Below are 57671 nucleotides of genomic sequence, written 5' to 3'. Positions count from 1 at the left end.
CTATTTAAACAAATCATTTTAGTATTTGGTTGGATCACATCAACTAATTTCACACTATCAAAACGCCATTCCTCTTCTTCTGTGAGTGGTACGAAATCAACAGTTGCACCTAAAGATTTGGGTAAGTCATACAATTGCTGATAGGTTGGCAACATGGAGACCACATGATCTCCTGGTTCAATCAATCCATACAGCGCCAAAAGGTTCGCCCCAGTCGCCCCATTGGTTTGAATAATGTTTTCTGAAGAAAGCGATTGATACAAAGAAGCGACTTCTTTTTTGAAAGTTGCCGTCCCCTCGCTCCACCCATAATCCAACGACGTTTTACTCAAAGATTGAAAAAAATCAGTAACTGTCGTTCCGTCTAACCCAATCAGTTCTTCTAACGTCAGTGCTTCGATGGAACTTTGTGCAAGGTCATATACTGCTTCTTTTTCCCACTTATTCAACCATTCTTCCAGTCCAAAATGTGTGATTTCCATCTTTTTCGCTCCTTTTGCTTTCTTCAATATTTTTGATTCACTACTTTCTATTCATCGATACTCAAACAAACCAAGAAACACTCGTCGCTCCTAGATGCCATGTAAATGAGATAAACGATCGGTTTCCGATTTTATTATACTCTCTTTTTAAAAATAACGCTTTCAAATAGATAGAACCGCCTGTTGAAAAAGTCGCCTGACACTGTTTTCTTCAGAAAAAATTATTAGACAAAAATCTGAAAACTCTTTGCTTCAAAAACCCCTTACTGATATTTCAGAAGACACTCTAGCAAAAAAAACCGAGGAATACCAAAAATAGGCGAAACTATTTTCGGATTCTTCGGCTTATTTCTCAGAACTAAACTTGTCTTAACTCTTTTCTTGTTCTTCTAACAAAAGAAAGTTGTTCAAAGAGCTGTTCGCAAGCAAGATTTACACATATTGCAAGACTTTTTCTTTATTGTAGGCATGATCAATCAAGCCACCACCAAGACACTCCATTCCATCATAAAAGACGACAGCTTGACCTGGTGTGATCGCCCGTACAGGTTCATCAAAAATCACTTCGGCACGATCGCCTTCTAATAACCGAACCGTTACCGGCACATCTTGTTGGCGGTAGCGGAATTTAGCTGTACATTTAAATTCCTTTGGCATTGGTTCATTCGTTGTAAAATGGATTTCGCTCGCATCAAGGCTTGTTGCATATAAGGCAGGATGATGAAATCCTTGTCCTACATATAACGTATTCGTTGCAAGATCTTTTCCGACTACAAACCAAGGTTCTTGTGATGCACCGCCACCACCAATCCCTAGGCCTTGTCTTTGACCGATCGTGTAATACATCAATCCAGCATGTTGACCTTTGACTTCACCATCAAGTGTCACCATATTTCCTTTTTTAGCTGGTAAATAATTACTTAAAAATTGTTTAAAATTCTTTTCGCCTATAAAACAAATCCCAGTGGAATCTTTCTTTTTAGCAGTTGCTAAACCTGCACGTTCCGCAATTTCACGTACTTGTGTTTTTTCCATACCACCTAGTGGGAACATTGTTTTCGCTAATTGTTCTTGTGACAATTGGCTTAAGAAATAAGTTTGATCTTTGTTGTTATCTACACCACGAAGCATATGTGCTACGCCATTTTCGTCACGCACTACTTGCGCATAATGCCCAGTCGCTACGTATTCAGCACCTAGATCCATCGCATAATCTAAAAATGCTTTAAATTTGATTTCTTTATTACACATCACATCTGGATTAGGTGTCCGTCCTGCTCGGTATTCAGCTAAGAAATATTCAAATACACGATCCCAATATTCTTTTTCAAAATTGACAGAATAATAAGGAATCCCGATTTGTGAAGCAACTTTCGCTACATCCTTATAATCTTCCGTAGCTGTACATACACCATTTTCATCCGTGTCATCCCAGTTTTTCATAAAGATCCCAATGACGTCGTAGCCTTGTTCCTTTAGTAAAAGTGCTGTTACAGATGAGTCGACACCGCCACTCATCCCAACGACAACACGTGTCTTGCTGTTGTCTTTCATGGTATCACCATCATTTCAATTAGATTTTCTGAAATCATCTACGAGTTGAAGGTCGCAACTTTTCAGTGCTTTACATTATACGATATATTCTTGAAAATTTCATCCCTTATTTATCAAAGTATCAGTATAGCCTTTTAATCACTTTTAAAAAAAGAAAATTGGAATCGTCTTTCTATCATTTGCTTTTGTTCAGTCGATTGCTCATAGTTAAAGACTATCCACATGAAGAAAATAAGCGTAAGGAAATAAAAACAAGTGACAAAGAAATAATTAACACTAAAATTTTTGCTATGACACCCCACTCTTAACTTATTCTTTATAGCCAAGAAATTTCGTTAATCAAAAGAACCACGTGAAAATAAGTAGCAAAGAAGTAATTGATCCCTAGTAATACCCACTTAATTTTTCCATCCTCGAGTTGTGCGGAAAGAATAAGTCCAATCAAGCCAAAGTAAGTCAGTAAAATCAACGCCCCAATTATCTCCCAAGAAAAATGTCCAGCTAATAAGTAATTCCCCCAAATAAAACAGGCAAGTGAAAATAGCAATGGTAAACTAACTATAACCATTTTTCCCCATTTTTTTTGTGAACTAAAAAATAGCATCGTTGATACAAATAAATAGCACAATCCTACCATAATTATTAACCAACCAGAGGGTTCAAAAATAAAAAGTCCTAAAACGATAAAAATGGCAAGTCCATGGACACAAAGAAAATGGACAATCACGACGAATCCTCTTAAGAACTTAGACCGGCTACCTCTCGAAAAAATCAAGCTGACTCCACTCAACACGCAACAAGAATAATAGGATAAGAGCAACCACGCTGCTTGTTCCTTTATAACGAATGGCACAACACCTAAAGCGATACAACTACCTAACAACCCCAACGAAACAATCGTACAGGTTTTACTATTTTTTGAAATCATCCACACAGCTCCTTTTTTATAGACTGGATCTAATTTCAATAGAAACATTTCTCTCACCGTTCATTGCTTGGTTCTTACTCATTTAAGTTCGTTTGCTCTTATTTTTACGCTCATTGCCAAAAAAATTTCACAAAGGTATTGAAAACGACAAGTATTTGCAAATGGGTAGCAAAAAAAATAATTGATCCCTAATAAGAACCATCGCCAACGTGTCTGTCGGATCTTCATTGATAAGTAAATTCCTGTAATACCAAGAATAATCATCAATAATTCTAAAAATAACCCTTCGATATCTAAGTAAAAATCATAAATATAGTACAGCGTTAGGAAACAACTAATCGATAGAATCATAGCAAGACATAGCCCTTTATGGTCAACTATTTTTTTCATCTTTTCTCCTTCAATAATTTTTAAAAATGCCAAACCGATTCAATTAAATCTTCGCCAAATATCAAACCAGTTATCAAGCCAGCTATACAGCCAATTATAGAGACTGATAAAATTTAGAAGGATCACTACTATTTTTAGATAATTAGATTTGATCTTGGTAGCAAAGAAAAGGCTAGCGCCACCTAATAACCAACACGTAATCCTCACTAACAATAGAAAATTAAGCTCATCTGTTTGGATATAGCCAACATAAGCAACACTAAAAGATAACGCTAACAAAACAAATGAAATGATGGTACAGGTTTTACTTTTTAATGGGATCATTTTCTTCTCTCCTTTTCATTCTTCAAACACATTTTTTAGTATTTTTAATAAGAATACTCATCTCTCCTAAACACTTGCCTTTGTCAAATACCTGATAGTTATAGACCAAAAATCCAAACGACGATATGGAAATAGGTTGCAAAAAAATAATTGATCCCTAAGAGAACCCACTTGACTTTTCTATTCTCGTTCTTGAGGTTCGCCGCAAGAATAAGACCAACCACCCCAGACAAACTTAGTAAAATCAAAAATCCAAGCGTACGCAAATAATCCCCAGAGGTAAGGTAACTGTAGTGGACCCTGATAAAAAAGCCAGCTGACAAGATCATTGGTAATCCTAAACAAATGATCGCTACTCGTTTCTGATCTTTTGTTTTCAGTAACCAGATAGATAGTAGCAAATAAACAATTAGCGCAATAAGCCAATCAAATCTTGCAATACTAACAAAGCCGATAAAAATAAATACGACTCCAAAAATACAAGCAAAATGAATGAAAGCTGCCCATCTTTTTAAAAGTTTTGAATGTACACCAGTAGAAAAAAGCAAACTGAGTCCACTGAGTAAACAACAAAGATAATAGATGAACACAAGACTGATCTCTATAAAAAGTCCGACTGACAAAGCCATTGGCAATCCCAAACAAATGATCGCCTCGCGTTTCTGATCCTTTTTTTTCAGTAGCCAAATTGTTAGTAGCAAATAGGCAATTAAATCATATCTTTGAATGCCAATAAAACCGATAAAAATATATAAAACCCAATAAAGACAGCCAAAATGAACGATAGCTGTCCATTTTTTTAAAGGGGTGGCATACACTCCGGTAGAAAACAACAAACTAAGTCCACTGAGTAAAAAGCAAAGACAATAGATTAACACTAAATTTACTTCTGAAAGATTGTGAAAAGATTTCACAATTATCCCAACAGAGCCCCTCATTACTAATAATGTACCTAGAAAAATGCTACAGACGAAGAAAATCATGGAATACTTCGTACAGGTCTTACTTGTTAGCGACAACATCCACACTACTCCTTTCTAACAAAAAACCTTTTTATATTCTAGCAAGCCACTTCCCTTTCCAGTACTCGATATGTATGTAAGACGTCTCACTGAAGAAAGATGTAGATATGGAAATACATTGCAAAAATATAATTCAACCCTAAGAGTATCCATTTGACTTTTCTGTTCTCGTTATTGATGTTTACTGAGAGAATGAGTCCAATTAATCCAGACAAACTCAGTAGAATCACATAACCAGTCCATTCCCAGCTAGCTCCAGAAGTTAGTAGCTCGTAATTGATTTTGAGAAAGAGCCCTATTGAAAACAACATCGGTATCCCCAAGCAAACGATTGCTACTCGTTTCTGACTTTTTGTTTTCAATAACCGGATGGACACGAATAAATAGGCCATTATCGCAAGGATAAAAATGAAACCTTGAATGATCATTAAACCAATCCAAAATAGACCAATGAAATAAACACAACTAAAATGACTAATTCTAATCAACCATTTTAACTCTTTTGAACGTACACCGGTCGAAAAAATCAAACTGATGCCACTAAATAAACAGCAAAGATAATAGAAAAAAAAGCCACTTACTTCTTGATAATGACTAAATGGAGCAAATCCATGCTCCCCTGCCATCCTACTCACTACTAGTAAAAAAATGGAGGAAATACTACAGGTTAAGAAAATCACTGTAAACTTGGTACATACCTTACTTGATAATGGCAACATTTACACTACTCCTTTCTAACAAAAAACCTTTTTATATTCTAGCAAGCCACTTCCCTTTCCAGTACTCGATATGTATGTAAGACGTCTCACTGAAGAAAGATGTAGATATGGTAATAAGTTGCAAATAAATAATTAATACCCAAAAGTATCCACTTGGCTTTTCCCTTATCGAGTTGCGTTGAAAGAATCAGACCACTTAAACCTGATAAATGAAGAATGACTATGTATCCAATGGTGTCCCATGACCATTCCCCCCCATAAAGGATTAGTTCGTAATTGAGCTTGATAAAAAAGCCAATTGAAATAATCATCGGTATCCCGAAGAAAGTGATCGCTAGCCATTTCTGCTTGCTTGCTGTCAGTAAAACGATAGCTAGGAACAAATAAAGAACGATTAAAAAAAGTACATGGAAAAGAAAAGCAAAAATAAAGAGAGAAAAACAATAAACACTACTAAAATGAATAATCGCCGCTGTCCGTTTTAAAATTTTTGAATGCGTACCTGTAGAAAAAATCAAACTGAGACCACTGAGCAAACAGCTAAGATAATAGAAAATCATCAGACTTCCTTCTGGAAGATCACTTAACGGAATAAATCCATTAACTTTACCAAGCAAACCAACAATCATCAACATCATTAAGAAAAAACTACCGATTAAGAAATTTCTTGAAACCTTTATACACGTTTTACTGTCTAGCGATAGCATTTGTACCACTCCTTTTTTATTTTCCTAACTAATTTTTTAAAAATGTAGCAAAAAATAGACCGATCAATCCTGACACCATGATAAGAAAGAACGGAACCAAAGTTTTAAGAACAAGATAATACATGTAAAACGCTATCACACACCCAAGAGACACTGACATGGATAGCACCAAACCAACTAGATAAGCCTTCATTCTCATCTTCTCCTTTTATATTAATGAACAAAGTAAAATAGAATTATCATAATCTGTGAAAAAAACATTTATTAAAAAAACTACCCTTTTACCATTTTTTCTAGAAATAATCGATTACAAAATCTAGATTCAGCAAAAAGGTTAAACTTATTTGTTTAAAAAATGTTATCTTAAATTAAATAAAACCTAAAATTTAATAACAAATAATCATTATACACATTAACTAGGTTACACTTTTTTATTACCCCCTTCTATAAAACCCTAAATAAAAGCTAAAAAAACAACAAAAATACTCTGTATTTATCATAAAAACAAAATAACAACGCTTACAATCTTATTTTAATTTATTCCATTCTAGCTGTTATGTCTTCGTATTTCACGTCAATAAAAAACAAAAATAACAAGTGTTTATAGATGCTAGATTATTTTTCATATGTTATTATTTTATCATAAAAATTAGGAGGAATACCCGTGAAATTTAAATTATTTTTTATTGTCACCTTTTTATGGACACTTTTGTTTGCTGTTCCTGTCACCGACGCCCATGGCGATACCACAACTGATGAACAACTGACTGAATACTATGATTTTTTCAAAAATGAATACGCTTCCTTTGATCAAACCTTTGAAGAATTCACCGCTAATTATTATCAGCAAACCACCTTGAAAGATACCTTGTCAGACGAAGACCAATTAAAAGAGTATCTGCAATCCGTCAACGACCAATATTTACCAGCAGAAGCAGAACGTTTAGCGAAAATTGCTCCGTTGTGGTCCTTTAATATCGGCAATTCATTAGACAATATTACTTTTGAAGAAAAGCCAACTTACGGAACCTATGATTTATTGAATACCGTGCAACCAGGGGACATTATTTTTGAGAAAAATCGGGCTGAAGTCCCAGCAACTCCCTACTTTCTTCATCATGTGATGATTGTCGAAGGAATTTATGAAGAAACCCATATGATTAATGGGAAAGCAGAAACTTTCCGATATATTCGGACTATCGAAGCGACTAGTAAAAGTGATGATCTTCCAGATAAGGCAGGTGGAGTGGTCTATGGAGTATTAGATGATCAACGATTTGATTATACTGAAGCAACAATTTTACGAGTCCCGGAAGCTACTGCTTTGCAAAAAAATGCAGCCATTCAATTTATGCGCAGTCAATTAGGCAAGCCTTATCATATATCAATAGATTTTCTTCAACATAAGAATCGTTTATCTTCCAGAGAAAATTGGTATTGTTCCACACTTGTTTGGGCTGCTTACATGAATGCGATCCCAGATGGTAGAATTGATGATAGAACCCCAGAATATTATCCTAATTTTCAAGGGATTGATTTAGAAACTGATGATTTACTTAATGAACCTGGTGTAACACCAAATGATATCTTACGTTCGGATAAAGTTGAAAAAACCAGCCCTTCCTTTGTAGATTATCAATATTACTTGCAAAATGTTATTAGCTCACCAATCGGAGGACCCGATGAAAAAGTAGCCGACTTTACTTTCAGATCCAATTCAAATATATACAACCTAAGAAATGACTATTACTTCATCGCCATCGACCAAAACACCCAGAAACCTTACCGAAGCACGGAATTAACTTTAGGTCGTAATGTTTTTGGGAAAGTGGTGGCGCAATTAAATGCTTTTGCCAACTTCCAGTTAACTAAAGAAGCCGAACAAAAATATGCAGATCCCAAAATCCCGGTGATTCCAAAAATGATTGCGACCGAAGACATCCCAAACTATGTGATGAACTGGATCAATACCTACACACACTGTTCCTTCGAGATCGTCTATTCTTCAGATATCACGACTGATTTCAATCACTTAAGTTACAATCCGAGTTAAACGAAGATCGATAAAAAAGCCCACCCAATCAAAGGGTATCAAGTCAATCAAATCATTCATACGCCACCGGCTTTTACTCAACAACGATTTGATTATACGGAGAACTTGTCGATCTATGAACTATATAACTTGAGCAACCCCAATCCTTTAAATGCCGATGTTGCTCATAATAAAATGGCGGGTGGCTGGTATTATTTCTACAATCATTTTTACGCCTTAGTTAAACTAGAAAATGGCACCTATCGTTATGCGACGTATTTGCGATTCCATGGTTCTTTTTCAACCGCCGTCGCTTACCGAAATGGCTACGGTCTGAATTATGATTACCATATGACCGCAGAAGCTAAAGAAAAATATGGCAAATATTACAACAATATCATCAAGAACCAAACTGTTGATTACGGGATCGATTGGTTGAATCAACATACGACAGAAAAAACTTTGATCGTTTATTCAAAAGATATCGCGCAAGACGTGAGCAAACTAAATCAAGGTACCGCAACAGTCGCTAAAGGGTATAATGACAATGGTCAATATGTCTATTGCATTTTATAAGGACTAGACTGAACAAAAAAATCACTATCCATCATATGATTAATAATCCTCTTAAGTTCGCTTTAACAGCGAACTTAAGAGGATTATTTTTTCTAGACTAGCAGAAATGTTTTACGTCCTTATTTTTATTGAAGACGTGCTAATTCTTGTTGTTTGGCTTCGTAAATTTCTTCAATGTCATCTTCTGATAACGGTGTGCCAAAGGGTTGTTGCACTTTCAACAGTTCTCTTTCTGGCGCATCTACACCGACATTCACATCATTACCGATCGGTACACTATAATGATGGATATGTCCATGAAGATTACGGATACTATCGTTTGATCCCAGCAACATTGGATAATGAGTCAAATAGTATTGCTGATGATTGAATTTGATGATAGTTCCGACATCATAAAAATAAAACTTTTTTGAACCAACCTTGTTTCCTGGATCATGTTTTTCTAAATACCTGAAAAAAGCACGGCTGTCATGGTTCCCCTTGATCAAATGGATTGTCCCATTGAGTTGTTGCACCAACTCCAGTATGTCTTGGCTACCTTTTTCATATTGTGGGTGCATCGCCAGATCGCCTAAGTGATACACATGATCGGTTTCTTTGACAACTTTATTCCAGCTATTGGTTAGTTGCTGATTCATTTCTTCCACACTAGCAAATAAACGAGGGGCAAAATCATTTTTGCCTAATAAGTTTTTATGAAAAAAGTGCATATCACTAATAAAAAAATTCATATTGACCCCTTCTTACGTCTTTTTCTTTTAGAATAAACAACAACAAAGAATTAAACAAATATTAGCTCTTTTTCTATCAAAAGTGATTGTCTGTTTAACTAAAAAGCGGTTGTTCATTGTTCTCATTGCCTATTGTGTACAATGCTAGAAAAAAGTAATCACAAGTAAATCATGGTAAACTTAAGGAAAAACAGGAGGTATTGATTATGCCTATCAGCTTTCATACTACTCTGACTCCTTCAGCAATCGAGATTACGTTACCAAATGAACATGGGAAGATGACTATCACAAAAGAAAAACCAGCTCTACCTGATCATTCACTTTATCTATTTTTCAAAAACAAACAATGTATCGCAATCGGTCAAAACGTGGTACCTAAAAGTTGGGATCACATCGTATTGGTTCAACTTCCTTGGGATCTTGAAGCCAGTCATCTAAGCTACCTACTTCAAGAACAGGCAGAATCAACGGGATTGACAGTAGAAATCGATGATTCCGCAAAAGAAACGATCCCTCAAGTACAAGTCAAAAAGTTAGCGGAACCAGTCGAAGAAATCACAAAAATCTTGGCAGTATTTGGTTACTCTTTAGAAAAAAGCAGTCCTCAAAAGAAAAAGCCGGCAAAAGCAAGACATCGTTGGACGAAAGAAGTTAGTGAGATCCCTTTTACTGTCAATTTTAGAAACAGCCAGGCAACGCTTTATTGGATCAGTCGAAATGAACTGTTGATCAAAAAGGGGGCTATACTATTAGCTGAAGCTCCTTTAAATAAAGACGGTTCCGTCAGTTATGCGGCAAAATATGGGGATAAATTACGTGATGATTATAAAGATAGCATTGTAGGAAATAAAACGAGCAAAGATATTATCGTCAAAAGCGTCAATGAAGCAAGTCTGTTACTCTACTTCGGTGGAACAAACAGCTGGTTAGAAATCATTGATGAAAATGGTAAATCCTTAGATGAGTGGACAAAAGTAGAATAGAGGAATGGTTATTCTCTAGCGATTGTCCCGTTTCAATAGATAGTAAAAAAGCAAAGAAATCAGCTTTACTAGCTGTTCTCTTTGCTTTTTTTACTGGCAACAATGATAGATACGTTCGACTTCCTTAGACTTTTTCAAATAATCCTCGGCTGATCATACCATCCATCAAAAAATAAAATTTATCTTGACTCATTTTTTGTCGGTCGTCTTTAAAAATATTGACTGCTTTCAATCCGTTAGCTGTCGTAATAGACATTTTTAGTGTTTGGATATCCTTTGAAACAGTGATTTTTAGTTTAAACCCTTCTTTGCTTTGTGGGGTTGCATCTAGCGGACGGATCAACTGATAATTGCCGCCATTTGTTTCGGTAAATCCATTGTCTCTCAAAGTGTAACGTTTTGCATCTGGATGTAAACGATAACTTGTTTTTGCTCCTAAAACTGTGGCTGTTTTTTCAAATGCCATGATTTTCACCTCGGTAAATTGATTTCTACTTTTATTATAAAAGTTTCTTGCATCATTTACTAGGTTTTTTCCAACTTAGATTGATTGGATCAATACATCAAGAAAACGTTGGACTTCTTCTTTGGTATTGCCGTAACCAAAACTGATTCGTATGGATTCTTTAAGGATTGGTGTATCTTTCCCATACATTGCCTCCAGCACATGCGAAGGTTCGATATTACCAGCTGTACATGCTGACCCAGTAGATATCGCAATCCCATTAAGATCCAACTTCATCAAAAGTAAGTCATTCGCAACACCAGGTAATCGAAGGTTTAACACATGTGGTAATTTGTTGTTTAAATCACCATTAACTTGATAAGAAATTCCTTCTTTTTCCAAGGTATTCAAAATCAATTCTTGGAATCCAGCATATTTTTCACTTCGAGCTTCACGTTCTTCGGCAGTTAAAAGTTTGACCGCTTGCGCCATTCCCCAAATACCTGCGAGATTTTCAGTACCTGCTCGCCGCTTCTCTTCCTGTTCTCCACCTAAAAGTAGTGAAGGAATATTTATGCCATCTTTTTTATATAAAAATCCTACGCCTTTTGGTCCATTGATTTTATGGGCAGAGATGCTAAGTAAATCAACACCTAACTCCCTTGGATGAATCGTCTGATTCCCATAAGCTTGAACCGCATCGGTATGAAAATAAGCAGGGTGTTCCCGCAATCGTTCGCCGATTTCTTTGATTGGCATCAAATTCCCGATTTCATTATTCCCAAACATGATCGAGACTAAAATCGTTTCATCACTTAATGCTTCATCAAAGTCAGTTAGTGAAATATTGCCTTTTTCATCTACTGGTAAATACGTGACTTCAAAGCCTTGTGTTTCCAGATATTTCATTGTATTCAAGACAGCAGGATGTTCGATAGCGGTAGTGATCAAATGATTCCCGTCTTTTTTTCGTGAAAAAGCCGTTTCAAGGATCGCTGTATTATCGCCTTCTGTCCCTCCACTATTAAAAATGATTTCATGATCATTGACTTGTAAACTATCAGCAATAAGTTGTCTTGCTGTTTCTAACTTTTCATGGGCAATTCGGCCGAAGCCATGGATACTCGAAGGATTCCCAAAGGTTTCTTGCATCATTGTGGTCATTTCTTGAATGACGTAGGGATGCATGGGCGTCGTCGCTGCATGATCCAAATAGATTTTTTCCAACTTCTTTCATCCCTTCCAAATAGAACTAGGCACATTCTAGCATAAAATAAGCAAGTTACCAAAGAAACAATCACTAAACCAGGATAGTTTCCCAACTTTTAGAAAAAAATTCGTTCCACAATTCGTGCTACCACGATTGTCGAACGAATTTTATTTCATCACTTAACAAAAAATGATTAATCAAATACTTTTTCTTCTAGACGGAACAATGGACTCATTGGTGTATTTTCATGAATTCGTTTAACCGCTTCTCCCATCAGCTCTGAACAAGTAACAATCGTTAAATTGTTAGGATGACGTTCTTCTTGAGTAAATACAGAATCAGTGATGCAGATATCTTTAATCGGTGCATCATCTAAAATTTGTTTTGCAGGAATAGACAACAAGCCGTGTGAAGCACAAGCATAAACCTCTTTTGCTCCGTTTTCTTTCAAAACATTAGCAGCTCGAGCAAGCGTTGCACCAGTATTCAAGATGTCATCGACCATGATACATGTTTTTCCTTGGACATCGCCAATCACATATCCACTATTTTCATCTGCATCATCGGCGTGATCTACGATCGCCAATGTACTATTCAAATATTCAGAAAGACTTCTTGCACGTTGGACACCACTATTTTTTGGTGAAACGACAACAATATCGTCACCTGTTAAACCAAGTTCTCGGTAATAGTGAGCAAACAATGGCATTGTGAATAAGTTATCTACAGGGATATCAAAGAATCCTTGGACTTGAACTGTATGCAAATCCAATGTCAGCACACGAGTTGCGCCAGCTTCTTGGATCAAATTAGCAATCAATTTAGCTGTGATCGGTTCATGTGGTTTTGCTGTACGGTCTTGTCTGGCATAACCGTAATAAGGTAACACAACATTGATTGTTTTTGCACTGGCACGTTTCATCGCATCGATCATGATCAATAATTCCATATAATAATCATTAACTGGCTGATTGGTTGATTGCACGATATAAACATGATCCCCACGAATACTTTCTTCGATATTGATCGAGATCTCTCCATCACTAAATTGTTTTACGACACTTTTTCCTAGCTCCGTTCCAAACACCTTGGCAATTTTTTCTGCCAGTGGTCGATTTCCATTCAAGCTAAAGATTTTCAATGTGTCATCCTGATACTTTTTACTCATGTTGTCCTCCCTATTGTTCTCTCTTCTTCGATAGTTTAACATATTTTTTCCAGTTTTTCTGGTAATTTCTGTAAATAATTTTTAAGGCAGCGAAACAGTTCCATTACACCAACTAGCAGGAATCAATTGATCCGTGTTGCCCCAGTTGTCATGAACTTTGTAAAAGCGTTCTCCAGAAGAGGATTGATAATATGCATATGCAGTGACCCAATGATTGCCATAGGTGCTCCCTAATACTTTCAACACCCCTAAGATCACAGGTTTTCCTTGGCGAATCCGTTTAGTCGCTCGCTGCCAAGAACCAAGCATCGTACTTCTAGCAGACACTCGATTTCCTGTATGTTTTAAAAACTTCGTGATACCATGACTGACTTGACCGGGAACCGTCGGAAGTCCTAGCGGCTGGATCGCTTGGCGTAATGCTTCACTTAGTTGCGCATGGTCTTTCGTTCCTTTTTCACGTAACGTTGGAGAGAAAAACAATTCGTTTTGAAAATCTTGGTAATAAGCAATAAGGACAGTTGCAGCATAGGTCCCACAAAGATAGCCATACGGTGTCCGCCAATTTTTATAGTTTAAAAACCGTTGTTCAGGCAATCCCACCCAACAATCCAAAAGTTCTTGTCCGTTTTCCTTTGGCGCAATCAAAGCTTTTTCACGATTATCTGCAAGCCAACGAGAAATATTGGTGACTTCTGCTTCAGTCATCGGTACGAGTTGATAAGCTTTTCTTGCATCTGGGTAGGAGTGGCTCGCAGGACCGTATTCTATTGGTTGTTTGTTTTGATCTAGGATGACATAACTACCATCTTCAAAAATTAAAGCGTAACCCTTTTCTTCATCCTTCATCGCCAACTGTTCCACAGCGCTTAACCGTTTCTTGATACCATCTAGATTCCATTCGATTGATTGTTCAAATACAGTTTTCAAGAACGAATCACCTCCGTCTTTTTTATTATAAGTGAAATAAGGAGAAAAACAAATCAGATAGACTAGTTCTGCTGTGCCTACGGCAAGACCCCAACAAGTGCTTCTTTCCTCTTTCTATTTGTTTATTCGCTGTTTTTATATGATAATAGGAACATTAGATAAAAAGGAGCGATAACCGAATGAACAAAGAACTTATAAAGCAAGACTTTTTTGAAGCTGTGAATGAAGAATGGCTAAAAACAGCCAAGATCCCCGCTGATAAACCAGCCACTGGCGGTTTCCAGGACTTAGTTGACGGTATCGATGATCTTTTGATGACAGATATTGATCATATGATGGCTGAACCTGATAAAGTCCAATCAGATATGATGCGTCACTTTCTTCATTTTTATCAATTAGCTAATGATTATGATCGAAGAAACCAGTTAGCTGCTAAACCGTTGCTTCCTTTAATTGAACGAATTGAAAAAATCGAATCTTTTGAAGACTTGAACCAACAATTTCCTACTTGGACATTGGATAGTTTACCTTTACCATTTAGCTTAGATGTCGATGCGGATATGAAAAATGCACAAACAAACGCATTATTTGCTTATCCCCCTTCATTATTTTTACCTGACAAAACTTACTATACTGCAGAACATCCAAATGGTGCGCAACTATTAGGCGTTTTCTTTGATATGATGGTCCAACTCGTTGAATTAACCGGAAAAGAAAAAAGCCAAGCAGAGGCAATCGTTGAACAAGCTATCCAATTTGATCGATTGGTTGCGCCTCATGTTAAAAGTGCGGAAGAAAAAGCGGATTACAGCAAAATGTACAATCCCCGGTCATTTGACACCTTCATCCACTATACCGATAAACTGGATCTGGAAAAGTTGACAGTGGGATTGATTGGTACCACACCGGATAAAGTAATCGTGACGGATCCTGTTTATTTTGAACAGTTAGGCGAACTACTAACCACAGAACATTTTCAATTGATCAAAAGCTGGATGATCGTCCGAACGATTCGTTCGTTGAGTAGTTATCTATCAGAAGACTTTAGACAAATCAGCGGAATCTTCTCACGGACACTCTCAGGCACAGATGAAGCCATGCCGCAGAAAAAAGCTGCCTATTACTTAGCTTCAGGTCAATTTGACCAAGTCGTTGGCGATTATTATGGCAAAAAATACTTTGGTGAAGCGGCCAAAAAAGATGTTGAGCATATGATCGAAAAAATGATCTCTGTCTATAAAGATCGTTTAGAAAAAAACAACTGGTTAAGCGATACTACTCGAAAAAAAGCGATCATCAAATTAGATAAACTAGGAGTTCAGGTCGGCTATCCAGACCAAATCCCTTCGTTATATACGAAGTACCAAACAGTGACACAAGAAGAAGGCGGAACCTTGCTTTCCAACGCTTTAGCCTTCAGCAAAATCGAATTGAAAGAACGTTTTGGTCGCTGGAATCAACCTGTTGATCGGACGGAATGGGAAATGAGTGCTGATACAGTCAACGCCTATTACCACCCTTTCAGAAATGTCATTGTTTTTCCAGCTGCTATTTTACAAGCACCATTTTATAGTTTAGAACAATCAAGTTCAGCAAACTACGGTGGGATCGGCGCTGTCATCGCCCATGAAATCTCTCATGCCTTCGATAATAATGGTGCCTTATTCGATGAATATGGTAATTTAAATAACTGGTGGACGGAAGAAGATCTAGCGCACTTCCAAGAAAAAGCCCAAGCAATGATCGAAGAATTTGATGGCTTATCATTTGCTGATGGTACTGTTAATGGTAAGCTTACTGTTTCAGAAAATATCGCAGATGCGGGCGGTCTAAGTTGTGCTTTAGAAGCAGCAAAAACCGAAGCAGATCACTCACTAGCAGACTTTTTCGTCAGCTGGGCGACGATTTGGCGGACAAAAGCAAAAAAAGAATACCAACAATTGTTGTTACAAATCGACGTTCACGCCCCTGCTAAATTACGTGCCAATATCCAACCCCAAAACTTGATGGAATTTTATGAAACATTTGCGATCACTGAAAAAGACGCGATGTATCTTCCACCTGAAAAACGAGTGCATATCTGGTAATACAGTTAAAAAACGCTCCAATGGCAATAAGAAAATTTTTTGAAACAACCTCTCATATAAAAAAATTGACTTATTTCAAGGAGCGGTTGTTTGAACACTATTTTTCTCTTTACGAGGGACTGAGACAAAAGTTGTCTCAGTCTTTTCTAGTATCTCTAAAAACGGATAAACGGCGTTCAAGAAGCAACTCCTCAACAATAAGCGATGATTTTCTAAAATATGAGGAGCTATTTTAAAAAATCCTCTCTTATTCGCTCGGAGCTAAACGCTTCTTTCACAGCCTCTTGCTAAACGGTGTTCAAACATCAGCTCCTTGAAATAAGCCTGAATTTTTCAAAACATGAGGAGCTGTTTCAAAAAATTCTTTCTTATTGTCATCAGAGCTACCCGATGTTTTCACGACCTCTGATTCACGGTGTTCAAAGAGCTGATCTTCGGCGATAAGTCAAAAAATCTCAAAACATGGGAAGCTGTTTCGAGATTTCCATCCTTAATGCTCCTGCGATTACTCGTCGCAGTTTTTACTTGGTGAGCGCTCAGGTCAAAACACTCTTTTCACGACCTCTTGTTCACGGTGAGACAAAAGTAGCATCTTCGGAAAATTTGTCGAAATTTACCAAAAATTTGAGAAGCACCAAGTAGGTAACAATCAACATCAAAAACGAGTTTTTTTGTTTCTTGTCAATTTTCGGAAATTCCTTCTTATTTCTTGATGCTGAACACTTTTGTCTCAACCTATCTTAATATTATCATTTACTTTTCTACCAAGCTCATTTTGACTACCCACAAACCAACTCCACTTAATAAAGAAAAATAAATCCTTCCATCTTCCTTCACTGTTCTCTACTGTTATCTACCCTTTCCGACCATAAATAGTCATAAAACTGCATCATTTCATTTACCTCTTTATTTTCGTTAACCTTTGTAATAAAATTAGTTAACGAAAGTAAAGAGGTGTTTTTATGGAAAATCTATTCGAACCTTGTGTTCCGCTAACAAAAACAACATGTCTGGAGATACTAAAAGACAAAACTAATTTATGGGGGTATTATGCACAAGCCCTTCAGCTCAAAACAAACAAGTCACAAAATATCATCCGTCTGAATACATTGCTGAATGCTAAGAGCGGCTTGTGTAGAGAAGATTGTGGTTATTGTGCGCAATCAAAAAAAAGTTCTGCAACGATTGAAACATATGGATTATTACCCAAAAAAGAAATCATTCGTAAAGCGTTGATTGCTAAAAAGAATCATTCCTGTGTGTTTTGTATTGCGTTAAGCGGAACACGCCCATCAAAAAAAGAAATCCATCTTTTAGGTGAGGCAATTCAAACGATCAAAAGCATAATGTCGATTGAGATTTGTTTATCCATTGGCTTAGTTACAGAGGAACAAATTGATTATTTAAAATCGTGTGGAGTAGATCGGTTGAATCATAATCTTAATACTAGTCGAGATAATTACCCAAACATCACAACGACCCATTCCTATGATGATCGGTTAGAAACATTAAACAAACTTCGTCAGCACAAAATGAATATTTGCTCTGGTTTTATTTGTGGCATGGGAGAAACAGATGAACAATTAGTCGATCTGGCTTTTGACTTAAAAGATCAAGAGCCTTATTCCGTTCCAGTCAATTTTTTACTTCCAATTGCTGGAACAATGTTTGAGGAACACAATGAATTAACCCCTATGAAATGTTTAAAAATCTTAACCATGCTGAGGTTACTATTCCCTACTACAGAACTTAGGGTAAGTGCCGGAAGAGAGTTTCATTTAGGAGAACTCCAACCATTTGCTTTATTGATCGTGGATTCTATTTTTTTAGGCAACTATTTGACAGAGAAAGGAGCACCTATTTCTGAAGATCAAAAAATGCTTGATCGTTTAGGTTTAGTTGTGGCTGGTGTCTGTGATGAAGAATAATTATATTATTTGCGGGATTCATACCGATTGTGGAAAATCAGTGATCAGTGTCTTACTCTATGAATATTTACGTAATCTGACAAATCAGGAACCGTTACTCGTGAAACCGATCCAAACAGGACCGTTTCCTGATACAGATTTTTATCAAGCCTGCCATATTGAGAAACAAAATATTGTTCATTTCTATTCAATGTCATTAGAAGCTTCTCCACATATCGCTAGCAGAAAAGAACAACAATGGATCGATTTACTTGTCTTGAAGGAAAAAGCAAATGTTGTCTTGAAAAAAAATCGACCCACGATTTTTGAATTAGCAGGTGGTCTGCTTTCTCCCATTAATGACTCGCAAACCATGTTAGACATGATCAAACTTTTGCAATTACCGGTTATTCTCGTTACGGATAATTATTTAGGTGCAATCAATCATACGTTGCTAACGACTAGTTTATTACAAAGCGAAAACATTCCAATAGCAGGTCTGGTTTTTAATTCAAGTAAAGCAAATGAAAAGAATGACATGGAAGATTTAAGCCAATGGATGACAGATAAGACAGGAATCACACAAATTGGCAAATTACCCTATTTAGAGGATTTAACTCATTGGTTAAAATCGAGAACAAAAAAAAGAGAACTTAGTAAGGAGTGGCATTTAAATGTATACAAATAGGCGAGATATCACCATGATGGCGATGATGATGGCATTATTGATCATCACAGCAAAACTAGTGATTCCGTTACCACTATTCGATTATTTATCTTTACAAATTATAACGATTTATCTGATTTATCCTTTATTAGGAACAAAATACGGGCTCATTGTCACATTCAGTTATTTGATCCTAGGGCTCATTGGATTACCGATTTTCGCTAGTGGCGGAGGTATTTTTTATATTTTTAAACCTAGTTTTGGCTTTCTACTATCTTTTGCAACTTTCCCACTGATTCAAGCCGCCCTGTCAAAATTGTTCTGGCGTAGAAAATGGCACCCATTAAAAAAAATCCTGATCATTAACTATTCAGGATTACTTTATCTCTATTTAATCGGTCTGTTGTATAAATGCTTGATTTTATTCTTTTACCTTAAAGAAACGAATGTTCTTTACAGTGTGCTAGCAGTTTCCACATTGATTGATTTAAGTTGCGATATCTTACTTGTGTTCGTAGCTAGTTTGCTTACCTATAAGTTATTGCCACTCATTCATAAGCACAAACTAGCAAACCAACTCTTTATCTCCTAATAAAAATCCGCTATTTCAGCGATTGGAAAAGAATCGAACCATCGGCTTAAAATGGATACTGATTGATTGACTTAAAAAATCTCACAAAATTATGAAAGAAAATAAACCGAAGAAATTCGAAAATAGATAAACTATGTTCGAATCCTTCGGTTTATTTTTCCGTATTGACTTACTCTATCGTACGACAGAACGATCTGGTTACTTCAAGAACCAGTTAGGCTCACAAATCATTAGCAAGCTTACTTTGAAAAATTTTTATTACACTTACTTGATCAACGTTGCCCCGAGGACTGTTTCAAAATGACGTAGTGCCCAGTCATGACCGACTGGATCAAAGCTAGCTACAGCATCTTCAAAAATAAACAGTTGATAGCCTAAATTATATGCATCAACAGCTGTGTGCAACACACAAATGTCCGTACATACGCCAGTCAAATAGAGTTCAGTGATCCCCCGCTCACGGAGCCGAATATCTAGATCTGTTCCACTAAAAGCAGAGTAATGCCGCTTATCGATCCAATAGACATTGGCTTGTTCTTGAGCTCTTTCGTAAACAGCTTGTAGCGAACCATAAAGGGCACGACCATTGGTGCCAATCACGTTATGCGGAGGAAATAGTTTATTTTCAGGATGGAAGTTATCCGATGGGTCATGCGCATCAATCGCAAACACCACAAAGTCTCCCTCTTCGATAAACTTTTTCGTGTGAGTCGTCACTGCTTGTTCAATCACTTGCCCAGCTTTACCTGTCGTTAATTTCCCGTCATCTGCCACAAAATCATACGTGTAATCAATCGAGATCAATGCTTTCATTAATGGGCTCCTTATACAAGATGTTTGACAAATTCGATTACCATCTCAGCAGAACGTTTCCCTGCATCTTCAATAAACTCATCAAAGGTTTGTGTCGCTGCATGATCAGCAGTATCACTCATCGCACGAACGATCAAGAAAGGAATATTGAACTGACGAGCCGTTTGTCCAACAGCCGCTCCTTCCATTTCACAAGCCAACGCATCTGGAAAGTTTGTTAAAATCTCTTCTACTTTTTCGGAAGAATCAACAAACGTATCTCCAGTAACGATCAAGCCTTCTTTCACATTCAGATCTATCGCTTTGGCTGCTCTTGCCATCTCTGTGCGAAGATACGTACTTGCTTCATAATAAAGCGGCATCCCTGGTATTTGTCCTGGCTTATAGCCAAATCCGGTTGCATCTGCATCGAAATAAGCTACTTTATCAGAGATTACGATATCGCCTACTTGTAGCCCTTGTCCGATACCACCCGCTGAACCTGTATTGATGACCATATTTACACCATATTGTTGGATCAACAAACTAGTCGTGACTGATGCCAAAACTTTACCGATCCCTGAACGAACCACAATTACTTCATGTCTTCCTAAAGAGCCTGAAATGAACAATGCTCCTGCTCGTTCCCATGACAAGGGTTCACTTAGCTTTTCTCTTAAAATTTTGATTTCTTCTTCCATTGCACCGATAATACCGATTTTCATAGCTTTTTCCTTCTTTCTAAATAAATGCGACCGCAAAAAATACGACACACAATAATAGAATAACAATAATCAAGGATTTCATCAAAAATGAATTCCACTTCGTCGTTTTTTCACGTTCACCGATTCTTGTTTTTGTGATAGGTTTGTTCCGTTTTTGTTCCTTTCGATAAAAACTAGCAATTTTCTTTTCTTCTTGCTGATAAGCAGCCTCTTCTTTTCTTTGCCGTTTTAATGACTCTTGGGCTTGCGCCTGCTGTCGTTTACGTAATTCACTTCTCGTAATCAGCGGTCCTTTGGCCATCAGCCGATCCCTCTACTTTCCTTTAATCAATAGCTCCCAATATTGGATCGCATACATGGTTTTCGCATCACAGATCAGTTGATCATCTATTGCTTGTTTAGCTTCTGCGAAAGTCAGTGCATATAATTCAAGCACCTCATCTTCATCTTGAGCCAACGGATTCTCTACTTTCTGTAAATCAATCGCATGATAAATATGCATGATCTCATTTGCAAATCCTGGTGAAAGATACATAGATGAAACATGTTTGAGCTTTCCTGCCCGATACCCAGTCTCTTCTTCCAGTTCTCTTGCAGCGGTACGTTCCGGTGTTTGGCTTTCTTCTGGATCGATTTTCCCAGCAGGGATCTCCAAAATCACTTTTTCTAATGGTTTCCGAAACTGTTTCACTAATAATAAACGATCCTGATCATCAAATGCGATGATCCCTACACCACCCGGATGAAACACTAATTCACGTTTGGCAAGTTTTCCATCTGGCAGGCGGACGTCATCTACTGCAACATCGATGATTGCTCCGTGATAGATTTCTTTTCGTTCGATCGTTTTTTCTTCAAATTGCTCATATTCAAGCATCTTTCTCCCACTTTCTTTGTAATAATACCCGCTTTTCGTTTACTTTTCAATTTTTCTAGAGTTTTCTTTTAGTTTACCATAACTAAACCTTAGAAATTCTCTAAATCTACAAAATCCTCCTTTAGTCCCATACTCTTTCTTAGGTTGAGTGTGCTAAAATAAGGGTGGAAATGAGAACAACGCTTCATTACTTAAAATGGATGGAATATATATGGAGGGCTTATTATGCGAAAATTAAATTGGCGATGGATCTTAGGTCTATTGTTGGTGTTTCTTTTGATTCGTCAAGGTCACTTTTCTTTAGTAACAGTCATTTTGATTATCGGCGCAGCTTTAGTGATTTGGGGAATCTTTGGCTCTGGCAAGAAAAAATCAGCAAAAAATGAAATGCCCGATTTATCTGATGAACTTGAATCACATTATACAAAAAGCGGGATGACACCTAGTGAGATTACTTTCTTTAGACAGACAATGAATCAAACGAAAGTCGAAATTGAACAATTGCAACAAAACATGCAACAAACAGCCAAACTAAAAGCTGTCGATCTTCGTCACGATACAGTGAAGGCGGCCAAAGCACTCTTCAAAGCATTGGTGAAAGAGCCCAACCGATTACACGAAGCAAGTCAATTTCTTTATACTCACTTACCAAACTTAGTCGATTTGACCAATAAATATATTGAGATCAACGACCATGAAATCAAAAACAAACAGACTTATGAAAAGCTCGAAGAGAGTTCACAAATCATTGATCAACTAGCACATCTGATTGCTCAAGACTATCAACAATTTGTCTCTGAAGATTTAGATGATCTAGATGTAGAAATATCAGTTGCGAAACAAAGCTTAAAACGAGAGAATCTATCTGATGATAACAATCAATCTCAATGATCGGTTAATAGAATCATAAAGGAGTGTTTTGTTTCTTAGACACTCCTTTTGCTTATCCTTTCTTTTGTTTATCCTTTATAATAGATGAATAAGATGAACAACCGTTTTTTTACAAAAATGATAACATTGAACCTATCGCATCACATTGAACCACGAGGAGGAGTTTTAAATGGATAATAAACCTAAAGAGGTAACACCTGTAAATGACACGTTAGATGATTTGTTAAATAATCCGTTCTCTACCCCAACAGATAAATTAACCCAAACACAACAGTCAGAAATCAATGCTTTGCAAGAACAACAAACCGCTGCACGCTTGATTGATAAACTACCTGCTGAACGACAAGAGCAAGCCAAAGAGCTAGCAGCTAAAATCGATGTTTCAGATGCACAGTCGGTGATCAGCTACGGTTCTGCTGCTCAAACGAAGTTAAGTGAATTTTCACAATCCATGTTAAATCATGTACAGGCACAAGATATTGGTCCTGTCGGAGATTCATTGACTGAATTGATGTATCGTCTGCAAGAAGCAAATCCTGATGAATTACGAGCTGGCGAAGGCAATATTTTCCAACGGATGTTTGGCAAAGTAAAACAATCGATCTATGAAGTGACTGCAAAATATCAAAAGATCGGTGCCCAAATCGATAAAATCTCTGTTAAATTAGAAAAAGAAAAAGACGGGCTTTTAAAAGATAATTTGATGCTCGAACAACTCTATCAAAAAAACAAAGATTATTTTGATGCACTGAATATTTATATCGCAGCTGGCGAATTGAAAATGGAAGAACTTCAAACAACGATCATTCCTAAAGCAATGAAAAAAGCCGAAGAAACAGGCGATCAAATGGATGTTCAAATTGCAAATGATTATACTCAATTTCTAGATCGTTTAGACAAACGAACACATGACTTACGTTTGGCAAGACAGATCACTATCCAGCAAGCACCACAGATCCGTTTAATCCAAAATACTAACCAAGCGTTAGCAGAAAAAATCCAAGCATCAATCGCAACAGCGATCCCTCTATGGAAAAACCAAGTAGTGATCGCCTTGACGTTACTTCGCCAAAAAGATGCGGTAACTGCCCAACGTCAAGTTTCTGAGACAACCAATGATCTATTGAAGAAAAATTCAGAAATGTTGAAAATCTCTGCTATTGAAACAGCAAAAGAAAATGAACGTGGGATCGTTGATATTGAAACCTTACAAACAACTCAAAATGATTTGATCGAAACGATCCAAGAAACATTACGCATCCAAAAAGAAGGAAAAGAAAAACGTCGTCATGCAGAAGTCGAACTTGGTCATATGGAAGACGACTTGAAACAAAAATTACTCGATTTAACACAATAAGACTATTTTGCATTGAACAATCAAAAAAAGCTCTAGATTTTTGATGTTGGTGAAATTCGCCAACATCTTTTTTATGCTTTAAAAGGATAGAAAAGACACCCCGAAATCCTTCAAAATGAATTTGGCTAACCAATTCATCGAAGGACTCAAGATGTCTTACACTCGTCTTATAAAATTACGCTATAGGTTCTAAACCTAGGTCGTTTAGAAAGAACGAATCATCAATTTTGTTGATTCATTTTACTATGTTGGTACCCATAACCAAAGTAAATCACTAATCCAATCGCCATCACGATACCGAAGACGATCCATGTGACTGGTTGTAAACGAAGCATTAATACCAAGCATGTACCGATAGATATGATCGGTAATATCGGTACAAATGGCACTTTAAATTCACCGGCTTTTGGTTTACCAAACATTTTTCTTAGTTTAAGTAATCCTAAGCTGACTAACATCAAATAGGTCAACGCCATGATGTTTGTTAGTTCAGCGAGAATATTCAATGGGAAGAAACCAGCGAAAAATAAAGCCGCTACCCCAGCTACAAAAGTCGCCTTTCTAGGCGTCCGATGCTTTTCATCGATCTCTGTCATAAATTTAGGTAAAAGACCGTCTTTACTTACAGCAAACAATAACCGAGCTAGCGAATACATCATAGAAATCGTTACGGTCAAGAGCGTCAAAATGGCACCGACTGCAATCACAGCTCCGATTGTTCCATGACCAACGTAACGCATCGCAAAGGCAACTGGGTCACTGACCCCTAATTCAGTAAACGGAACAATCCCCGTTAAAATCAAGGTAACTACGATGTATAAAGCTGTGGCAATCAAGATCGAACCAATGATCCCTCGAGGAACGTCTTTTTGTGGCTCTTTCACTTCTTCGGCTGCCATTGCAACTGAATCAAATCCCAAGAAAGCGAAGAAGACTAGAGCTGCTCCATCTAGAACGCCTGAAAAACCAAATGGTGTAAATGGTTGCCAGTTTTCAGGTTTTACAAAGAAAATCCCTACAACGATAAATAATGCAATAATACCGAATTTCACAAATACCATGATATTATTCAATCTTAATGCTTTTTTGGCTTCTAAAGAAACGATGTATGTCACAAATATGACAACGAACACTGCGATCAAATCGACATAGGTGCCATTGTCAGGATTATAACCACTGGTCAAGGCTTGTGGTAAATGGACTCCAAATCCTTCCAAGAACCCTTGAACATAACCAGACCAGCCGGAAGCAACCGACGATACTGCTAATAGAAATTCGCCAATCAACAACCAACCTGTTAACCAGGCGGCAAATTCACCAAAAACAACATAAAGATACGCATACGGGCCACCAATGACTGGCACACGTGAGGCAAACTCAGCAAAGCTTAACCCCGATAAAATGACAACGATTGCAGCTAAAACGAATGAAAGTGACAGTGCTGGACCCGCATTTTGATTGGCCGCAACCCCTGTCACTACAAATATTCCTGTGCCGATAATTGCGCCAATTCCAAGCATAATTAAATCGGACGTTTTCAGATCTTTCTTCATCCCACTTGTGTGGTTGAGATTGATTTCTTTCTTACGAAACAAATCCATGGCAGTACCTCCCTATTTTAGGTTGGAAAACGGCCATTAAGCCGTTTTCATATACCCTAAAATGATACCACCTAAAATGACTAAAAGGCAACCGACAATAACGTAAACAAGTTCTTTTTTCGTTTTCTTTTCTCCCAAAATGAAAATACCACCTAAAGTTGAGATGATAATTCCCATCTGTGATAATGAAAATCCAACAGCTAAACCAAGTGATTTAACAGTTAAGAGCATGCACACGTTCCCAATTCCCCATAGCAAACCACAAATCATGTTCTTCCAAACAAATTGATCCACTTTAACTTTACGAAAGGCAAAGAAACTTGCACCTAAGATCATTCCGATACTTTGAGGTAAGATGATTGACATCGCATCCAAGTTAGCCCAGTTCACAATGATCGTATAAACACCATAACCAATCGTTGAATAGATCAATGCTCTAAACCCTTTACCAAAATCAAGCATTTTATTGTCAGTATCAACTTTTCCTTCATCATCTTGGCGAGCTGTTAAATAGGCACCGCTAACAAGAAGGGCTAAAGCTAGGATACCGTATACATAATCTTTCGTTTGTGTCCATTCATGAAAGAAAACGGCTCCCGCAATCGTATTCAAAATTAATTGAAAACCAGTCGATAAAGGCAAACCAACAGAAACGCCCATAAATTTCATTCCATGGAACTGTCCGTTTTGACCAACACTCCAAGCTAACCCAGAGAGGAATCCAATCAAGAAAATCCATGGTGTGATTGTTGGGCTAACGATGAAAAAGACAACTAATGAAAAGATAAATGCACCAATCGTCATCCCTAATGTCTGTTGATTGGCATCGCCACCAATTTTCCCGCTTACTAAACCAATACTTCCCCATGCTACCATAGGGATTAATGCTATTAAAATTTCCATAACTAATCTCCTTTTATTTCACATGATATGAAACTTATCAGCGAAAACGTTCACAACACAAGAAGTTTTTTTCGATTCTAACTATTTTCTAACGTTTCTCATTATAGAAATTTAAGATTGGGAAAAACAGGGTCATCGTTGTTCCCTCTCCTACAATTGATTCAGCAAGTAGTTGGATCCCAAGTTTTTCAGCTAAGGATTTAGCCAAATAAAGCCCTAAACCAGTAGAATGTGTTTTACTCAATCGTCCATTAGAACCTGTGAATCCTTTGTCAAAAATCCGCGACAAGTCTTCTTTAGGAATACCGATGCCCGAGTCTTTGATGGCTAAAGAGATCCCTTGTTGGTTCTTTTCGATCGAAATGATGATTTCTCGATGGTCAGGTGTATATTTAATCGCATTGCTCAAAATTTGTTTGAATATAAAAGCTACCCACTTGGCATCTGTTAAAACTCTTTGATCTTCTCCAATAATCTCATACCGAAGATTTTTTTGAATAAAGTAATTCGCCTGACTGCGTATCACTGGCTGAATGATGCTTTTTAATTCATACTCTTGGATTAAATAATCTCTCGAAAAACTATCCAACCGTGCATAATAAAGAACTTGTTCTACATATTCATCGATTTTGGCTAGTTCGTTTTCTAGTAGGGTATATTTTTGATCATCAATATCAAATTCAATCGAACGCACCAAGAGTTCAGAGGCTGCTAAAGGCACCTTGATTTCATGGACCCACGAATCAATGTAATCTTTTTGATCCTGTTGGTTACTAATCGCCTCTTGCATAACTTCTTGATGCTCACGGATCAATTGATTGATATAATCTTCGACTAATTTTTCTTCTTCTGTATGACCGCCACTCAAATAACTTTGCAGCGGAGATATTTGTTTGAGATCGGCAAGTTTTTCCCACCAATGACGTTTGCTTAAATAACGGACAAGTAAATAAAAAAACAAAAATACGGCTTGAATAAGTGCCAGATAGCCAACCATCGTCCAGTCGACTAAAATATTAGGTGCTAACCACATGACAAAAATCGTTAGCAAGACAAAAAAGAGCCAGCCTAAGAGCAACGACCATTGATCCTTTAAGTATTTAAAGAAATTCATTATTTATTTTCATCCTTTCAGGGAACAATATAGCCCTGCCCGACTTTTGTTTCGATATATCCTTTGATCCCTGCTTGTTCGATTTTCCGACGTAAACGATTGATATTGACTGTCAATGTATTGTCATCAACAAACCGCTCATCATCCCATAATGCTCTCAATAACTTTTCTCTGCTAAGGATTTTCCCATGTTGCTTCATCAAGATAAATAGTAATCGATATTCGTTCTTACTTAAATCGATGATTTCACCGTTGATTTCCATACTCCCATTATCAACATTCAACGTGATCCCGTTATGACTCATGACTTCACTCGACAGTTCCCCATAATTGTATGAACGTCGCAATAAAGCATTGATTTTGGCAATCAGCACATCAATTTGAAAAGGCTTGGTGACAAAATCATCTGCGCCCATATTCATCGCCATGATCATATCCATATTGGTATTTCGACTGGAGATGAAAATAATCGGCACTTTGGAGACTTCTCGAATTTTTTGACACCAGTAGTAGCCATCAAAGACCGGAAGATTGATATCTAATAAAACAAGTTGAGGTTCTTCTTTTTCAAAGTCTGCAAATACTTGATTAAAATCAGAGGTACCGAACGTTTCAAACTGCCACTTTTCCAGTTCTTCCATGATGAGTTGGCGGATGATTTCTTCATCTTCTACAACCATAATTTTTGCCATCTTGTTGTCCTCCTACTTCTTTCTTGCTATAACCATAACAAAGAAGGCCGAACGTGACAAGTAACCATATTTTCAACTATTTCTCTCTTCGTACCCCTTATATCTGAAACGATGGGTTTATTCCTCAATATTTAGTCAGGTAGTTGATTCTTTCATCGCAAATATTTTGACTATTCTTAAACTTTTGAAGGGCTCTTTATTTCTTTCCGTCCAAAAAACAAAAAAGTTTGTAAATAAAGCAATGAACTTCCTCCGACTAAAACCACATAAATAGGTCCCAGGAAGAATAAAAAAAGCAGTAGTAGCAGGGTTCCCCCTAAATGTAAGAGAGCGTTTTTCCATTGATAAAAAAATAAAATAAAAGCAGTAAAAAGAGGGACTTCGTTTGCTCTCTCTAGTTGGAGCAACATACGGTAGCTAACCATCACGATACTTAAAAAAAGGACACTTAACGAAGCATACATCAATATCAATCCCCATGGTCCGCCCCAGTAAAGAAAAATACGACTATCAATCAGTAAAAGCAATAAATAGAAACTGACTATGAGGTCTTGCTTACGATAGGTCAAAAAATTATGACGAAGTTCTTGCCAAAACAACGTATGGATCTTTTTCTCTTCGTTTTTGTGGTAGTGATAAATGGTAGACATAACCGTACGACTAGCACTGCCAATCGTCAACAGCGGTAAGCTAGTTAATAGCCATAAGAATTGCAAAATAAGCAATGACGGAATCCATTCAATGACTGTCAAAAAATGCTGATTGATTTTTTCACTATGAATTTTATTCATTTAGCCTTTTGACCCTCCTGTCAAATCCATTCCTTCAATAAAGTAACGTTGCGCAAAGAAGAACATCAAAATCGTTGGGATCAAAACAAGTGTGGCTCCTGCCATCAAATAATTCCATTGAGTCGTCGCCTGATTTTGGAAAACTTGCAATCCAATCTGTAAAGTATACTTCTCTTGATCTTGGATGTATAATAACGGCCCTAAAAAATCGTTCCAAGCCGCATTGAATGAATTGATCGCAATCGTGATCAACGCTGGTTTAGTCAGCGGCAGCATCAGACGGCTCCAAATATAGAAATGATTCGCTCCATCGATTTCTGCCGCTTCAATTAATTCATCATTGATGGATAAATAAAATTGACGCATCAAAAATATATTAAATGCATTGCCGAAAAATGATGGAACGATCAATGGTAAATAAGTTCCTACCCAGCCTATTTTTGAGAATAGAACATATTGGGGGATCATGGTCACAAAACCTGGAATCATCATCGTAGAAAGGACTAAAGCAAACATTAGCTTTTTTCCTGGAAAATCTAATTTCGCAAACCCATAGGCAATGAAAGAATTCGAGAGAACATTGCCGAATACCACTAAGACTGTGATCAATAAAGTATTCCTTGCATAACGCCAGAATGGGAAAGCAGTAATGGTATCCAGATAGTTTTGCCAAACAATTTTTTCTGGAAAAAAGGTTGGAGGATAACGTACGATCTCTTCCATTGGTTTTAAAGAAGTAAATACCATCCACAATAATGGTGTGATCAATACGATCCCGATAGCAGTCATGAGGAGATAACTAATGATTTTTTTGGTTTGACGATTAACACTTGTTCTTTTGAAATATTCCATCATTTGCCATCACCTCCAGAGTAATAGACCCATCTAGGTGCCAGTTTCAAATTAATAAAAGTCAACACTAACACAATTAAAAATAGGATCATTGACATCGCCATCGCATACCCCATATCAAATGCAACAAAAGCTTTATTCCACATGTGAAGATTATAAAATAGTAAAGAGTTAGCTGGTCCTCCTGTCCCATTTTTAGTCATCACATAAGCCTCTTGGAAAATTTGAAAAGAGCCGATCGTTGAAGTAATCACATCATAAAAGATAATTGGTGTGATCAACGGCAACGTGATATTTTTAAATTTCCCCCATACGCCAGCGCCATCGATCGCTGCTGATTCATATAAAGAGCGTGGAACGTTTTGCAAAGTCGCTAAATAAAGCAGCATTGCTCCGCCAGAACTCCAGATTTTCATTAAAATCAAAGCTGGCTTTGTCCAGTTAGGATCAAACAACCAGGCTGGTCCAGAAATATTGAACCAACCTAGAAACGTATTGATCAACCCGGCAGAAGGTGAGAGCAGCTGCATCCATAAAATATAAACAGCAACACCAGATAGGACTGCGGGTAAATAAAACATCGTTCGGAAAATACTAATTCCTCTGATCTTTTGATTTAAAATCGTTGCTAGAAATACGCTAAACATTGTGGTTAAAGGAACATTGAATAGGACGAAATACACTGTATTGTATAATGATTTCCAAAAAAGATCATCGTGTAGAAACATCCGTCTAAAATTAGCTAATCCAATGAAATTCATTTTAGAAGTCAAATTATAATCAGTGAAACTTCCGATAACAGAAAAAAGCATGGGCCCTAACATAAAGACGACAAAGCCAATAATAAAAGGCGAGATAAATAAATAGGCCCATCTTGCCTCTTTTTTCTTTCGGATTGATAAACGCTTCATTTTCTTGCCTCCTTTTTTCTTTCAATTAGTCAACAGTTGATTAGTTATTTTGTTTTACTAGATTCTCCACCGCTTTTTGAGCATCAGCTAAACCTTCTTTTGGTGTTTTTGTTCCTAAGAGAATTTGATCGATTTGTTCGTTCACTAGTGTCGTATAATCTGGTGCTGCTAATGGGACAGGTGTAATGACCGTATTTTTGAAATTCTCATCAGCCATTTGATAGATCATTCGTCCCTTGTCACTTAGCTGTTCATTCTTCACTAAGTTCTCATTGGCTGTTTTACTTGCCATGATATCAAAACTCTTTTCGCCAAATTTTTCTTGAACTTCTGGTGAAGAAAGATACTTGATAAAGTCATAAGAAGCTTCTGGATCTTTTGCCCCATAAGGTACTTCGAGTACAAAGCCGCCGCCCCATGACCAATGACCAGAACCTTTTTCTTTTTCTGGAAGCGGAATGACACCAAAATCAAAATCTTCTGGAGCATTTTCCATCAAGCTCGAATAATAATTGATATTTTGGGCACGCATTGCGACTAAACCTGAGATGAATGGATCAGAAACACCTGAGCCAAATTCTGCCTCTAATTTATTGATCGTATCTTTCCCATAATAGTCTTGCCAATCTTGGATCCACTCTAATGCTTCAACTTTATTCTTCGTATCGATTTTGATTTTGTCGTCTTGATCAAACCAGCTTGTCCCATTATCTGCATTTAATGCCCAGACATCTGCCCCTAAATTCCATAAAGGATAAAATCCAATTCGTGTGAATTCTTTTTTATCTTTTTTATCCAATTGATGGGCGGTTTTTTCTAATTCATCCCATGTAGTTGGTAAATCTTTTTCAGCGATTCCTGCTTCTTTAAATAATTTTTTATTATAAAAAATAACTTGAGTATCTGTGTTGAACGGAATCGCATATGGATCACCTTTGTACTCCACTGTATCCCACAATTGTGGATAAAAATCTTTTGAGGTCTCTTCATCTACATATTTAGATAAGTTTGTGGCCTGTTGCGCTTCAGCTCTTTGAGCAACTGAATTGATATCTTGAACAATCACGTCTGGTGCATTCCCCGCTGTAATCGCTGACAATGATTTGGTCCAAATATCCCCCCACGGTTGGTATTTATAATTTACTTGGATCTTATCTTGTGATTGATTGTACTCGTCAATGATCTCTTCAATCACTTCTTTACGTGCTCCTGATCCCCAAAATGACCAGAAATCAATAGTTTTCTTCCCGTCACTTGTTTTTTCAGATGAACTAGCTGCGTTTGACTTTGCACTACTTGAACCACAACCTCCCAACAAAAATAATGCTGTACTTGCCAGCACCCCAGTAACTAACAACTTTTTCATTTTATCCCTCCGTTTTTTAATAAAAAGGTTATCTTTTGTCATTTGCAACCGATAACATTTTAATATAACGATATCATTTTAATCAGAAAATAACAATTTATTAGGCGCGTCTACTCATATATCAGATTAAATCTGTCACCGTACTTTTTCTAAGCATTTCCTTTGTGTTTTCTCATTTTAAAGCGCAGAATGTAAATGTATTAATAAAAGATTAGGAGGAATTTTTGATGTTCAGACACCAAAAGGAATTACAGTTTGAAGCAAAACCAGATCGTCCGAATCCGTTAATCGCAAAATATTTACAAGAGCTTATCGGTGGACAATACGGAGAAATGAGTGTGGCAATGCAATACTTGTTTCAAGGTTGGAGCTGCCGAGGAGAAGAAAAATATAAAGACATGTTAATGGATATCGCAACAGAAGAACTTGGACATGTCGAAATGTTAGCAACGATGGTCGCACGATTATTAGAAGATGCGCCAGTTGAAGACCAAGAAGAAGCAATGAAAAAAGATCCTACGATCGGCGCAATCATCTCTGGTATGAATCCTCAGCATGCCATTGTCGCTGGCTTAGGACCACGCCCTGCTGATAGTGTTGGCAACCCTTGGAGTGGCGGTTATATCGTTGCAAGTGGAAACTTGTTAGCTGATTTCCGTGCCAATCTAAATGCTGAATCTCAAGGACGGTTACAAGTTGCTCGTATCTATGAAATGATCGATGACCGTGGCGTCAAAGATTTACTGGCAGTCTTGCTTGCAAGAGATAGTTATCATCAAAACTTATGGGCAAGTGCCGTGAAAGAATTAGAAGAAAATGAAGGCTCCATTCTTGTACCAAGTACGTTCAATCGTGAAAACGAACGAAAAGATATCGCCTATGACTTTTATAATTTCTCAGAAGGTGATGAAAGCAGTAAAGGCTCTTGGGCAAGTGGCGAAGCCTTAGATGGTGAAGGCGAATACCAATGGTTAGCAGAACCAAAAGTTGAAGGTGATAAGCCAAAATTACAACGGGTTACACCAAAAATGTATGGAACACCACCAAGTAAAAAATAAAACATGCAAAAGTGGTTGAGGTTGAGACAAAAGTGTTTAGCATCAAGAAATAAGAAGGAATTTCCGAAAATTGACAAGAAACACAAAAACTAGTTTTTGATGTTGATTGTTACCTACTTGGTGCTTCTCAAATTTTTGGTAAATTTCGGCAAATTTTCCGAAGATGCTGCTTTTGTCTCACCGTTTATCCGTTTTTAGAGATACTAAAAGAGCCTGAGACAAGTTTTGTCCCAGGCTCTTTCACTCAACAGAATAAAAATAAGAATGATCGACCTGCAAGCCTTTGCTGTCCTACTAAAGACAGTAGAAATGCTTGCTGGTCGATCATTTTTTAGCTTCTATTGGCATTTATAAGCCAAGAATAGTTTGAGACTCGTCACCATCATTTTTAGGACCGATAGAAAATTCTACCGGTCCTGTTTTTTATAAAAAAAGTAGTTATCTAAAGGTACTTACTTCTTCCTTAGATAGAAAAATCGTTTAAACTGTCACTACCTCAACATCAATATTTCCTCTTGTCGCTTTTGAATAAGGGCAGTAATCATGGGCATCTTCCGCTAATTGCTTGGCTTGTTCTTCGCTCACATCGTCAACATGTACTTCTAAGACCACACCGATTTTATAACCACCTTCATCAAGGGTATAAAGGGAAACTCGTGCTTTAACTGTGGAATCTACGGACAAATTTGCTTCTTTGATCATATGTTGCAGTGCACCATTGAAACATGAGGCATAGCCCGCAGCAAATAGTTGTTCCGGATTTGTTCCTTCAGCATGGATGCCTGGAGGAGTGATCTTCATTTGCATCGAACCATTTGGTGCTGCTACTTCGCCTTCTCGTCCACCATGATTGATCATCGCTGTTTCGTATAATTTTTTCATTGTACTGCTCCTTTCGATATGACACTTCGTCTATTACTAGTGTAAGCATATCTAGCAATTTGTTCAAAAATTCTGCTCCTAGATTCATACTGCAACGATTGAGGACTTCTTGATTAACATGAGCATTTTAGTTTATTTTCTCATGAAAGTTACTTATTCAAAAACAAGGATGCCATCTTCAATGATTTTTCCAAAAAAAAGAAAAATACCACTCGTAAATAATAAAGTCATGTTTGTTCCCAAGTAAATAGCTAATTTCTCTACACAATTTTTGATATGATTGATTCTAAGATAAAGAAAAACTAAAAAATTAACACCATAAACTAATATAGTCAAAAAAATTACTATGTTCGCAACCATTTTTACTTTTCATTTCCCTTCGCTTCCTTAGTATCCACTATCAGTGGTTCAACATTTGAGTATTTCTTTAAATGTTCCGCAAGTAGCTGTAAAACGTGTTGATTTTTTCCAACTTCATCATTTTCGATCTGGAGCACCAGTAATGGCTCATGCAAACTTGCTCGTAATAAAAACCAGCCATTCCCATATGGTTCTTTTAGATCGTAACGAATTCCTTCTTCATTTTCCGGATGAAATACCAGTCCCTCTTCGTTCAATTCGTTCGCTAGCCCTTGAATAATTGTTGCCCCTTGTTTTTTCGGATCCTCTCCACTAAGCCTTAACCTAATTTCTTGTACTTCTTGTGGCTGTTTTAAGTCGTGGATAATCTCTTCCAACGTTTGTTCTGTTTGTTTCAGTTCTGGCAAAAGCATCAAAATTTTTGCAATGACATAGGCACCATCATCTAAAAAATAATTTTCCTTGAATGCTGCATGTCCACTCGTTTCAATCGCTAACGGAACATCGATCCCTTCTTTATTGCATGCAATTGCACGATTGATGACATTACGATAACCTGAAATGTAACGATCTTGTCTGCCACCTTTTTCTTCAATAAACGTTTCTAGGTGATTAGACGTTGGTGAATTAGTTACGATCGTCGCTCCAGGGTATTCTTTTAACACGATCGTACTTAATAAGGCGATCAAATTGTTACGATTGATCACTTGACCACTTGCACTGACTACTGCCGAACGGTCAACATCCGTATCAAAGATCACTCCTAAATCGGCTTGATTTTCCAAAACAGCTTGCTTGATACTTGCCATGGCTTCAGCATTATCTGGATTCGGGATATGGTTCGGAAAATGACCATCGGGGTCTAAAAATTGCGAACCTGTCGTATCTGCCCCTAATCGTTGTAGTACTTTTTCAGCAAAAAAACCACCGGAGCCATTTCCTGCATCTACGATGATCCGCCAGCCAGCTAACGGTTTTGTGTCAGACATTCCTTTCTTTCTAATACCATTTTTGATTTTTTGAACTAAGTCTTCTGCATAAGGTGTTAACAGATCGGCTTTTTGGACTGTCCCCTTATGATTGGTTTTATTTGGTGTTGTTTCTGATAAAATAAATGCGATATCTTCTTTTTCTGCGCCGCCATTAGCTGTAAAAAACTTCATGCCGTTAAAGTAAAACGGCAAATGACTAGCTGTTAGCATCACACTTGCATCACACTGGAATTGAGAAAACTGAGTAGCCATAAACATCGCCGGTGTCGTAGCTAACTCAAAATCAAGAACATTTATGCCTTGTTCGATTAATCCGTCAATCAGCGCTTTTTCTAACGTTGGACCACTGATTCGACTATCCCGCCCCACTCCTACCGTTAATTTACCTTCTTGATATTTGCGTGGATGATCCCTTTTTAACCAATTAACCAAGCCACAACTTATTTTTTGGATTTCAGCTGGTGTCAAATTAGCTGAATGTGTTTCCGTCGTCATGGCAATCCCTCGAATATCAGATCCGTTTTGTAGCGCTTTCAACAAAGACATAAATCATTCTCCCTTCTTTTATTCCCTCATTCTTTCTAATTTTTCTGCAAAATCTTGTGCTTCTTCTTCCGAACGGCAAATCACAATAAATGTATCCACTCCAGCAATCGTTGCAACAACTTCTGGATAAGCGACTTCATCTAGCCAATTGGTTACGACATCCGCCCCATCTTTTTCTGTTAGCACCACGATCATAAATTGAACAACTTGTATTTTCAAAACTTCTCTTTTAACAGCTGCTTGTAGTCGTTCTTCATGTAACGTTTCAGCAGGCTGACTGAATAGATTGTAACGAACTTGCTTATTTTCATCCGTAGACTTCACTAACTTCAGCTCACGGATATCACGCGAAATAGTTGCTTGAGTGGCTGTCACCCCTGCGTCTTGAAGACAAAGCAATAGTTCTTCTTGTGTGCTGATTGGTTTTTCTGTGATGATCTGACGAATCAATGCTTGTCGTTGGATTTTTTTCATAGCGGACACCTCTTGTCTTTGATTATAGCAAAAAAATAATCGTTTTTCTGCCTTTTTTGGTATTTTTTACTTTTACTTTTTTAGTTGATTTTTTGGCGCAATCTTGACACGCAAAATCGTTCTCAGTTTTTCTGGGTTGGCTCTGCGCGGATCCCCTAAATAAATTTCTTTATGTTCTTTAGCTATCCGTTGATACCCCTGCTCTTCGATAAACGTTGCTAATTTTTCAAAGGTTTGTGGCTCATCCTCATATGGTCCCACATGAAGCATCTGAGCGACTAATCCTTCATCCATGCTACTAAATACTACTTGGTCGAACAAATCATTGGGAATTTTGTCCGCTACACGTAGTAGAGCCTCATGTGCAACTTCTTTCGTCACAAATTCAGGTTGTTTGATCATGATCTGATAAGCAAAATGACTCTTCTTCATTACTTTTTCTTGCAAATAAGCTTCTTGTAATCCCCAATGTCCTTCTAATGGATAAACAGTGTAGGGAAGATAGTTAGGAATCTGCCAATTTTTCTTTGGGGCCATTCGGATCGCATAACTAACAGCATATAAAGCTGCCACTCGTCGCTGAAAATCGTCTTCATTTGGATCCCCTACTCCTTTTATGCTAAAAAAATTCTGTGGGGATAACGTTAAGATCTGTGGCTTTTTTTTACTACTATAACCTGGTTCCGTTTTTTTCCAATCAATCGTAGCCATTTTTTCCTCCTGCGATGATTTATTCTCTACTATCATAACTCTTTTCAAAAGACTTGGCTAACCTGGTTGACACTTTTTTTACCTCTATGCTAGAATAAGCGATGGAAATAAATCGTACAGATAACACGTATATTACGTGTCGAGAGAGAGGCGGTTTCTATTTTTATAATAGAAATCACTCTCTTTTTTTACGAAATTTTTTGAGGTGAGGATATGACAAAACAAAAACAATTACTCTTAGTACCTGCAGTTATTGCAACCGGTATGATGTCTTTTGCGGGAGTGTTGATCGAAACAGCAATGAACGTCACATTTCCAACGTTGATCAACCAGTTTCAATTAACGACTGCACAAGTTCAATGGGTGACAACGATTTACCTGCTGATGATCTCGATCATCGTGCCATTATCAACTTATTTAACACGAAATTTCAGCCTTAGAAGTCTCTTTTTACTTTCAAACCTGCTTTTTTTAGCAGGAATCATTGTTGACTTCTTTTCTCCGACTTTCTTCATTTTATTACTTGGTCGGCTTTTACAAGGGGCAGCTACCGGGATTGCTTTACCACTAATGTTCCATATTATTTTGACCTTTGCGCCTATGAACCGCCGCGGAGCGATGATGGGGGTGGGAACACTGACCACAGCAATTGCTCCGGCTATCGGGCCAACATATGGGGGAATCTTAACTTCAAATTTCACTTGGAATCATATCTTTCTTTTCTTGATTCCTATTTTGATTCTTTCTCTTGGCATCGGCTTGGTTGCTATTCCTTCAATGCCCGTTCAAAAAAGTGGACGTTTGGATGTGTTGAGTGTATTTAGTTTGTGTTTATTATTTAGCGGTAGCTTAACGTTTTTGAGTATGCTAGGACAACCGCTTAGTTGGTTTGCGTTACTAATAGCGATTATTGGTGGGATCCTTTTTTATCAACGAACAAAAAAAGCCGATTATCCATTGATCCAACTAACCATTTTTTCTAATAAAACATTTCGCTTGTTCTTATTTAGCTTTTTAATCTACCAGTTCTTATTGCTAGGCGTTTCTTTTGTCTTACCAAATTTTGTTCAGATTGTTCAAGGAAACAGTCCTTTCATCGCTGGAATCGCCATGTTGCCAGGAGCTACGATTGGCGCTGTATTATCGCCTTTTTCTGGAAAACTGCTTGATCAACACGGTCCCAAAAAACCGATTTTTGCCGGATTACTCCTTGCTCTTGTTGGTTGGTCCGCACTAGTCTTTCTTCTAGGACATGTTTCATTGCTATTGTTGATTACTTGCCACGTGATCTATATGATAGGGATTGGTTTGTCTTATAGCAATATGATGACCACTGGGATGAATGCTTTAACGGATGACTATCAAAGTGATGGCAATGCTGTTTTTAATACCTTACAACAATTTTCTGGTGCCGTTGCTACTTCATTAGTGGCAATCATTATCAACCTTATTCAAGCGCATGCTGATTTGAGCTATAAAGTCGCCACGACATTCGGTTCACAAGTTGCTTTAGGTGTATTACTTCTTCTATTAGTTATCAGCTTTATCTTATTTATTCGTTATAGTTTAACTACAAAACATTCATGATTGATTGAAACGGCAGTCGTTTGCAACTGCCGTTTTTTTGTGCAAAAATACAATTTGTAAGTAAAGGAGGAATCAAACATGGAAAAAATCGCCATTATCGGTGGTGGAATCATCGGTATGACATTAGCCAATTATGTAGATACCACAAAATACAGCATCACCTTATTTGACCATGGAATCGGTCAGGCAACCAAAGCAAGTGCGGGAATCATTTCTCCATGGTTATCCAAAAGAAGAAATAAAACATGGTATCGTTTAGCCAAAGACGGTGCGGCATTTTTCCCAAAATTAGTGCAAGATTTTGCACTTGATCCGACCATTTATGCTCGTTCCGGTACACTCTTGCTTCGACAAAAAGAACAATTAGCAGAATTACTTGATCTTGCAGAGGAACGAAAAAAAGAGGCCCCTGAGATCGGAGAAATCCATTTATTAAAAGCGGATCAAACAGCTGATTTACTTCCTTTATTAAAACCGACCCCCTCTTTATTCATCACTGGTGGTGGCCGTTTAGACGGAAAAGCTTACCTTCATTATTTAACGGCACGCTTGAAAAAAAAGGGTATACCAGTAATAAATGATAAAATTCGCCTACAAAAAAAGAGTGATGATTGGCTGATCCTCGGAGAATTTGGTGAAAAACAGTTTGATCGTGTCATTTTGACTCCTGGACCTTCCTTGAAGCCTTTATTGGAACCATTAGGCTATCAGGTCGATCTCCGTCCTCAAAAAGGACAGTTGATCGCTTTTACTACTAATCAGCTCCAAAGCCAGGAATGGCCTGTTGCCATGCTAGATGGAGAAGCAGACCTCATTCCCTTCAATGAGGGAAAAATCTTATTGGGCGCTACACATGAAAATGAACAAGGATGGGATCTGACTCCTACTAATGAAGCATTTTTACAGTTGACTGAACAGACAAAAGCTTTTTTTGTACAACCAGAAAAATTACTTTCACAGCCTTATCAGTTACAAGTAGGAACGAGGGCATATACGTCTGATTTTGCTCCGTTTTTTGGTCCTTTATTCGATGAACCAAATCTGATCGTCGCAAGTGGACTCGGTTCTTCTGGTTTATCGACTGGTCCTTATATCGGTTATCTCTTAGCTGAATTTATAAACACTGGTACGTGGCATGGAATGGACTATCAAAAAGATCTCCATAACTACATCAAGAAAACCTAAGATGAACAAAGAGATAACTATTTAAGTCATTCCTCTTTATTTCTCGTCATTATTGTCTCATCCCTAAACAGCAAAAAAACCAAGAAATCGAATGACACGATTTCTTGGTTTTGTCTTTTTATTAGTATTCAATAATCGACTTAGTACCAGCCGTTTGCTAACCAGAATGCTTGAGCAGCATCCCATGAGCCATAACGTGATGATACATATTGATCAGCTACACGTTCTTGGTTTGCAGCAGAGTAGTCACCATTTAAGTATGATGCATCTAATTGGTAACGTCCGATGTAACGGCCGTTAGTTGCTGTATAAGAACCGCCTGATTCTTTATTCGCAATCCATTCTTTTGCAGAACTTGAATTGCTTGGAGCTGTTGCTGTTTGAGCAGCTGGAGCAGCAGGTGTTACTTCAACTGTTTTAACTGGAGCAACATATGTATGTTCTTCCGTTACTGTTTCAGTTGTTTTTGGTGCTTCGACTGTTTTTGCTGAAGCATCACTTGAAGTCGGGATCGTTAATTCTTCGCCAACATAGATGCGGTTGATGTCTTTGATACCATTTTTTTCAGCGATTGCATTGATTAATGAGTTATCTCCAACAAATTTTTGTGAGATTTTTGATAATGAATCACCTGATTTAATTGTATAGACTTCGTCAGCATGAGCAGTTGTACCTACAAACATTGCAGTTGCACCAGCAGCAAAAGTTGTTCCTAAAACGATCTTCTTAATTGAATTCATGTTTATCTCCTTTTTTTTCCATGTATTTATCAACGTCATTAACTTTATCATCTAGAAATATTTCATAGGTAAAAGAAATATGACATTTAATGACAAAATATCCCAATTTTTAACATTTGTAACATAACTCTGGTCAAAAAAGTACGACTAAAGTCCTAGAACCCTTATCTCATAAGAAAGAAACCGTTTTTTAACATTTTCTTATAAAGTTTAGAAAATCTTATATTTTGTAATATTTCTAGTATTTTTTTTTAACTTTTTTGATTTTTTTATTTAATTTATCCTTTTTTTTAGTAATTATGTGTCAAAACGACAAAAAATTGAGTAATTATTACAACCTTTACTAAAAAATTTTAGGATAAGTTTTTTAATATTTTTGAAATTTCTGGTATTTCTAGATTTTTTGCTAAAAAAAACGATAGTATTCTATTTTTTGAACTGCTTCAATTACAAACAAGTCGAATACTCAGTGGATTATACTACTCTAAGTATTGAAATTTTCTAATACAGATTCTTTTTATTATTTAGTTATGATCCATTATTTTACTTTAATCAATAAAAAGACTAGAACAAACTAACTGTCCTAGTCTCTTTGTCGTACTACGCTTGTTTTAGCATAATACTTTATTTTTTTCTTATTATAGAAGTGAAAGGAATCTTGTACATAAAATTTTCTCTTATTCGCTCGGAGCTGACCGCTTCTTTCATGTCCTCTTTTTTCGCTTCGTTTTCTTGGCTAACATTTCTTGCGCTTCTATAATTTCTGTGATCACTTCTTGGTCTTCTTCGCGTTGTTTCATTTGCTCTAAAGTTTCCAACCATTTTTCTGGTTCTTTTCTACCTAAACGCCCAATCGACCAAGCAGCGGTTGCTCGAATAACCGGTCGAACATCACTTAAGCAGCTTTCGATCTCAGGTAAAGCCGAAGTATCCCCAAGGTTCGCTAAAGCAATCAAAGCATTTCTTTGCAATGGTTTTTTCCCTCGCCATGAACCAGCTAAATGCCCAAACTGTTGTTTAAACTCTTTATTTGATAAAGAAAGCATTGGTTTTAATTTCGGATAGACTTCTTCTACTTTTGGTTCCATTTCTTCATGGAAATGGAAATCTTTCCCTTGATTATAAGGACAGACTAACTGACAGATATCGCACCCGTAAATGACATTTCGCATTTTTTTCCGATACTCATTTGGCATTAGCCCTTTGGTTTGGGTCTGATAAGATAAACATCTTTGTGCATTCATCCTGCCATCGCCTAACAAAGCTTTTGTCGGACAAGCTGTCACACAACGAGTACAATCACCACAGCCAAAAACACCTGGTTCATCAGGTTCAAATACGATATTGGTGACAATTTCTCCAAGATACACGAATGAACCGTATTCTTCTGTGATCAGCAACCCATTTCGACCAATAAATCCTAGTCCTGCTCTTTGTGCAACAGCCACATCTACTAATTCTCCAGTATCCACTTGTGGGGCAAACCGCCAAGCTTCTTCTTGTTGCCAGACACTTGCTCTGCTTTGGATAAAAGTAATCAATTGATTGAGACGGTCACGTAAAATATCATGGTAATCGATTCCCCAAGATGCCCGTGCAAATTGTCCTCTTTTTTCATCTTTTGGGACCTCTTCATGGATCTTGGTTGGATAAGCTAAAGCAATAGCGATAATCGATTGTGGGCGATCAAAAGTTTTTTCTAAATATAAACGTTCTTCAATTACTGGATGTTCAAATCCCGAAGTATGTCCAGCGGCTTTTTGTTCTTCTAAAGACTCTTTTAAATAATCAAAGGGTTCTGCCGTCGTAAATCCGATTTTATCAATACCTAAACGTTTGCTTTCTTCAATGATTTCTTCTTTTAAGGTTTTTGTCATCTTTTCCACCTATTCAAATAATTGCTAGCGACTATAAATTCCGTAATAAAGCCGATCTCTTTTTAGCTGGACAAATTGGATCTGTTGATCTGCGATCTTTCGTTCTTCCATCCATCTTTTTCTAGTAGCAAAGATTTCCCAATAGTTGAGAGACAACCATTTTCTTTGGTTATCTAGCGCTTGAAAAAAGTTGAGCGATACTGGCTTAGTATGCAACAATTCATGCAATCGAACCTGTTCTACTGCGGAAAAAGTGGATAAATCTCTGGAATATAATGTTTCTTCGTAGAGATTCTTTTGCTGCGAGTAGGTAAATGTTTGTGGAATATCTCCTGGGCGGGCAATCAAAACTAAACGATTATAGAATGTATTCATTAGTTTACTATTTGCAATAAACGAACTTTTATAATAAGCCGATTGAATTTTTTCAATGACCCCTTCTGTCCCCATTGTGGAAAATAATGCTGGCCATGCCTTGATATTGATTTCATTATTTTGTTTCACTAATACCCCTGGAATAAATCCAACAGAAGAAATCGAGACAAAATAACCAATTCCAGTCTGTTCATCTAATGGCTGAAATTCATCAAAAAGCCATTTCCCCGGATAACGTTCTTCTACATCCGCTTCACTTGGACTTGCTATGAATAATTTAGCCATTTCTGTTTCAAGAAATTGAAGGTCTTGATCTTTATCAGAGCTATCCTGTTGTTCGATCACTTTAAGGATTTCTTCTTTGATTAGTTGTTTATCTTTACGCGTAAAATTCATAGCTTTACCTTCCTTTCTTATCTTTAACTATAACGGAAAACAACAAAAAAAGGTATCCGAAACTAACAAAAAGCAGACGTTTTTTTTATTTTTTTACTTGCAAAATAAGTGAGCCTTCGCTTGATTTCCTTTCCACATAAATCAGGGTAAATGAATCCTCCTGCTTCTTGTTTTTTTAATCTTGATTTTTAGCATAAATAAGCCGAAGAAATCAAAATCTAACGAACTGATTTTGATCTCTTCGGCTGGCTATTTAGCACGCATTCTTTTCTAGTTTTTTTGAATGAAAGTTATTTTGTACCATTTATTTTTCTTGAGTCAACCCATCATGGATCGTTCGGATATTCCAGTCCATCATCTTATAATAAGAATCTCCTGGTTTGCCTTCCTTATCGATAGAGTCTGTATATAATCGATCATAGATAGCTACTCCTGTTTCTTTCGCTACACGTTCCATGCTTCTAGGATCAACACTTGTTTCGACAAACAAAGCGGGTACTGCAGAGTCTCTTACTTGATTGATGATTCGTTTCATTTGTTCAGGAGTTCCCTGACTTTCTGTATTGATTTCCCAAATATAACTTGCTGGGATTCCATAAGCTTTGGAAAAATATTTGAAAGCTCCTTCACTCGTTACTAATAATCTTTTATCTTCAGGAATTGTTTGAAAGTTTGTTTTAGCTTTTTCATCCAATTCGCTCAACTTTTCAATATATTTTTTTGCGTTTTCTTCATAGACTGCTTTATTTTCAGCATCTTTTTCTGAAAAGATACGGGTAATTTCTTCTACATACTTCATCCCATTCGATAAATCTAACCAGGCATGAGGGTCAGCTTTACTCTTGGAAGTCCCACCTGATAAATAAATGGGTGTTACTTTTTTACTCACTGCAAAATAATCTTTCTCTTCTTTTTTATGTGTGGTTTCCATTAAATTCGTAAACCAGCCATTACCAGTTTCTAGATTTAGCCCATTATATAAAATCACATCGGCATCACTCGCTTTTTTGATGTCTTCTGGTAACACTTCATATTCATGAGGATCTGTTCCTACAGGCACGATACTATGAACAGCTACATGTTCCTTTCCTACTTCTTTTGCCATATCCGCTAAGATAGAGTTGGTTGCTACAACATTCAATGTTTCTTTAGTCGTTTCTTTATTAGCTTCCTGCTTTTCTTGACTGCCACAGCCCACTAACAAAAAGAAACTTGCGAACATTACCCAAAAAATCCGATAGTTATTGGTTTTCATCTCATTACTCCTTTTTTCAAATGATTTGTTTTACATGATCATTCTTTTTACTCGCTTTTTATGACCCGTTTATGAGCAAAAAAGATTCCCTTAGAAGGTGAAAAGCAAAATGCCAACAGAAAGAATAGCGCGCAAGCTAAAACGATGGTTGCACCGGAAGGCCAGTTATAGCTATAACTAAAAAATACCCCTAAGATTGCACTTAATACACCAACTGTTGATGAGATAGCAATCATTTTCACTAAACTATTCGTTAATAGATAAGCTGTAGCAGCTGGTGTGATCAACATCGCAATCACTAAGATCGTCCCTACTGTCTGTAAACTAACCACTGCGACTAACGTCAGGAAAAACATGAGCAAATAGTGGATCAAGGTAATATTTAGCCCATAAGCTTTAGCCATCATCGGATCAAAAGAAGTAATTTTGAGTTCTTTATAGAAAATGAACACAAACAATAACACAATACCGCTAACGATCGCCGTCATCTGCAGGTCGCTTTCTCTCACCGCTAACACATTTCCAAATAATATATGGTACAGATCCGTAGCACTTTGGGCAAAAGAAATCAAAATGACTCCTAATGCAAAGAATGAACTAAAGACGATACCGATTGCTGTATCATTTTTTAATCGACTTCGTTGGGTGACAAAACCAATGAGTCCTGCCGTCAACATGCCGAAGACCGTTGCACCTAAAATATAACTAAAGCCAAACATGTAGGAAATTGCTACTCCTGGTAAGACCGCATGTGAAATAGCATCTCCCATCAACGACATCCCTCGTAAGATGATAAAAGATCCGATCACCCCGGAAGCCAAACCAACGAGCATTGATGTGAACAATGCATATTGTAAAAACTGGTAGTTCATCATTCCTTCAATAAACGATTGGATCATTTTTCTTTTGCTCCTTTCACTAATTGCCCGATCACTTCACCATAAGCAATCTTCAGATTTTCTGAAGTAAATGTCGTTGCAACAGGTCCGGCAGCGATCAATTGCTGATTCAATAAAATCACTTCATCAAAATATTCTGTTACTTTGTGCAAGTCGTGATGAACAATGATGATCGTTTTACCTGCTGCTTTTAATTCTTTCAATATTGAAAAAATTTTTTTCTCACTTACGGCATCAATCCCTACAAATGGCTCATCAAGAAAAATCCATTCTGCTTGTTGCGCCAATGCGCGGGCAATAAAAACACGTTGTAACTGTCCACCCGACAATTCGCTTATTTGTCGCTTCCCATACGAAGCCATACCGACTTTTTCTAATGCTTGCTGTGCTCGTTCTTTTTCTTTTTTTCCCGGACGTTGTCCCAACCTTAATGATGGATAAGTCCCCAATAAGACCACACCTAACACATCAATTGGAAAAGAGAGATCCAATTCATTTCGTTGTTCAACATAAGCGATTTTTTTACGTGCTTCTTTTAGCAATGAACCGCCAAAAGAAATTTCTCCAGATACTTTGGGAATCAAAGCCAGTATAGCTTTCATAAAAGTTGATTTTCCCGCACCATTTGGACCGATGATCCCAGTGATTTTTTTGGGTTGGATCATTACATCAACTTCGTTTAACGCTAACTTTCCTTGATAAGCAACGGTTAATTGCTGGATATTAATGATCGCTTCTGACACATTCTCCACTCCTTTTAGGTTTACCTAACTTTTTATTTAACTATAGTTTAACTAAAGACGAAAGCATTTTCAAGTATCCCGCATGATTTTTTTTACAAGAAAGGCTCGCAATTTGTGAGAACTTTCTGTAAAATCACATCAAGAGTTTTAAAAGCAAATTGTCTTTATTGATCATTTATTTGTTATTAATGTCTATCATTTATTCGTATTTGCTTGTTTTACTCAAAAATGAAAGGAGTTTTAGTATGGAAGAAGAAAAATTAACTCGAAGCCTTAGTGCCCGTCACATTCAGATGATTGCACTAGGAGGAACGATCGGCGTAGGATTGTTTATGGGTGCTTCCTCAACCATTCGTTGGACAGGTCCCTCAGTAATGGTTGCCTATGCTGTCGCAGGTCTCTTTCTTTATTTGATCATGCGAGCACTTGGCGAAATGCTTTATGTCGATCCTTCAACGGGTTCTTTTGCGAATTATGCTAGTAATTATCTTCATCCTGTCGCTGGTTATTTAACTGCTTGGAGTAACATCTTTCAGTTTATTGTTGTCGGGATCAGTGAAGTCATTGCAGTCGGTGAATATATGAATTATTGGTGGCCTCATCTGCCAACAATCATTCCTGGGATTGTTGTCATCCTCTTTTTGATGCTTGCCAACTTAGCTTCTGTTAAAGCTTTTGGTGAACTAGAATTTTGGTTTTCAATGATTAAAGTCGGCACGATCGTTTTGATGATTCTGGTAGGGCTAGGTGTCATCTTATTTGGCTTAGGAAATCAAGGCCAAGCAGTCGGGATCTCTAATCTTTGGAAAAACGGCGGTTTCTTTACCGGCGGAGTAAAAGGTTTCTTTTTTGCGCTATCCATTGTTGTTGCATCTTATCAAGGAATCGAGCTGATCGGAATGGCCGCTGGAGAAGCTGCAAATCCGAAAAAAACGATCGTTGAAGCTGTTCAATCAACTATTGGACGAATCTTGATTTTTTACATTGGTGCTATTTTTATTATCGTTAGTATCTATCCATGGAATCAATTAGGCACAATAGGTTCCCCATTTGTTCAAACATTTTCTAAAATCGGGATCACATTTGCTGCCGGATTGATCAATTTCGTCGTCTTGACGGCTGCCTTATCTGGGTGTAATTCGGGTATTTTCAGTGCCAGTCGAATGATCTACACCTTAGCAATCAATGGAAAAATGTCGAGGAAATTTTTAAAACTAACCCGTCATGGCGTACCTTTTTATCCAGTCGTAGCGATTTCTAGCGGGATATTGATTGGCCTAGTTTTAAATTACCTGTTACCTTTGTTTGTGAATCATGCAGAAAATATTTTCGTTTTTGTCTATAGTTCCAGTATTTTACCGGGGATGGTTCCTTGGGTAGTTATCTTACTTAGTGAGATCCAATTTAAAAAGCAACACCCAGAAGAAATGAGAGATCATCCATTTAAAATGCCATTATCACCTTATACCAATTATCTTACTTTATTATTTTTAGCCATTGTCTTGATTTTTATGTTTATCAATCAAGAAACAAGAATTCCATTGATTATTGGTCTCGTGTTTTTGTGCTACATGACGATTCATTATTTTCTACGTGAACGAAGACTGAAAAGTCGCTAATCTTCATCAAAAAAGCAGGGCTTCCCATCAAATGGGTCCCTGCTTTTTTATGGTCTAAAATAAACAAAATTCCTACTATTTATTTATGTATCACTATCTTACTATTATCTATATCTTTTATTCAGTTCACGATGAACTTAAACAAACCATTTCAATTCAAAAAAATAAGCTAGTGTCCAATCAATTGATTGGTCGCTAGCTTATTTTTGCTGATCAAGGCATCTTGTCAGTGGCTTAATTCAATTTCAATACTTCTCCAGGACTGAAGAAATAGCTGTCCATCGTCATCCCATTCAATGTTAAAAGCTTATCAACTGGTATCCCTGTACGTTCCGCAATCTGGTTGGGACCTTCTCCTTGTTGAACGACAGTAGTAGCAGCTTGTTCATTTGAAGTAGCGCTTGCTGTCTGTCCTTCGGTTCCTTGGGTAGCTTGACTGGAAGATTGTGTCGTTGAGTCAGTCGTCTGAGAAACACTAGTTTCCGTTTCACTAGTTGTTTGACTGCTTGACGTTTCTGCTTGTACCGAAGCACTTGTTCGGAGATAGATATCAGAAATTTTAGCTACTTGTTCCGTATAATCGGCTGAAAGTTGGTTGATCCAATTTGCAAGATCTACGCCTTCTTTGGTTGGTGCTGCTTGATACGTAGCTTGTAATTTGCTGATCCCTTCATCGGAAATAGCTTGTAGCGCTCGAGCCTTTTGATTAGCAATCGCAGACAACCCCATCACACCGTTTTGATTGTTCTGAATCTCAGCTTGGTATTCTTCGATCAAACGAGGCGTTTGTTCTTCCAATTTCTTTGTATAATCTGTCATAATCGTTTGTAACTGATCCGTCAGTGTGCCTGTTTTCGATTCTTGAGTCGAACTTGCAGTTTCTTTATTTTTTGGTTTCGTTGTGGAAGAGGCTTTTTTTGTGGTTGTTTCGCTTGTTTTTGCGACCGAACTTTCTGCACTCGAACTATTCTTCCCATGGAAATAAAGAGCTGTAACAGCACCTATAAGGACCAAGCAAACGGCAACAGCCGAACCAATTTTGATCAATCGGCGTTGCGTTTCTTTTTTCTGTTGTTGTCTACGAGCCATTCGGACATTGACTCTTTGCTCGTTTTCTTCGTTCATTTCTTTCACCACCCATTAGTATATAAAATAGCGTTCTCAATCCTACTTTAATCCCATTGTAGCAAATAATCATCATTCTGAACATTTTAAACTGTGTTATTTATAAACAAAATTCACCATTTTTGATGATTCCAGGATTCTCCATCGATTTCTCCTTGTAATTGGACTTTTCGTTCTGAAATTTCCAGTAAAAGTTTTTTTGTTTCATGCAACACAGCTTTTGTTTCATAATCTACCGATGTACTTAATTCTTCCAATTGTCGTACAAACCATTCTTCCGCCATTTTATTGCTCCTTTAATTCTTGTAAGATAAATGTGAGGTCTTCAATCTCTTCTTTTTCATTCTCTAAATAGTCGATTAAGAATGCTTGCTTGGTCTGATCTAGTTGTTGTAAAGAATGATTGCTGCTTAGTCGCTCAATAAACCAGTTTATTCGCTGGATCAAGGTCGGTTTGCCTACTAATGTCAGGTATTGTTGATACGCCACTAAACGCTCCCAACGCTTTTCTTCTGTTTGATACATGAATTGCGCCATCACAAATGGAGGTAAAAAAGTCATTTCAAACTTGTGGGCAATCCGCTGATACGGTCTTAAAAATTCAGAAATGGTATATTCTTCTTTCCCGCCTGCTTGATATTCTTTTTCAGAAACGCCAGTTGTTACGACAATCCCTAATTCTTTGCCTTTAAGAAATTCGTCAGCGTGTTCCAATACAGTGTCCTCCCATAGTTTTAAATGAGCTGGCGCACTATACCAATACAAAGGGAATTGGAAGATGATCCGGTCATGTGTTTTTAATAATTCAAGTTCTGTATCACGATCAATCGTCCAATCTGGGTAATGTTTTTCCAAATGATGCCAAGTAACCGTTAAATTTTCAGTTGCTTCTTTGAAAAACTGTTGGTTCAATGATGTCTCAATCGTAGGATGACTAACGATAATCAAAGTTCTCATTTCTTGACTCCTCTTCATTCTTGCTATTTCCTAGTTTAGCACAGAACACAAAATGTCATTAGTCTCCTGCCTTATGGTTAGGTAGACCAGGAAACAATCTCTTGTTCTTCTAATTCTTTCTTCAAAGCACCTAATGAAAGGTTTTTGGACGCTTCATTTTTCATCCGTTTCCGATAATTTGTTGCTGTTTCTCCAGTTGTCTTTTTGAACATTCGGCTAAATACAACTAAACTATTAAAACCAACTTGATAAGCGATACTCTCTACTGAATCATCAGTCAACGATAATAAAAATGCTGCTCGGTTGATTCGCACGCCAATCAAATATTCTTTAATACTCGTTCCTAATTGATTTTTAAAGACTCTTGATAGATGACTCCGGTTGACTGACAGTTGTCGAGCAATTTCCTCTACTGTTAAATTTTCTGGATAGTGTTCTTCAATATACTTCACTGTTTCGATTGCTAGTGGCGAAGAGACTTTTTGATTTCCCAAACCGATTTTCCCACCATCTTTTAGTAATACGGATAAAAAGCGATAAGTCAAAGCCGTCAATTCTAATTCATCTGCTAAACCGTCTTGTGAATAATGAAGACAGTCCAAAATAATATCTATATATGCCGAAATACCTGCAGAAACCATTGTATACTGATCTTCTTTGAATAAGGAACGTTCAATGATCTCTTTCGCTAATGGCCCCCCAAAAGACAACCAACAGTAGACCCAAGGCTCCTCACCATCTGCTAAATAAAAAGTAGAATCACCTGGCCGGATCAAAAACAGATCCCCTTTTTGCAATTGATATTGCTGTTCTTTCACATGGTAAGTTCCTTTACCTTCCATCACGACATGTAACACATAATCTTGTCTGATTGCTGGACCGAAAGAATGATATGGCAAAGTTTTTGAAAATCCACAAAAGTCAAAATAACACCCTTTAGCTAATTCTTGACGTTCTTTTTTTAAAAATATTGCTTGCTCCATCGCTCTCACTCCTTTGTTTTTACTTTACTCTTCTTGTTCTACAACGTGCAACAAAAAGTTAAATATTAGTCACAAAAATATATTCATCAGGAAGCGTTTTCTTGATAAAGTCAATAGTAGAAAAAGAACTTTATTTATTTATTGTAACCGGTTAACTTTTTATTGTATATTTAACAAAGAAGGGATTAGATACTATGAAGAACAAAATGATACAACGGGTTTCTTATGCTTTAGGCGCATTCGGTCATGATACTTTTTATGTTACTCTCAGCACTTATTTTATGGTTTTTGTAACAAGCGAGATGTTTGCAGGTACAGATAAAGCAACTACTGCTCGAATGATCGCTACGGTGACCAGTTTAGTCGTTGGTATCCGTTTGATTGAAATCGTTTTCGATCCATTGATTGGCGGGATTATTGATAATACTCGAACAAAATATGGAAAATTTAAACCATGGCTGGTCATTGGTGGTTTAGTTAGTTCATTCCTTTTGATTTTTCTTTTTACTAATTTCTTTGGTCTTGCTACTCACAATACAACTTTGTTTATCATCCTTTTTACCATTGTTTTTGTATTATTAGATAGTTTTTATTCATTTAAAGATATTGCTTTTTGGTCAATGATTCCAGCTTTAAGTACTGAAACCAAAGAAAGAGAAAAATTCGCGACTTTTGCTCGATTCGGTTCTTCCTTAGGAGCAAACGGGACCACTTTGGTCGTCGTACCAATCGTCACATTTTTCACTTATTTAGTCACTGCTCATCATGTTGAAGGCGCTTCAGGTTGGTTCTGGTTCGGTGTGATTACCGCTGTGATCTCTGGAGGAACTGCAATTATTACTGCTTTAGGAACAAAAGAAGTCGATACGGCGATTCGTCAACAAAATGAAAAAGCAAGCATCAAAGATGTCTTTAAAGCAATTGCCCAAAATGACCAATTAATGTGGTTAGCACTTTCTTACATTGCTTATGCTATTGCCAATGTAGCAACAACTGCCGTTTTATTCTACTTTTTCAAATATGTCTTAGGTCAACCAACTCAATTCTGGATTGTCGGTTTAGTGGCAGCTTTACTTGGACTAGTCGCTGTGCCTTTATTCCCTGCTTTGACACGATTGATTTCTAGACGTTATGTCTATATCGGCGGCATTGCGATGATGATCAGTTCTTACTTCTTCTTCTCTATCGCAGGCACTAGCTTACCGATCGTGATCGTTGGACTTGTTTTATTTTACTTCCCACAACAGTTGATCTTTTTATCTGCTTTGATGACAATCACTGATTCTGTGGAATATGGACAATGGAAAAATGGGATTCGTAACGAAGCTGTGACTTTATCGATTCGCCCACTGCTCGATAAAATTGCAGGTGCTTTATCTAATGGGATCGTTGGGTTTGTCGCAATCGCAGCTGGTATGACTGGAAATGCTTCTGCTGCTGATATTACCAATCATGGGATCATGACTTTTAAAGCGTATGCATTTTATGTTCCTGCAGCATTGATGTTCTTTTCTGCCATCATTTTTGCTTGGAAGATCACTTTGACAGAGAAAAAACATGCGCAAATCGTCAAAGAACTAGAAAATAAATTAGCTTCACATGAAGAACTCGCATCTGAATTAGAAGATGACTTTATCATTCCACAACATTAAGAAAGGAATTATATTATGACGATTACAGAAAAAGACTTTGGTCAGGGGTACCATTTGATTACATTATCCAATACTCACGGACTTAAATTAGCCGTCACTGACTTAGGTGCACGGATCGTTCAACTAACTGCTAATGATCGGGAATTAATTTTAGGGTTTGACTCCGCACAAGAATATTTGACAAAAGATGCCTATATCGGAGCAACGATCGGACGAACAGCAGGTAGGATTGAAAAAGGACAATTTTCTTTGAATGATCAAACCTATCAATTGAGTGTCGATCCTCAGACAGGGCATTCACTTCATGGAGGTACACCAGGATTTGAACAGAAAAAATGGACGTATCAACTAAGTGAAACAGACAAAGAAAGCTCAGTCACATTTACTACTACCAGTCCCGACGGAGAACATGGTTTTCCTGGAAATCTATCCGTAGAAGTTTGTTATACTTTGACAGAAGACAACATTTGGCGTGTTAGAACGCAAGCAATCAGTGATCAGGATACGCTTTTCAATCCGACCAACCACGTGTATTTCAATTTAAGTGGCGATGTAGAGGAATCAATTGATCAGCATACACTTTGGCTAGACAGTGAGTCTTTCGCCCCATTACGACCTGATAGTATACCAACTGGCGAAAAAGCGAGTGTTGCTCAAACACCTTTTGATTTTCAAACACCTCAAAAATTAACCACCGTCTTTACTAGTCAATTTGAACAAAAACAACTTGTTGACGGGATCGATCATCCTTTCTTTTTAAATAACACAGATATGAATCATGTATCGGCTTATTTATTAAGTCCCGATGAACAAATCAAAGTAAGCATCATGACCGATTCACCTAGTGTCGTGATCTTCACTGCTAACTTTGGGCAAGATACCCCAGAAATGCATGGAAAGAAACTAGCCAACCACGGTGGTATCACGTTTGAGACTCAAATCGCTCCCGGAGCAGAACAGTATCCAGCTTTTGGAAATATTCATTTAGCAGCACACACACCATTTGAAACAACTACAGAATTTAAAATCGACACAAGAGAGGGTATCTAACTATGGAAATCAAACGCAGTTTAAATACAAAATTCGCAGAAATCTTTGGACCTAAAAAAACCACACAATATTTTTCTCCAGGCAGAATCAACTTGATTGGTGAACATACAGATTATAACGGTGGTCATGTTTTCCCTGCCTCCATCACTTATGGCACACAAGGAGTTGCCGCACCTCGTGAGGATAATAAAGTATTGGTCTACTCAACAAACTTTGAAGACGACGGTGTCATCAGCTTTACTTTAGACCAACTTGATTACGACAAACAAGCAGGATGGGCAAACTATGTCAAAGGTATGATCGTTAAACTAAACGAAGCAGGCTACCCAATTGAACATGGTTTTGAACTCTTAGTTGAAGGGACGATCCCTAATGGTGCAGGACTTTCAAGTAGCGCTTCCTTAGAATTGTTAGTCGGTGTTGCCTTAGAAGACTTATTCCATTTATCCATTGATCGACTTGAATTAGTTCAAATTGGTAAAAAAGTAGAAAATGAATTTATCGGTGTCAACTCAGGGATCATGGACCAATTTGCGATTGGCTTTGGCGAATTAGACAAAGCTATTCTACTTGATACAAATACGTTAAAATATGAAATGGTTCCAGTAAAATTAGATGGCTATGCAGTAGTAATCATGAATACAAATAAACGTCGTGAATTAGCTGATTCTAAATATAATGAACGACGTAGTGAATGTGAAGAAGCACTAAAACGTCTCCAACAAAAATTAGCTATTCAAGCATTAGGTGATTTAGACGAAGAAACATTTGAAGCAAACATTGATTTGATTGGTGATGACACATTGATTCGTCGTGCTCGTCATGCAGTTACTGAAAACCAACGAACATTAGAAGCTAAAGCTGAACTGGTACAAGGAAACTTGGCTGCTTTTGGTCAATTATTAAATGCCTCACACGATTCGTTGAGACATGATTATGAAGTAACTGGTATCGAGCTTGATACATTAGTCGATGCAGCTCAAAAACAAGAAGGTGTTCTAGGCGCCCGTATGACAGGAGCTGGCTTCGGTGGCTGTGCGATCGCATTAGTCAAAGAAGAAAATATCCCTAACTTTAAAAACAAGGTTTATGATGAATACTTAGACGTCGTTGGCTACGCCCCAGAATTTTATGTGGCACACATCGGCAATGGTACTACAAAGATTATGGAAGAAAGTGTTTCAGCTTAACCCAATGAAAGAAATGTAAGGTAGTTCAACGTTACGTTTCAAAAGAATAAAGCAAAATTATGATCGTCACTTTTCAAAAAAACAAATAATCATGAAATGCTACCTGAAAATAAGTGTCAAAACAAAGACCGACCACCAAAAGTTCATTTAAACAACTTTTGGCGGTCGGTCTTTTTGCAGCTAATTTCCTCACCATATCCATTTCAATAAAACATCTGCTATTATTGAAATAAATACGCATGATCCGTTTGATCTTCGATTCGTTTTTGCCATTCAGGATCATGTTTTGGTACAGTGGCTATTTCTTTAAATTTGTATGGTCCTAATTCAAAAAACTGTTGAAGGATCTGATTCACTTGCTCAAATAAGGCTGGACGCTCCATCCTATTTTTGACGGTCAGTTGCTGATCAGCTGTACAAAAAGTCACATTCCCTAATTCTTCAGAAACATTGATCGTCTTGCCCGCTCTACTCAACTGGCGAACTTCTCCTAACATTTCATAGATGTCCTCACCTTCATATCCTTCTAGTAGTGCTAGACTATCAACTAACGAACCCACAGTCAAATCAGCGATGATTGCTGTTTTCGTTCCTAATTGCAGCGAATAGATCGCAGCATCTACGATACCACAGGCATTACAACCACCTTCTGTTAACTCACTTTTTCTAGTGATTTGTACTTCCATCATTTCTGGGACACCTTCTTCCTATTATAGCTCTGTTTTTTATTCTTCGCGTTCTTTGCTCTTCTTTTCTTCATTTCCAAGCGAGCAGCTTCTCGCAGACAACGTACATGACAATTGACATAAGTTAACACTACTTCATCTGACTCTTGTTCAAATCCCCAAAAAGACATATTCATCCTTCCATTTCTTTTTTGAATGTGTATGGTACAAAAATATTGTGCAACTTCTCTGACAATAAGAAAAATTTTGGCTTATTTCATAGAGTTGACACTTGAATACCATCTATGTATTTTTAGAAGTATTGATAGGCATCTCCAACATCTATCAGACAAATTATTTTCTATAGCATAAGAAAAAATAAAATTTACGTCAATATAAACAAGCAACTATAAAAAAATAAAATGCTCTTATTTATTTTAATTATGAGGTAAATAACTAAAACCCACAGAAATCCACATAGGACTTTTGTGGGTTTCAGCTATTTAGATCAGATAAAAGAAACAGAAGCTATCTGTTGACAATCAACGCATGCTTGTCTCGAACACTTATGACAATTTTTCAACTAGTTCCTCTAATTCATTTAATCGTTGTTCAAACTTAGTCATAGCTGATTCGATATAATCAGCTTTTGTCATGTCGACGCCTGCTTTTTTCATGACTTCAACTGGGTAATCACTATTTCCTGATTTCAAATAAGTAAGGTATTTTTCTAGAGCATCTGGCTCTTGACCCCAAATTTTCTGCGCCAAAGCAGAGGCAGCTGAAAATCCTGTTGCATATTGATAAACATAATAATTATAGTAGAAATGTGGGATACGAGACCATTCATATTTGATTTCCGGATCTTTTTCTACCGCTGATCCATAATATTTGGCATTCAATTCCCCATAACTGTCGCTTAGATATTCACTGGTCAAAGGTACACCTTTGGCATCTTCTTCATGCATGAAATGCTCAAATTCTGCAAATTGTGTTTGTCTGAAAATCGTTCCTTTGAATCCATCAAGATAATGATTCAAGACATATGCACGAACACGTGGATCTTGTTCAGTTTCAAGCAAGTATTCTGTCAAAATATTTTCATTAGTTGTTGAAGCAATCTCTGCTAAGAAAATGGAATAATCACCGTAAACAAACGGTTGATTTGAACGAGTAAAGTAACTATGCACACTATGTCCCATTTCATGTACGAGCGTAAATAATTGATCCAACGTATCATGCCAGTTCATTAAAATATAAGGATTGGTATCATAGCTTCCTGAAGAATAAGCACCACTTCGTTTCCCTTTATTTTCGACCACATCGATCCAACGGTCAGCAAAAGCTTTTTCTACCACTGACAGATATTCTTCCCCCATTGGTGCCAAAGCTTCCAAAGCTTTCTGTTTCGCTTCTTCATAAGTGAACTTGATAGGAGCTTCTCCTAATACTGGTGTATATAGATCATACATATGCAGTTTTTCTACATTTAAAAGACGTTTGCGTAATTCCATATAGCGATGCAATAGCGGAAGATTTTTATTGACTACTTCAATCAATGTATCATAAACACTTTCTGGGATATGATTGTTGCTCAAAGAAGCTTCTCTAGCAGAATGATAATGGCGAATTTTTGCTTTGTAATTGTGCCCTTTGATATGGGTACTCAAAGTTGAAGCAAACGTATTTTTAAATTGATCATAGACACGATAAAGCCCTTTGAATGCAGCTTCTCTAACTGTACGATCTGTGCTTTCCATCAATTGACCATAGACACCATGAGAAAGCTGGATTTTTTTCCCATCTTCTCCCACGATCGTAGGAAACTCTAGATCGGCATTGTTTAAAACAGCAAATGTATCACTGGAAGCGCCAAAAATTTCTCCTGCTCCAGCTAGTAATGATTCTTGTTCTGCAGATAATATATGCGCACGATTATCCACCATTTGTTTTACGTAATGACGATACAGTTCTAACTTCGGCTCTTGCTCAAAATACTGCCAAATCTGCTCATCCGAAAGTTG

General features: G+C 37.2%; 58 protein-coding genes (2 of these 58 cut by a window edge). 16 read left to right on the top strand and 42 right to left on the bottom strand.

Features of this window, described 5'->3' with window-relative positions; translation table 11 throughout:
* From AB3H90_RS10115 to AB3H90_RS10080, 8 genes are all read right to left on the bottom strand, one after another.
* Nucleotides 1-482, bottom strand: the start of a protein-coding gene (locus AB3H90_RS10115; protein WP_094940990.1) for an aminotransferase. It extends 646 nt beyond the left edge of the window; 482 of the gene's 1128 nt are visible here — the first part of the coding sequence; it begins with the start codon at nucleotides 480-482; the stop codon falls past the left edge of the window.
* A 432-nt stretch (nucleotides 483-914) separates the two neighbouring features.
* Complete coding sequence (mnmA, locus tag AB3H90_RS10110; RefSeq protein ID WP_010720804.1) at nucleotides 915-2036, bottom strand: tRNA 2-thiouridine(34) synthase MnmA; 1122 nt, start codon at nucleotides 2034-2036, stop codon at nucleotides 915-917.
* Between the two features lie 316 nt (nucleotides 2037-2352).
* Nucleotides 2353-2964: a hypothetical protein gene (locus AB3H90_RS10105; RefSeq protein WP_368016667.1), complete on the bottom strand. Its 612-nt coding sequence runs from the start codon at nucleotides 2962-2964 to the stop codon at nucleotides 2353-2355.
* A gap of 78 nt (nucleotides 2965-3042) precedes the next feature.
* Nucleotides 3043-3354: a hypothetical protein gene (locus tag AB3H90_RS10100; protein WP_240273605.1), complete on the bottom strand. Its 312-nt coding sequence runs from the start codon at nucleotides 3352-3354 to the stop codon at nucleotides 3043-3045.
* A gap of 39 nt (nucleotides 3355-3393) precedes the next feature.
* Nucleotides 3394-3678 carry a hypothetical protein gene (locus tag AB3H90_RS10095; protein ID WP_010720808.1) on the bottom strand — a complete coding sequence of 95 codons (285 nt, stop codon included), beginning with the start codon at nucleotides 3676-3678 and terminating at the stop codon, nucleotides 3394-3396.
* Between the two features lie 98 nt (nucleotides 3679-3776).
* Nucleotides 3777-4556 carry a hypothetical protein gene (locus AB3H90_RS10090; protein ID WP_080292488.1) on the bottom strand — a complete coding sequence of 260 codons (780 nt, stop codon included), beginning with the start codon at nucleotides 4554-4556 and terminating at the stop codon, nucleotides 3777-3779.
* A gap of 230 nt (nucleotides 4557-4786) precedes the next feature.
* A complete protein-coding gene (locus AB3H90_RS10085) occupies nucleotides 4787-5326 on the bottom strand; it encodes a hypothetical protein (protein WP_306173524.1) in 540 nt (179 codons plus the stop codon).
* Between the two features lie 179 nt (nucleotides 5327-5505).
* On the bottom strand, nucleotides 5506-6126 hold the full coding sequence (locus AB3H90_RS10080; RefSeq protein WP_368016666.1) for a hypothetical protein: 621 nt from the start codon (nucleotides 6124-6126) through the stop codon (nucleotides 5506-5508).
* Nucleotides 6127-6790: 664 nt separating this feature from the next.
* Here AB3H90_RS10080 and AB3H90_RS10075 point away from each other — a divergent pair.
* Nucleotides 6791-8179 carry a YiiX/YebB-like N1pC/P60 family cysteine hydrolase gene (locus tag AB3H90_RS10075; RefSeq protein WP_368016665.1) on the top strand — a complete coding sequence of 463 codons (1389 nt, stop codon included), beginning with the start codon at nucleotides 6791-6793 and terminating at the stop codon, nucleotides 8177-8179.
* Nucleotides 8180-8284: 105 nt separating this feature from the next.
* Nucleotides 8285-8734, top strand: a complete 450-nt coding sequence (locus AB3H90_RS10070; protein WP_368016664.1) for a hypothetical protein — start codon at nucleotides 8285-8287, stop codon at nucleotides 8732-8734.
* Between the two features lie 125 nt (nucleotides 8735-8859).
* Here the strand turns inward: AB3H90_RS10070 and AB3H90_RS10065 are convergent, their stop codons facing one another.
* A complete protein-coding gene (locus tag AB3H90_RS10065) occupies nucleotides 8860-9465 on the bottom strand; it encodes a metallophosphoesterase (protein WP_368016663.1) in 606 nt (201 codons plus the stop codon).
* Between the two features lie 206 nt (nucleotides 9466-9671).
* On the opposite strand from AB3H90_RS10065, the gene AB3H90_RS10060 reads away from it, so the two are divergent.
* On the top strand, nucleotides 9672-10448 hold the full coding sequence (locus AB3H90_RS10060) for a hypothetical protein (protein ID WP_368016662.1): 777 nt from the start codon (nucleotides 9672-9674) through the stop codon (nucleotides 10446-10448).
* 124 nt (nucleotides 10449-10572) lie between these two features.
* On the opposite strand, the gene AB3H90_RS10055 is transcribed toward AB3H90_RS10060, so the two are convergent.
* From AB3H90_RS10055 to AB3H90_RS10040, 4 genes are all read right to left on the bottom strand, one after another.
* Nucleotides 10573-10914 (bottom strand): DUF1831 domain-containing protein, encoded by a 342-nt coding sequence (locus tag AB3H90_RS10055; protein ID WP_010720816.1) that lies wholly within the window; start codon nucleotides 10912-10914, stop codon nucleotides 10573-10575.
* Between the two features lie 75 nt (nucleotides 10915-10989).
* On the bottom strand, nucleotides 10990-12120 hold the full coding sequence (locus tag AB3H90_RS10050) for a cysteine desulfurase family protein (RefSeq protein ID WP_063627518.1): 1131 nt from the start codon (nucleotides 12118-12120) through the stop codon (nucleotides 10990-10992).
* Between the two features lie 176 nt (nucleotides 12121-12296).
* Nucleotides 12297-13271, bottom strand: a complete 975-nt coding sequence (locus AB3H90_RS10045; RefSeq protein WP_034700648.1) for a ribose-phosphate diphosphokinase — start codon at nucleotides 13269-13271, stop codon at nucleotides 12297-12299.
* 81 nt (nucleotides 13272-13352) lie between these two features.
* Nucleotides 13353-14201 carry a dihydrolipoamide dehydrogenase gene (locus AB3H90_RS10040; protein ID WP_368016661.1) on the bottom strand — a complete coding sequence of 283 codons (849 nt, stop codon included), beginning with the start codon at nucleotides 14199-14201 and terminating at the stop codon, nucleotides 13353-13355.
* A gap of 179 nt (nucleotides 14202-14380) precedes the next feature.
* On the opposite strand from AB3H90_RS10040, the gene AB3H90_RS10035 reads away from it, so the two are divergent.
* The 4 genes from AB3H90_RS10035 to AB3H90_RS10020 all read left to right on the top strand — a co-directional run bounded on the left by AB3H90_RS10035 (nucleotide 14381) and on the right by AB3H90_RS10020 (nucleotide 19454).
* Nucleotides 14381-16288 (top strand): M13 family metallopeptidase, encoded by a 1908-nt coding sequence (locus AB3H90_RS10035; RefSeq protein WP_368016660.1) that lies wholly within the window; start codon nucleotides 14381-14383, stop codon nucleotides 16286-16288.
* 962 nt (nucleotides 16289-17250) lie between these two features.
* Nucleotides 17251-18216 (top strand): biotin synthase BioB, encoded by a 966-nt coding sequence (gene bioB / locus AB3H90_RS10030; protein ID WP_368016659.1) that lies wholly within the window; start codon nucleotides 17251-17253, stop codon nucleotides 18214-18216.
* A complete protein-coding gene (gene bioD, locus AB3H90_RS10025) occupies nucleotides 18206-18883 on the top strand; it encodes a dethiobiotin synthase (RefSeq protein ID WP_368016658.1) in 678 nt (225 codons plus the stop codon). Before bioB ends, bioD begins: the two co-directional genes overlap by 11 nt.
* Nucleotides 18870-19454: a biotin transporter BioY gene (locus tag AB3H90_RS10020; RefSeq protein WP_368016657.1), complete on the top strand. Its 585-nt coding sequence runs from the start codon at nucleotides 18870-18872 to the stop codon at nucleotides 19452-19454. Before bioD ends, AB3H90_RS10020 begins: the two co-directional genes overlap by 14 nt.
* A 264-nt stretch (nucleotides 19455-19718) precedes the next feature.
* Here the strand turns inward: AB3H90_RS10020 and AB3H90_RS10015 are convergent, their stop codons facing one another.
* From AB3H90_RS10015 to AB3H90_RS10000, 4 genes are read right to left on the bottom strand one after another with little or no spacing between them, the layout of a single operon-like run.
* A complete protein-coding gene (locus tag AB3H90_RS10015; RefSeq protein WP_081128460.1) occupies nucleotides 19719-20267 on the bottom strand; it encodes a cysteine hydrolase family protein in 549 nt (182 codons plus the stop codon).
* Nucleotides 20268-20278: 11 nt separating this feature from the next.
* On the bottom strand, nucleotides 20279-20971 hold the full coding sequence (locus AB3H90_RS10010) for a 5'-methylthioadenosine/adenosylhomocysteine nucleosidase (protein WP_010737128.1): 693 nt from the start codon (nucleotides 20969-20971) through the stop codon (nucleotides 20279-20281).
* Between the two features lie 16 nt (nucleotides 20972-20987).
* Nucleotides 20988-21272: a cell wall synthase accessory phosphoprotein MacP gene (gene macP / locus AB3H90_RS10005; protein WP_010720826.1), complete on the bottom strand. Its 285-nt coding sequence runs from the start codon at nucleotides 21270-21272 to the stop codon at nucleotides 20988-20990.
* A 12-nt stretch (nucleotides 21273-21284) separates the two neighbouring features.
* A complete protein-coding gene (locus tag AB3H90_RS10000) occupies nucleotides 21285-21848 on the bottom strand; it encodes an NUDIX hydrolase (RefSeq protein ID WP_010720827.1) in 564 nt (187 codons plus the stop codon).
* A 225-nt stretch (nucleotides 21849-22073) separates the two neighbouring features.
* On the opposite strand from AB3H90_RS10000, the gene AB3H90_RS09995 reads away from it, so the two are divergent.
* Together AB3H90_RS09995 and AB3H90_RS09990 are read left to right on the top strand one after the other, a co-directional pair.
* A complete protein-coding gene (locus AB3H90_RS09995) occupies nucleotides 22074-22739 on the top strand; it encodes a 5-bromo-4-chloroindolyl phosphate hydrolysis family protein (RefSeq protein ID WP_010737126.1) in 666 nt (221 codons plus the stop codon).
* 169 nt (nucleotides 22740-22908) lie between these two features.
* The gene (locus tag AB3H90_RS09990) at nucleotides 22909-24096 is read left to right on the top strand and encodes a toxic anion resistance protein (RefSeq protein ID WP_010720829.1); all 1188 of its coding nucleotides are present in this window, start codon (nucleotides 22909-22911) and stop codon (nucleotides 24094-24096) included.
* A 221-nt stretch (nucleotides 24097-24317) separates the two neighbouring features.
* Here the strand turns inward: AB3H90_RS09990 and AB3H90_RS09985 are convergent, their stop codons facing one another.
* The 8 genes from AB3H90_RS09985 to AB3H90_RS09950 all read right to left on the bottom strand — a co-directional run bounded on the left by AB3H90_RS09985 (nucleotide 24318) and on the right by AB3H90_RS09950 (nucleotide 32326).
* On the bottom strand, nucleotides 24318-25697 hold the full coding sequence (locus AB3H90_RS09985) for an APC family permease (protein ID WP_010720830.1): 1380 nt from the start codon (nucleotides 25695-25697) through the stop codon (nucleotides 24318-24320).
* A gap of 36 nt (nucleotides 25698-25733) precedes the next feature.
* Complete coding sequence (locus AB3H90_RS09980; RefSeq protein WP_010720831.1) at nucleotides 25734-26600, bottom strand: GRP family sugar transporter; 867 nt, start codon at nucleotides 26598-26600, stop codon at nucleotides 25734-25736.
* An 88-nt stretch (nucleotides 26601-26688) separates the two neighbouring features.
* The gene (locus AB3H90_RS09975; protein ID WP_010720832.1) at nucleotides 26689-27714 is read right to left on the bottom strand and encodes a HAMP domain-containing sensor histidine kinase; all 1026 of its coding nucleotides are present in this window, start codon (nucleotides 27712-27714) and stop codon (nucleotides 26689-26691) included.
* A gap of 17 nt (nucleotides 27715-27731) precedes the next feature.
* Nucleotides 27732-28406 (bottom strand): response regulator transcription factor, encoded by a 675-nt coding sequence (locus AB3H90_RS09970; protein ID WP_010720833.1) that lies wholly within the window; start codon nucleotides 28404-28406, stop codon nucleotides 27732-27734.
* A 176-nt stretch (nucleotides 28407-28582) separates the two neighbouring features.
* On the bottom strand, nucleotides 28583-29197 hold the full coding sequence (locus AB3H90_RS09965; protein ID WP_368016656.1) for a DUF624 domain-containing protein: 615 nt from the start codon (nucleotides 29195-29197) through the stop codon (nucleotides 28583-28585).
* The gene (locus AB3H90_RS09960) at nucleotides 29198-30052 is read right to left on the bottom strand and encodes a carbohydrate ABC transporter permease (RefSeq protein ID WP_034699894.1); all 855 of its coding nucleotides are present in this window, start codon (nucleotides 30050-30052) and stop codon (nucleotides 29198-29200) included.
* Nucleotides 30049-30960, bottom strand: coding sequence for a carbohydrate ABC transporter permease (locus AB3H90_RS09955; protein ID WP_010737122.1), 912 nt, complete (start codon nucleotides 30958-30960; stop codon nucleotides 30049-30051). Before AB3H90_RS09955 ends, AB3H90_RS09960 begins: the two co-directional genes overlap by 4 nt.
* A 40-nt stretch (nucleotides 30961-31000) precedes the next feature.
* The gene (locus tag AB3H90_RS09950) at nucleotides 31001-32326 is read right to left on the bottom strand and encodes an ABC transporter substrate-binding protein (RefSeq protein WP_325821898.1); all 1326 of its coding nucleotides are present in this window, start codon (nucleotides 32324-32326) and stop codon (nucleotides 31001-31003) included.
* Nucleotides 32327-32553: 227 nt separating this feature from the next.
* On the opposite strand from AB3H90_RS09950, the gene AB3H90_RS09945 reads away from it, so the two are divergent.
* Nucleotides 32554-33384, top strand: a complete 831-nt coding sequence (locus AB3H90_RS09945; RefSeq protein WP_081128452.1) for a manganese catalase family protein — start codon at nucleotides 32554-32556, stop codon at nucleotides 33382-33384.
* A gap of 480 nt (nucleotides 33385-33864) precedes the next feature.
* Here the strand turns inward: AB3H90_RS09945 and AB3H90_RS09940 are convergent, their stop codons facing one another.
* The 5 genes from AB3H90_RS09940 to AB3H90_RS09920 form a co-directional block, all read right to left on the bottom strand.
* Nucleotides 33865-34266 (bottom strand): organic hydroperoxide resistance protein, encoded by a 402-nt coding sequence (locus tag AB3H90_RS09940; RefSeq protein WP_010720840.1) that lies wholly within the window; start codon nucleotides 34264-34266, stop codon nucleotides 33865-33867.
* Nucleotides 34267-34419: 153 nt separating this feature from the next.
* On the bottom strand, nucleotides 34420-34626 hold the full coding sequence (locus AB3H90_RS09935; RefSeq protein ID WP_034699898.1) for a hypothetical protein: 207 nt from the start codon (nucleotides 34624-34626) through the stop codon (nucleotides 34420-34422).
* Between the two features lie 2 nt (nucleotides 34627-34628).
* A complete protein-coding gene (locus AB3H90_RS09930) occupies nucleotides 34629-36164 on the bottom strand; it encodes a phosphoglucomutase (RefSeq protein WP_010737120.1) in 1536 nt (511 codons plus the stop codon).
* An 18-nt stretch (nucleotides 36165-36182) separates the two neighbouring features.
* The gene (locus AB3H90_RS09925; RefSeq protein ID WP_010737119.1) at nucleotides 36183-36638 is read right to left on the bottom strand and encodes an arginine repressor; all 456 of its coding nucleotides are present in this window, start codon (nucleotides 36636-36638) and stop codon (nucleotides 36183-36185) included.
* Between the two features lie 72 nt (nucleotides 36639-36710).
* Entirely contained in the window at nucleotides 36711-37349 is a 639-nt protein-coding gene (locus tag AB3H90_RS09920) for a GyrI-like domain-containing protein (RefSeq protein ID WP_096708744.1), read from the bottom strand.
* A gap of 213 nt (nucleotides 37350-37562) precedes the next feature.
* Here AB3H90_RS09920 and AB3H90_RS09915 point away from each other — a divergent pair, with 213 nt between their 5' ends.
* A complete protein-coding gene (locus AB3H90_RS09915; protein WP_010737117.1) occupies nucleotides 37563-38936 on the top strand; it encodes an MFS transporter in 1374 nt (457 codons plus the stop codon).
* Nucleotides 38937-39014: 78 nt separating this feature from the next.
* Nucleotides 39015-40121 carry an NAD(P)/FAD-dependent oxidoreductase gene (locus AB3H90_RS09910; RefSeq protein ID WP_368016655.1) on the top strand — a complete coding sequence of 369 codons (1107 nt, stop codon included), beginning with the start codon at nucleotides 39015-39017 and terminating at the stop codon, nucleotides 40119-40121.
* Nucleotides 40122-40261: 140 nt separating this feature from the next.
* On the opposite strand, the gene AB3H90_RS09905 is transcribed toward AB3H90_RS09910, so the two are convergent.
* The 6 genes from AB3H90_RS09905 to AB3H90_RS09880 all read right to left on the bottom strand — a co-directional run bounded on the left by AB3H90_RS09905 (nucleotide 40262) and on the right by AB3H90_RS09880 (nucleotide 46406).
* Nucleotides 40262-40861, bottom strand: coding sequence for a LysM peptidoglycan-binding domain-containing protein (locus tag AB3H90_RS09905; protein WP_010720847.1), 600 nt, complete (start codon nucleotides 40859-40861; stop codon nucleotides 40262-40264).
* A gap of 704 nt (nucleotides 40862-41565) precedes the next feature.
* On the bottom strand, nucleotides 41566-42738 hold the full coding sequence (queG, locus tag AB3H90_RS09900) for a tRNA epoxyqueuosine(34) reductase QueG (protein WP_010720848.1): 1173 nt from the start codon (nucleotides 42736-42738) through the stop codon (nucleotides 41566-41568).
* A gap of 24 nt (nucleotides 42739-42762) precedes the next feature.
* Nucleotides 42763-43509: a hypothetical protein gene (locus AB3H90_RS09895; RefSeq protein WP_034699908.1), complete on the bottom strand. Its 747-nt coding sequence runs from the start codon at nucleotides 43507-43509 to the stop codon at nucleotides 42763-42765.
* Between the two features lie 304 nt (nucleotides 43510-43813).
* Nucleotides 43814-44764, bottom strand: a complete 951-nt coding sequence (locus AB3H90_RS09890) for a metal ABC transporter substrate-binding protein (protein ID WP_063627531.1) — start codon at nucleotides 44762-44764, stop codon at nucleotides 43814-43816.
* Between the two features lie 47 nt (nucleotides 44765-44811).
* Nucleotides 44812-45663: a metal ABC transporter permease gene (locus AB3H90_RS09885; RefSeq protein ID WP_010720851.1), complete on the bottom strand. Its 852-nt coding sequence runs from the start codon at nucleotides 45661-45663 to the stop codon at nucleotides 44812-44814.
* A complete protein-coding gene (locus AB3H90_RS09880; protein ID WP_010737112.1) occupies nucleotides 45660-46406 on the bottom strand; it encodes a metal ABC transporter ATP-binding protein in 747 nt (248 codons plus the stop codon). Before AB3H90_RS09880 ends, AB3H90_RS09885 begins: the two co-directional genes overlap by 4 nt.
* 245 nt (nucleotides 46407-46651) lie before the next feature.
* Here AB3H90_RS09880 and AB3H90_RS09875 point away from each other — a divergent pair, with 245 nt between their 5' ends.
* Nucleotides 46652-48025 carry an amino acid permease gene (locus AB3H90_RS09875; RefSeq protein ID WP_010737111.1) on the top strand — a complete coding sequence of 458 codons (1374 nt, stop codon included), beginning with the start codon at nucleotides 46652-46654 and terminating at the stop codon, nucleotides 48023-48025.
* A gap of 234 nt (nucleotides 48026-48259) precedes the next feature.
* Here AB3H90_RS09875 and AB3H90_RS09870 read toward each other — a convergent pair whose 3' ends face one another.
* The 4 genes from AB3H90_RS09870 to AB3H90_RS09855 form a co-directional block, all read right to left on the bottom strand.
* Nucleotides 48260-49150 (bottom strand): LysM domain-containing protein, encoded by an 891-nt coding sequence (locus tag AB3H90_RS09870; RefSeq protein ID WP_368016654.1) that lies wholly within the window; start codon nucleotides 49148-49150, stop codon nucleotides 48260-48262.
* Between the two features lie 113 nt (nucleotides 49151-49263).
* The gene (locus tag AB3H90_RS09865; RefSeq protein ID WP_010720855.1) at nucleotides 49264-49434 is read right to left on the bottom strand and encodes a hypothetical protein; all 171 of its coding nucleotides are present in this window, start codon (nucleotides 49432-49434) and stop codon (nucleotides 49264-49266) included.
* Nucleotide 49435: 1 nt separating this feature from the next.
* Nucleotides 49436-50107, bottom strand: coding sequence for an NAD(P)H-dependent oxidoreductase (locus AB3H90_RS09860; protein WP_010737105.1), 672 nt, complete (start codon nucleotides 50105-50107; stop codon nucleotides 49436-49438).
* A 77-nt stretch (nucleotides 50108-50184) separates the two neighbouring features.
* Complete coding sequence (locus AB3H90_RS09855) at nucleotides 50185-51090, bottom strand: AraC family transcriptional regulator (RefSeq protein WP_034699918.1); 906 nt, start codon at nucleotides 51088-51090, stop codon at nucleotides 50185-50187.
* Nucleotides 51091-51284: 194 nt separating this feature from the next.
* Between AB3H90_RS09855 and AB3H90_RS09850 the strand changes: the two genes are divergently transcribed.
* Genes AB3H90_RS09850 through AB3H90_RS09840 form a run of 3 tightly spaced genes read left to right on the top strand, consistent with a single transcriptional unit; the run spans nucleotide 51285 to nucleotide 54982 of the window.
* On the top strand, nucleotides 51285-52742 hold the full coding sequence (locus AB3H90_RS09850) for a glycoside-pentoside-hexuronide (GPH):cation symporter (RefSeq protein WP_034699920.1): 1458 nt from the start codon (nucleotides 51285-51287) through the stop codon (nucleotides 52740-52742).
* 15 nt (nucleotides 52743-52757) lie between these two features.
* Nucleotides 52758-53792: an aldose epimerase family protein gene (locus tag AB3H90_RS09845; protein WP_368016653.1), complete on the top strand. Its 1035-nt coding sequence runs from the start codon at nucleotides 52758-52760 to the stop codon at nucleotides 53790-53792.
* A 2-nt stretch (nucleotides 53793-53794) separates the two neighbouring features.
* Complete coding sequence (locus AB3H90_RS09840) at nucleotides 53795-54982, top strand: galactokinase (protein ID WP_010720860.1); 1188 nt, start codon at nucleotides 53795-53797, stop codon at nucleotides 54980-54982.
* Nucleotides 54983-55203: 221 nt separating this feature from the next.
* Here the strand turns inward: AB3H90_RS09840 and AB3H90_RS09835 are convergent, their stop codons facing one another.
* Together AB3H90_RS09835 and pepF are read right to left on the bottom strand one after the other, a co-directional pair.
* Nucleotides 55204-55671, bottom strand: coding sequence for a DUF4809 family protein (locus tag AB3H90_RS09835; RefSeq protein WP_010720861.1), 468 nt, complete (start codon nucleotides 55669-55671; stop codon nucleotides 55204-55206).
* Between the two features lie 542 nt (nucleotides 55672-56213).
* On the bottom strand, nucleotides 56214-57671 hold the 3' portion of the coding sequence (gene pepF / locus AB3H90_RS09830) for an oligoendopeptidase F (protein WP_034699929.1). It continues 357 nt past the right edge of the window; 1458 of the gene's 1815 nt are visible here — the last part of the coding sequence; the start codon falls outside the window, past its right edge — the gene reads right to left on this strand; the stop codon is at nucleotides 56214-56216.

It is taken from the genome of Enterococcus sp. C63 (genome assembly GCF_040887215.1).
GTDB lineage: Bacteria > Bacillota > Bacilli > Lactobacillales > Enterococcaceae > Enterococcus_B > Enterococcus_B hirae.
Note: the sequence above shows the minus strand (reverse complement) of the source record. Positions and strands in the feature narration are given on the sequence as shown.

Bases quoted from the DNA above. Each gene is read 5' to 3' on its own strand.
- AB3H90_RS09970 (WP_010720833.1), bottom strand. From the start codon at position 28,406: ATGGCAAAAATTATGGTTGTAGAAGATGAAGAAATCATCCGCCAACTC.
- AB3H90_RS10100 (WP_240273605.1), bottom strand. From the start codon at position 3,354: ATGAAAAAAATAGTTGACCATAAAGGGCTATGTCTTGCTATGATTCTA.
- AB3H90_RS09890 (WP_063627531.1), bottom strand. From the start codon at position 44,764: ATGAAAACCAATAACTATCGGATTTTTTGGGTAATGTTCGCAAGTTTC.
- AB3H90_RS09845 (WP_368016653.1), top strand. From the start codon at position 52,758: ATGACGATTACAGAAAAAGACTTTGGTCAGGGGTACCATTTGATTACA.
- AB3H90_RS09975 (WP_010720832.1), bottom strand. From the start codon at position 27,714: ATGAATTTCTTTAAATACTTAAAGGATCAATGGTCGTTGCTCTTAGGC.
- AB3H90_RS09965 (WP_368016656.1), bottom strand. From the start codon at position 29,197: ATGAATAAAATTCATAGTGAAAAAATCAATCAGCATTTTTTGACAGTC.
- AB3H90_RS10000 (WP_010720827.1), bottom strand. From the start codon at position 21,848: ATGCTTGAATATGAGCAATTTGAAGAAAAAACGATCGAACGAAAAGAA.
- AB3H90_RS09945 (WP_081128452.1), top strand. From the start codon at position 32,554: ATGTTCAGACACCAAAAGGAATTACAGTTTGAAGCAAAACCAGATCGT.
- AB3H90_RS09990 (WP_010720829.1), top strand. From the start codon at position 22,909: ATGGATAATAAACCTAAAGAGGTAACACCTGTAAATGACACGTTAGAT.
- AB3H90_RS09985 (WP_010720830.1), bottom strand. From the start codon at position 25,697: ATGGATTTGTTTCGTAAGAAAGAAATCAATCTCAACCACACAAGTGGG.
- AB3H90_RS09875 (WP_010737111.1), top strand. From the start codon at position 46,652: ATGGAAGAAGAAAAATTAACTCGAAGCCTTAGTGCCCGTCACATTCAG.
- queG (WP_010720848.1), bottom strand. From the start codon at position 42,738: ATGACAAAAACCTTAAAAGAAGAAATCATTGAAGAAAGCAAACGTTTA.
- AB3H90_RS10060 (WP_368016662.1), top strand. From the start codon at position 9,672: ATGCCTATCAGCTTTCATACTACTCTGACTCCTTCAGCAATCGAGATT.
- AB3H90_RS09855 (WP_034699918.1), bottom strand. From the start codon at position 51,090: ATGGAGCAAGCAATATTTTTAAAAAAAGAACGTCAAGAATTAGCTAAA.
- macP (WP_010720826.1), bottom strand. From the start codon at position 21,272: ATGGCCAAAGGACCGCTGATTACGAGAAGTGAATTACGTAAACGACAG.
- AB3H90_RS10035 (WP_368016660.1), top strand. From the start codon at position 14,381: ATGAACAAAGAACTTATAAAGCAAGACTTTTTTGAAGCTGTGAATGAA.
- AB3H90_RS09940 (WP_010720840.1), bottom strand. From the start codon at position 34,266: ATGAAAAAATTATACGAAACAGCGATGATCAATCATGGTGGACGAGAA.
- AB3H90_RS09920 (WP_096708744.1), bottom strand. From the start codon at position 37,349: ATGGCTACGATTGATTGGAAAAAAACGGAACCAGGTTATAGTAGTAAA.
- AB3H90_RS09980 (WP_010720831.1), bottom strand. From the start codon at position 26,600: ATGGAAATTTTAATAGCATTAATCCCTATGGTAGCATGGGGAAGTATT.
- AB3H90_RS10015 (WP_081128460.1), bottom strand. From the start codon at position 20,267: ATGAAAGCATTGATCTCGATTGATTACACGTATGATTTTGTGGCAGAT.
- AB3H90_RS10095 (WP_010720808.1), bottom strand. From the start codon at position 3,678: ATGATCCCATTAAAAAGTAAAACCTGTACCATCATTTCATTTGTTTTG.
- AB3H90_RS09860 (WP_010737105.1), bottom strand. From the start codon at position 50,107: ATGAGAACTTTGATTATCGTTAGTCATCCTACGATTGAGACATCATTG.
- bioD (WP_368016658.1), top strand. From the start codon at position 18,206: ATGAAGAATAATTATATTATTTGCGGGATTCATACCGATTGTGGAAAA.
- AB3H90_RS09950 (WP_325821898.1), bottom strand. From the start codon at position 32,326: ATGAAAAAGTTGTTAGTTACTGGGGTGCTGGCAAGTACAGCATTATTT.
- bioB (WP_368016659.1), top strand. From the start codon at position 17,251: ATGGAAAATCTATTCGAACCTTGTGTTCCGCTAACAAAAACAACATGT.
- AB3H90_RS09835 (WP_010720861.1), bottom strand. From the start codon at position 55,671: ATGATGGAAGTACAAATCACTAGAAAAAGTGAGTTAACAGAAGGTGGT.
- AB3H90_RS10020 (WP_368016657.1), top strand. From the start codon at position 18,870: ATGTATACAAATAGGCGAGATATCACCATGATGGCGATGATGATGGCA.
- AB3H90_RS09915 (WP_010737117.1), top strand. From the start codon at position 37,563: ATGACAAAACAAAAACAATTACTCTTAGTACCTGCAGTTATTGCAACC.
- AB3H90_RS09850 (WP_034699920.1), top strand. From the start codon at position 51,285: ATGAAGAACAAAATGATACAACGGGTTTCTTATGCTTTAGGCGCATTC.
- AB3H90_RS09840 (WP_010720860.1), top strand. From the start codon at position 53,795: ATGGAAATCAAACGCAGTTTAAATACAAAATTCGCAGAAATCTTTGGA.
- AB3H90_RS09905 (WP_010720847.1), bottom strand. From the start codon at position 40,861: ATGAATTCAATTAAGAAGATCGTTTTAGGAACAACTTTTGCTGCTGGT.
- mnmA (WP_010720804.1), bottom strand. From the start codon at position 2,036: ATGAAAGACAACAGCAAGACACGTGTTGTCGTTGGGATGAGTGGCGGT.
- AB3H90_RS10085 (WP_306173524.1), bottom strand. From the start codon at position 5,326: ATGGCAGGGGAGCATGGATTTGCTCCATTTAGTCATTATCAAGAAGTA.
- AB3H90_RS09865 (WP_010720855.1), bottom strand. From the start codon at position 49,434: ATGGCGGAAGAATGGTTTGTACGACAATTGGAAGAATTAAGTACATCG.
- AB3H90_RS10080 (WP_368016666.1), bottom strand. From the start codon at position 6,126: ATGCTATCGCTAGACAGTAAAACGTGTATAAAGGTTTCAAGAAATTTC.
- AB3H90_RS09895 (WP_034699908.1), bottom strand. From the start codon at position 43,509: ATGAATTTTACGCGTAAAGATAAACAACTAATCAAAGAAGAAATCCTT.
- AB3H90_RS10055 (WP_010720816.1), bottom strand. From the start codon at position 10,914: ATGGCATTTGAAAAAACAGCCACAGTTTTAGGAGCAAAAACAAGTTAT.
- AB3H90_RS10045 (WP_034700648.1), bottom strand. From the start codon at position 13,271: ATGAGTAAAAAGTATCAGGATGACACATTGAAAATCTTTAGCTTGAAT.
- AB3H90_RS09995 (WP_010737126.1), top strand. From the start codon at position 22,074: ATGCGAAAATTAAATTGGCGATGGATCTTAGGTCTATTGTTGGTGTTT.
- AB3H90_RS10065 (WP_368016663.1), bottom strand. From the start codon at position 9,465: ATGAATTTTTTTATTAGTGATATGCACTTTTTTCATAAAAACTTATTA.
- AB3H90_RS09930 (WP_010737120.1), bottom strand. From the start codon at position 36,164: ATGTCTTTGTTGAAAGCGCTACAAAACGGATCTGATATTCGAGGGATT.
- AB3H90_RS09910 (WP_368016655.1), top strand. From the start codon at position 39,015: ATGGAAAAAATCGCCATTATCGGTGGTGGAATCATCGGTATGACATTA.
- AB3H90_RS10010 (WP_010737128.1), bottom strand. From the start codon at position 20,971: ATGAAAATCGGTATTATCGGTGCAATGGAAGAAGAAATCAAAATTTTA.
- AB3H90_RS09935 (WP_034699898.1), bottom strand. From the start codon at position 34,626: ATGGTTGCGAACATAGTAATTTTTTTGACTATATTAGTTTATGGTGTT.
- AB3H90_RS09960 (WP_034699894.1), bottom strand. From the start codon at position 30,052: ATGATGGAATATTTCAAAAGAACAAGTGTTAATCGTCAAACCAAAAAA.
- AB3H90_RS09885 (WP_010720851.1), bottom strand. From the start codon at position 45,663: ATGATCCAATCGTTTATTGAAGGAATGATGAACTACCAGTTTTTACAA.
- AB3H90_RS10105 (WP_368016667.1), bottom strand. From the start codon at position 2,964: ATGATTTCAAAAAATAGTAAAACCTGTACGATTGTTTCGTTGGGGTTG.
- AB3H90_RS09955 (WP_010737122.1), bottom strand. From the start codon at position 30,960: ATGAAGCGTTTATCAATCCGAAAGAAAAAAGAGGCAAGATGGGCCTAT.
- AB3H90_RS09925 (WP_010737119.1), bottom strand. From the start codon at position 36,638: ATGAAAAAAATCCAACGACAAGCATTGATTCGTCAGATCATCACAGAA.
- AB3H90_RS09870 (WP_368016654.1), bottom strand. From the start codon at position 49,150: ATGAACGAAGAAAACGAGCAAAGAGTCAATGTCCGAATGGCTCGTAGA.